Source organism: Paracidovorax sp. MALMAid1276 (assembly GCF_049198005.1).
Taxonomy (GTDB): Bacteria; Pseudomonadota; Gammaproteobacteria; order Burkholderiales; family Burkholderiaceae_C; genus Acidovorax.
In genome coordinates this window covers 1-50,060 of the sequence record NZ_JBMIRS010000217.1, presented here as the reverse complement: position 1 = coordinate 50,060, position 50,060 = coordinate 1, and the positions used below count along the sequence as shown (strand labels likewise).

The 50,060-nt window shown below is 67.7% G+C and carries 45 protein-coding genes; 17 read left to right on the top strand and 28 right to left on the bottom strand.

Annotated elements, in window-relative coordinates:
* Positions 1-180, top strand: a 180-nt coding sequence (locus ACOQFS_RS17870; protein WP_421564172.1) for a hypothetical protein, incomplete at its 5' end; no start/stop codon positions are given.
* 158 nt (positions 181-338) lie between these two features.
* Here ACOQFS_RS17870 and ACOQFS_RS17865 read toward each other — a convergent pair.
* The 10 genes from ACOQFS_RS17865 to ACOQFS_RS17820 all read right to left on the bottom strand — a co-directional run bounded on the left by ACOQFS_RS17865 (position 339) and on the right by ACOQFS_RS17820 (position 10,426).
* Positions 339-1,382 carry an NAD(P)/FAD-dependent oxidoreductase gene (locus ACOQFS_RS17865; protein WP_421564171.1) on the bottom strand — a complete coding sequence of 348 codons (1,044 nt, stop codon included), beginning with the start codon at positions 1,380-1,382 and terminating at the stop codon, positions 339-341.
* A 130-nt stretch (positions 1,383-1,512) separates the two neighbouring features.
* Positions 1,513-1,842, bottom strand: a complete 330-nt coding sequence (gene fdxA, locus ACOQFS_RS17860; protein ID WP_421564170.1) for a ferredoxin FdxA — start codon at positions 1,840-1,842, stop codon at positions 1,513-1,515.
* 117 nt (positions 1,843-1,959) lie between these two features.
* Positions 1,960-3,333, bottom strand: coding sequence for a sulfate adenylyltransferase subunit 1 (locus ACOQFS_RS17855; protein WP_421564169.1), 1,374 nt, complete (start codon positions 3,331-3,333; stop codon positions 1,960-1,962).
* On the bottom strand, positions 3,333-4,283 hold the full coding sequence (cysD, locus tag ACOQFS_RS17850) for a sulfate adenylyltransferase subunit CysD (protein WP_421564168.1): 951 nt from the start codon (positions 4,281-4,283) through the stop codon (positions 3,333-3,335). Before cysD ends, ACOQFS_RS17855 begins: the two co-directional genes overlap by 1 nt.
* A gap of 136 nt (positions 4,284-4,419) precedes the next feature.
* A complete protein-coding gene (locus ACOQFS_RS17845; RefSeq protein WP_421564167.1) occupies positions 4,420-5,043 on the bottom strand; it encodes a phosphoadenosine phosphosulfate reductase family protein in 624 nt (207 codons plus the stop codon).
* On the bottom strand, positions 5,040-5,432 hold the full coding sequence (locus ACOQFS_RS17840; protein WP_421564166.1) for a DUF934 domain-containing protein: 393 nt from the start codon (positions 5,430-5,432) through the stop codon (positions 5,040-5,042). Before ACOQFS_RS17840 ends, ACOQFS_RS17845 begins: the two co-directional genes overlap by 4 nt.
* A 33-nt stretch (positions 5,433-5,465) precedes the next feature.
* A complete protein-coding gene (locus ACOQFS_RS17835; protein WP_421564165.1) occupies positions 5,466-7,259 on the bottom strand; it encodes a nitrite/sulfite reductase in 1,794 nt (597 codons plus the stop codon).
* A 24-nt stretch (positions 7,260-7,283) separates the two neighbouring features.
* Complete coding sequence (locus ACOQFS_RS17830; RefSeq protein WP_421564164.1) at positions 7,284-8,087, bottom strand: sulfite exporter TauE/SafE family protein; 804 nt, start codon at positions 8,085-8,087, stop codon at positions 7,284-7,286.
* 108 nt (positions 8,088-8,195) lie between these two features.
* Positions 8,196-10,136 (bottom strand): FAD-dependent 5-carboxymethylaminomethyl-2-thiouridine(34) oxidoreductase MnmC, encoded by a 1,941-nt coding sequence (gene mnmC, locus ACOQFS_RS17825; RefSeq protein ID WP_421564163.1) that lies wholly within the window; start codon positions 10,134-10,136, stop codon positions 8,196-8,198.
* A gap of 17 nt (positions 10,137-10,153) precedes the next feature.
* A complete protein-coding gene (locus tag ACOQFS_RS17820) occupies positions 10,154-10,426 on the bottom strand; it encodes an oxidative damage protection protein (RefSeq protein WP_015013765.1) in 273 nt (90 codons plus the stop codon).
* 157 nt (positions 10,427-10,583) lie between these two features.
* Between ACOQFS_RS17820 and ACOQFS_RS17815 the strand changes: the two genes are divergently transcribed.
* On the top strand, positions 10,584-11,606 hold the full coding sequence (locus ACOQFS_RS17815; protein ID WP_421564162.1) for a sulfate ABC transporter substrate-binding protein: 1,023 nt from the start codon (positions 10,584-10,586) through the stop codon (positions 11,604-11,606).
* A gap of 101 nt (positions 11,607-11,707) precedes the next feature.
* On the opposite strand, the gene ACOQFS_RS17810 is transcribed toward ACOQFS_RS17815, so the two are convergent.
* The 4 genes from ACOQFS_RS17810 to ACOQFS_RS17795 all read right to left on the bottom strand — a co-directional run bounded on the left by ACOQFS_RS17810 (position 11,708) and on the right by ACOQFS_RS17795 (position 18,569).
* Positions 11,708-13,915, bottom strand: a complete 2,208-nt coding sequence (locus tag ACOQFS_RS17810; RefSeq protein WP_421564161.1) for an ATP-binding protein — start codon at positions 13,913-13,915, stop codon at positions 11,708-11,710.
* 177 nt (positions 13,916-14,092) lie between these two features.
* The gene (locus ACOQFS_RS17805; protein ID WP_421564160.1) at positions 14,093-16,414 is read right to left on the bottom strand and encodes an ATP-dependent DNA helicase; all 2,322 of its coding nucleotides are present in this window, start codon (positions 16,412-16,414) and stop codon (positions 14,093-14,095) included.
* On the bottom strand, positions 16,411-17,292 hold the full coding sequence (locus ACOQFS_RS17800; RefSeq protein WP_421564159.1) for a hypothetical protein: 882 nt from the start codon (positions 17,290-17,292) through the stop codon (positions 16,411-16,413). Before ACOQFS_RS17800 ends, ACOQFS_RS17805 begins: the two co-directional genes overlap by 4 nt.
* A 290-nt stretch (positions 17,293-17,582) precedes the next feature.
* The gene (locus tag ACOQFS_RS17795) at positions 17,583-18,569 is read right to left on the bottom strand and encodes a Bug family tripartite tricarboxylate transporter substrate binding protein (RefSeq protein ID WP_421564158.1); all 987 of its coding nucleotides are present in this window, start codon (positions 18,567-18,569) and stop codon (positions 17,583-17,585) included.
* A gap of 194 nt (positions 18,570-18,763) precedes the next feature.
* Here ACOQFS_RS17795 and ACOQFS_RS17790 point away from each other — a divergent pair, with 194 nt between their 5' ends.
* The 4 genes from ACOQFS_RS17790 (at position 18,764) to ACOQFS_RS17775 (ending at position 24,113) form a co-directional block, all read left to right on the top strand.
* Positions 18,764-19,984 (top strand): MFS transporter, encoded by a 1,221-nt coding sequence (locus tag ACOQFS_RS17790; RefSeq protein WP_421564157.1) that lies wholly within the window; start codon positions 18,764-18,766, stop codon positions 19,982-19,984.
* A 70-nt stretch (positions 19,985-20,054) separates the two neighbouring features.
* Entirely contained in the window at positions 20,055-22,145 is a 2,091-nt protein-coding gene (locus ACOQFS_RS17785) for a PAS domain-containing protein (protein WP_421564156.1), read from the top strand.
* 233 nt (positions 22,146-22,378) lie between these two features.
* Positions 22,379-23,425 carry a methionine ABC transporter ATP-binding protein gene (locus ACOQFS_RS17780; protein ID WP_421564155.1) on the top strand — a complete coding sequence of 349 codons (1,047 nt, stop codon included), beginning with the start codon at positions 22,379-22,381 and terminating at the stop codon, positions 23,423-23,425.
* 22 nt (positions 23,426-23,447) lie between these two features.
* Positions 23,448-24,113, top strand: coding sequence for a methionine ABC transporter permease (locus tag ACOQFS_RS17775; protein ID WP_421564154.1), 666 nt, complete (start codon positions 23,448-23,450; stop codon positions 24,111-24,113).
* Positions 24,114-24,235: 122 nt separating this feature from the next.
* Here the strand turns inward: ACOQFS_RS17775 and ACOQFS_RS17770 are convergent, their stop codons facing one another.
* The 4 genes from ACOQFS_RS17770 to ACOQFS_RS17755 form a co-directional block, all read right to left on the bottom strand.
* The gene (locus ACOQFS_RS17770) at positions 24,236-25,033 is read right to left on the bottom strand and encodes a GNAT family N-acetyltransferase (protein ID WP_421564153.1); all 798 of its coding nucleotides are present in this window, start codon (positions 25,031-25,033) and stop codon (positions 24,236-24,238) included.
* A 101-nt stretch (positions 25,034-25,134) separates the two neighbouring features.
* A complete protein-coding gene (locus ACOQFS_RS17765; RefSeq protein ID WP_421564152.1) occupies positions 25,135-26,157 on the bottom strand; it encodes a Bug family tripartite tricarboxylate transporter substrate binding protein in 1,023 nt (340 codons plus the stop codon).
* 46 nt (positions 26,158-26,203) lie between these two features.
* Positions 26,204-27,508: a glycerate kinase type-2 family protein gene (locus ACOQFS_RS17760; protein ID WP_421564151.1), complete on the bottom strand. Its 1,305-nt coding sequence runs from the start codon at positions 27,506-27,508 to the stop codon at positions 26,204-26,206.
* A 41-nt stretch (positions 27,509-27,549) separates the two neighbouring features.
* On the bottom strand, positions 27,550-28,638 hold the full coding sequence (locus ACOQFS_RS17755) for a tartrate dehydrogenase (protein ID WP_421564150.1): 1,089 nt from the start codon (positions 28,636-28,638) through the stop codon (positions 27,550-27,552).
* 103 nt (positions 28,639-28,741) lie between these two features.
* On the opposite strand from ACOQFS_RS17755, the gene ACOQFS_RS17750 reads away from it, so the two are divergent.
* Positions 28,742-29,722, top strand: coding sequence for a LysR substrate-binding domain-containing protein (locus ACOQFS_RS17750; protein ID WP_421564149.1), 981 nt, complete (start codon positions 28,742-28,744; stop codon positions 29,720-29,722).
* 53 nt (positions 29,723-29,775) lie between these two features.
* Here ACOQFS_RS17750 and arsB read toward each other — a convergent pair whose 3' ends face one another.
* From arsB to ACOQFS_RS17730, 4 genes are read right to left on the bottom strand one after another with little or no spacing between them, the layout of a single operon-like run.
* On the bottom strand, positions 29,776-30,810 hold the full coding sequence (gene arsB, locus ACOQFS_RS17745) for an ACR3 family arsenite efflux transporter (RefSeq protein ID WP_421564175.1): 1,035 nt from the start codon (positions 30,808-30,810) through the stop codon (positions 29,776-29,778).
* Between the two features lie 53 nt (positions 30,811-30,863).
* On the bottom strand, positions 30,864-31,415 hold the full coding sequence (locus tag ACOQFS_RS17740) for an arsenate reductase ArsC (protein ID WP_421564148.1): 552 nt from the start codon (positions 31,413-31,415) through the stop codon (positions 30,864-30,866).
* On the bottom strand, positions 31,406-31,963 hold the full coding sequence (locus ACOQFS_RS17735; RefSeq protein WP_421564147.1) for an ArsI/CadI family heavy metal resistance metalloenzyme: 558 nt from the start codon (positions 31,961-31,963) through the stop codon (positions 31,406-31,408). Before ACOQFS_RS17735 ends, ACOQFS_RS17740 begins: the two co-directional genes overlap by 10 nt.
* A 14-nt stretch (positions 31,964-31,977) precedes the next feature.
* A complete protein-coding gene (locus ACOQFS_RS17730) occupies positions 31,978-32,325 on the bottom strand; it encodes an ArsR/SmtB family transcription factor (protein WP_421564146.1) in 348 nt (115 codons plus the stop codon).
* A gap of 262 nt (positions 32,326-32,587) precedes the next feature.
* On the opposite strand from ACOQFS_RS17730, the gene ACOQFS_RS17725 reads away from it, so the two are divergent.
* From ACOQFS_RS17725 to ACOQFS_RS17715, 3 genes are all read left to right on the top strand, one after another.
* On the top strand, positions 32,588-33,679 hold the full coding sequence (locus ACOQFS_RS17725) for a DUF6817 domain-containing protein (protein WP_421564145.1): 1,092 nt from the start codon (positions 32,588-32,590) through the stop codon (positions 33,677-33,679).
* A 119-nt stretch (positions 33,680-33,798) separates the two neighbouring features.
* Positions 33,799-34,602, top strand: a complete 804-nt coding sequence (locus tag ACOQFS_RS17720; protein WP_421564144.1) for a MetQ/NlpA family ABC transporter substrate-binding protein — start codon at positions 33,799-33,801, stop codon at positions 34,600-34,602.
* 211 nt (positions 34,603-34,813) lie between these two features.
* Complete coding sequence (locus ACOQFS_RS17715; protein WP_421564143.1) at positions 34,814-37,129, top strand: putative bifunctional diguanylate cyclase/phosphodiesterase; 2,316 nt, start codon at positions 34,814-34,816, stop codon at positions 37,127-37,129.
* A gap of 33 nt (positions 37,130-37,162) precedes the next feature.
* Here ACOQFS_RS17715 and ACOQFS_RS17710 read toward each other — a convergent pair whose 3' ends face one another.
* A complete protein-coding gene (locus ACOQFS_RS17710) occupies positions 37,163-38,632 on the bottom strand; it encodes an alanine/glycine:cation symporter family protein (RefSeq protein ID WP_421564142.1) in 1,470 nt (489 codons plus the stop codon).
* A 250-nt stretch (positions 38,633-38,882) separates the two neighbouring features.
* Positions 38,883-39,527, bottom strand: a complete 645-nt coding sequence (locus tag ACOQFS_RS17705; RefSeq protein ID WP_421564141.1) for an FMN-dependent NADH-azoreductase — start codon at positions 39,525-39,527, stop codon at positions 38,883-38,885.
* A gap of 150 nt (positions 39,528-39,677) precedes the next feature.
* On the opposite strand from ACOQFS_RS17705, the gene ACOQFS_RS17700 reads away from it, so the two are divergent.
* Both ACOQFS_RS17700 and ACOQFS_RS17695 read left to right on the top strand, forming a co-directional pair.
* A complete protein-coding gene (locus tag ACOQFS_RS17700) occupies positions 39,678-40,616 on the top strand; it encodes a LysR family transcriptional regulator (protein ID WP_421564140.1) in 939 nt (312 codons plus the stop codon).
* 256 nt (positions 40,617-40,872) lie between these two features.
* Positions 40,873-41,745, top strand: a complete 873-nt coding sequence (locus ACOQFS_RS17695; RefSeq protein WP_421564139.1) for an HDOD domain-containing protein — start codon at positions 40,873-40,875, stop codon at positions 41,743-41,745.
* Between the two features lie 58 nt (positions 41,746-41,803).
* On the opposite strand, the gene ACOQFS_RS17690 is transcribed toward ACOQFS_RS17695, so the two are convergent.
* The 3 genes from ACOQFS_RS17690 to ACOQFS_RS17680 form a co-directional block, all read right to left on the bottom strand.
* A complete protein-coding gene (locus ACOQFS_RS17690) occupies positions 41,804-42,919 on the bottom strand; it encodes an ankyrin repeat domain-containing protein (protein WP_421564138.1) in 1,116 nt (371 codons plus the stop codon).
* Positions 42,916-43,455, bottom strand: coding sequence for a sigma-70 family RNA polymerase sigma factor (locus ACOQFS_RS17685; protein ID WP_421564174.1), 540 nt, complete (start codon positions 43,453-43,455; stop codon positions 42,916-42,918). The genes ACOQFS_RS17690 and ACOQFS_RS17685 overlap by 4 nt, the downstream gene beginning before the upstream one ends.
* A gap of 150 nt (positions 43,456-43,605) precedes the next feature.
* Positions 43,606-44,523 (bottom strand): hypothetical protein, encoded by a 918-nt coding sequence (locus tag ACOQFS_RS17680; RefSeq protein WP_421564137.1) that lies wholly within the window; start codon positions 44,521-44,523, stop codon positions 43,606-43,608.
* Between the two features lie 373 nt (positions 44,524-44,896).
* Here ACOQFS_RS17680 and ACOQFS_RS17675 point away from each other — a divergent pair, with 373 nt between their 5' ends.
* The 5 genes from ACOQFS_RS17675 (at position 44,897) to ACOQFS_RS17655 (ending at position 49,606) form a co-directional block, all read left to right on the top strand.
* Entirely contained in the window at positions 44,897-45,892 is a 996-nt protein-coding gene (locus ACOQFS_RS17675) for a sulfate ABC transporter substrate-binding protein (RefSeq protein WP_421564136.1), read from the top strand.
* A gap of 154 nt (positions 45,893-46,046) precedes the next feature.
* Positions 46,047-46,898, top strand: coding sequence for a sulfate ABC transporter permease subunit CysT (cysT, locus tag ACOQFS_RS17670; RefSeq protein ID WP_421564135.1), 852 nt, complete (start codon positions 46,047-46,049; stop codon positions 46,896-46,898).
* The gene (gene cysW, locus ACOQFS_RS17665; RefSeq protein ID WP_421564134.1) at positions 46,895-47,800 is read left to right on the top strand and encodes a sulfate ABC transporter permease subunit CysW; all 906 of its coding nucleotides are present in this window, start codon (positions 46,895-46,897) and stop codon (positions 47,798-47,800) included. Before cysT ends, cysW begins: the two co-directional genes overlap by 4 nt.
* Complete coding sequence (locus ACOQFS_RS17660; RefSeq protein ID WP_421564133.1) at positions 47,797-48,921, top strand: sulfate/molybdate ABC transporter ATP-binding protein; 1,125 nt, start codon at positions 47,797-47,799, stop codon at positions 48,919-48,921. The genes cysW and ACOQFS_RS17660 overlap by 4 nt, the downstream gene beginning before the upstream one ends.
* A gap of 148 nt (positions 48,922-49,069) precedes the next feature.
* Positions 49,070-49,606, top strand: a complete 537-nt coding sequence (locus ACOQFS_RS17655; protein WP_421564173.1) for a disulfide bond formation protein B — start codon at positions 49,070-49,072, stop codon at positions 49,604-49,606.
* 78 nt (positions 49,607-49,684) lie between these two features.
* Here ACOQFS_RS17655 and ACOQFS_RS17650 read toward each other — a convergent pair whose 3' ends face one another.
* Entirely contained in the window at positions 49,685-49,900 is a 216-nt protein-coding gene (locus ACOQFS_RS17650) for a hypothetical protein (RefSeq protein WP_421564132.1), read from the bottom strand.
* Between the last annotated feature and the right edge of the window lie 160 nt (positions 49,901-50,060).

The window sequence follows — 50,060 nt, the reverse complement described above, 5'->3', positions numbered from 1 at the left end:
GGACTCCCCCACAACAACAAGAGCCTGATCGATTGGGGCCCAGAGGGTAAAACACCTGCAGTCGTATATCCGGCATCTGGAATGGGATTGTCAATGTCCCGTGCCGACATGGAATTTGCGTCACCGCGTCGCCACAAGTTGCAAGCGGGAGGCAAGCTGCCGCAAGAGTTATCGGCGTAATGCGGTGTGGGAGGAACCCGATTGGCCATGATGGTCGATCAAACCCATCGCAAGTGGCGAATCAATACTGGCGTTGGCGTGGTGCTGTGCAGCCTGCTGGCGGCAGCGCTTGCGAAAGCAGTAAGCTACGTATTGCAGTGGTGTGGCTGCGTGGCCAGTCAGTCAGAGGCGGCGGGCGCAACACCCAGCAACTGGTGCAAGCGCGGGCTGGTCGTGGTGTACTGCAGCGCCACCTTGTCCCCCTTGCGTGCCTCCGCCGCGCCGAACGCGGCCAGCGTGGCCTCGTGAAAGCCACACAGGATGAGCTTGCGTTTGCCCGGGTAGGTGTTGATGTCGCCCACGGCGTAGATGCCGGGCACGCTGGTGCGGAAGGCCTCGGTGTCCACCACCAATTGTTTGCGGTCCATGGCGATGCCCCAGTCGGCGATGGGGCCGAGGCGGGGCGAGATGCCGAGCACGGCCACCAGCAGGTCCAGCGCCAGGGCGCGGGGGTTGCCATCGGCGTCCACCACCTGCAAGGCGGTCAGTTGGTCGCCAGCGGTTTCAATGCCGGTGATCTGCGCGGCCTCGATATGGATGCGGCCTGCGTCGCGCAATTGCTGCAGGCGCTGCAGCAGGGCATCGGGTGCCTGGAACACATCGCGGCGGTGCAGCAGGCTCACGCGGGCGGCCTGGCCTTGTTCGGCCAGTTCCACGGTGCGGGCCACGGCGGGCTCGTCGCCGCCATGCACGACGACGTGGCGCCCGGCCACATCCGCCGTCGCGGGCAGGTGTTGGTAGTGGACCTGGGTGCCCACAAAGCGCTCAATGCCGTCCACCTTGAGCGTACGCGGCACAAAGGCGCCTACACCGGCGGCGATGAACACTGTGCGGGCCAGCAACTGCGCGCCTTGCGAGGTTTCAACGAGCAGACGCCCATCGGCTTGCTGGGAAAGTGCAGACACCAGCGTGTTCAGGTGCCACTGGGTCTTGAACGGGGCAATCTGCTTCAGCAACAGCTCCGCCAGCTCGCGCCCGGTGCAGACCGGGATGCCCGGGATGTCATAGATGGGTTTGTCGCCATACAGCTCGACGCACTGGCCGCCCGCGTGGGGTAGGGCGTCGATGAGGTGGGCTGTGATGCCCTGCAGGCCGAGTTGGAAGACCTGGAACAGGCCCACGGGGCCTGCGCCGATGACGACCGCGTCGGTTTCTTGAATCATGGCCGTGGCAGGCGGGTGGCAGCGCCAGGCGCCACGTTGCTCTGGGTCGCCACAAACCGTTCACGCTGAGCTTGTCGAAGCGCGGCGCAAGGCTTCGACAAGCTCAGCCCGAACGGTTGGGGTCGCTGGGTCACTTCACCAATTCGTTGACCTTGCCCGGCTTGCCGTTCCACTCGTCGGCGTCGGGCAGTGCGGGCTTGCGCTTGGTGATGCTCTTCCAGCCATCGGCAAAGGCCAGCTCGGCGTTGAGCTTGATGAAAGCGATCTGGTCGGACGGCAGGTCTTCTTCGGCAAAGATGGCGTTGGCCGGGCATTCGGGGATGCACACGGCGCAGTCGATGCACTCGTCGGGGTCGATGACGAGCATGTTCGGGCCTTCGCGGAAGCAGTCCACGGGGCACACGTCCACACAATCGGTGTACTTGCACTTGATGCAGTTTTCGGAGACGACGTGGGTCATGGCAGGAGTTGTGTGGGTCGGTGAAAACCCTCGATTTTAAGGGCTTCACCGACCTGGGGTTGCAAGGATCTCTGGCGGAGGGTGGGGTGTGGTGTAGCGGACAGGCGCCGGGCGCGGTCAGTGGACCAGCACGGCGCCAGCGGTCTTGTGGCTGGCGGTGTCCACCAGGATCAGCGAGCCCAGCACACGGGCGGTGGCAAACGGCGCGGCCGGAATGGCCTCTTGCAGCACCAACTGGACGTGGCCGATGGCGTTCGGGTCGAGCTGCGTGGCGGCTTCTTCGGCCAGGGTGTTGATGTTGAGCTTGTGCACCACGGCCTTGACCTTGGCCTTGACCCAGCGGTGGCCGTGCAGCGCCCAGTAAACGCGGCCAGCCACCAGGGGCTCGTCGTCCATCCACGCGACGGTGGTGCGCAGTTCGCGGCTGGCGGGCCAGGCCGGGGTGGCGGCAGGGGTGTCGCCAAAGTCGTCGTCGGCAGCGGGTGCGGCCGCTGCCGTGGGCGCGGCCAGAATCCAGTCGCCGCGCGACACGTCCACCTCGCGGTCGAGGATGATGCCGGCGCTGGTGCCTGCGGGCACATCGGTGGGGCGGCGGGCGTGGTCCAGAACCTGGGCCACGGTGGCCAGCTGGCCGCTGGGGAAGACCTGCACCGCCGTGCCGGGCGCAAAGCGGCCTGCGGCCACGCGGCCCCAGAACACGCGGCGGCCCTGGCGGGTGTCGGACGAGGATGAGAACTTCTCGACCCACTGCACCGGGAAGGCCGGCGCCAGCGCCGCGTCGGCGGGGGTGTTGGGCAGCACTTCCAGCACCTGCAGCAGCGTGGGGCCGTCATAGCCGCACCAGCCAGCGTGCGCGTCGACCACGTTCCAGCCTTTGAGGGCCGAGACGGGCACGGTGGCACGCACGGCGATGCCAGCGGCATGCGCGAAGGACTGCAGCGCGCCCTGGATGTGCTTCCACGCCAGCGCCGGGTCTTCCACGGCGTCGAGCTTGTTCACGGCGAACACCAGCGAGTGCACGCGCAGCAGATGGGCCAGCAGGCTGTGGCGGCGGGTCTGGGGCAGCAGCGCCAGGTGGGGGTTCTTCCAGTCGAGCTTGGTGGCATCGACCAGCACCACGGCCGCGTCGGCGCTGCTGGCGGCGGTGACCATGTTGCGGGTGTACTGCTCGTGGCCGGGCGCGTCGCCGATGATGAACTTGCGCTCTTCGGTGGCGAAGTAGCGATACGCCACGTCGATGGTGATGCCCTGCTCGCGCTCGGCGCTGAGGCCGTCGGTCAGCAGGGCCAGGTCGGTTTCGCCCTGGCGCTGCACGCCGGCCAGGTGGTCTTGCAGCACGGCCTTGCTGTCCACCAGCAGGCGGCCGATCAGCGTGCTCTTGCCGTCGTCCACGCTGCCGCAGGTGATGAACTTGAGGGCGGATATATGGTCATTTTGGGCTCCAGCACTTTCTGTATAAGCGCTGACAGCTATCGAATTCATAGTAGTCATTAGAAGTACCCGTCTTTCTTTCGCTTTTCCATCGACGCATCGCTGGTCTTGTCGTCCATGCGCGTGGCGCCGCGCTCGCTCACGTCGGCGGCCAGGGTCTCAATGACGATCTCGGCCGGGGTGGCGGCGGTGCTCTCCACGGGCGCGGTGCAGGTGATGTCACCCACGGTGCGAAAACGCACGTCGCGCGTCTCCACCACATCGCCCTCGCGTGCGGGGGTCAGCTCGGTCACAGGCATCAGCAGGCCCTTCTTGTCCACCACCTGGCGCTGGTGCGTGTAGTAGATGCTGGGCAGCGCGATGTTCTCGCGGTCGATGTACTGCCACACATCGAGCTCGGTCCAGTTGCTGATGGGGAACACGCGGAAGTGCTCGCCCGGCTGCAGCCGGGTGTTGAACAGCGTCCACAGCTCGGGGCGCTGGGCCTTGGGTTGCCACTGGCCGAAGCTGTCGCGGTGGCTGAAGATGCGTTCCTTGGCGCGGGCCTTTTCTTCGTCGCGCCGGGCGCCGCCGATGAGGGCGTCAAAGCGGAACTCTTCAATCGCTTCGAGCAGCGTGACCGACTGGTGCACGTTGCGCGATTCGCCCGGGTGGGCCAGGCGCACGGTGCCGCGCGCCATGCTGTCTTCCACGTTGCGCACGATGAGTTCGGCGCCCAGTTCCTTGGCGCGGAAGTCGCGGAAATCGGTCACCTCGGGGAAGTTGTGGCCCGTGTCGATCATGAGCAGCGGGTAGGGGATGCGGCCCGCGCCAAACGCCTTTTCGGCGCACTTGAGCATCACCAGCGAATCCTTGCCGCCGGAGAACAGCAGCGCGGGGCGCTCGAAGGCGGCGGCGACTTCGCGCAGGATGAAGATGGTTTCTTCTTCGAGCGCATCGAGGTGCGAGTTGTTCAGGTGGTAGCTCATGTTGTTGTTTTTCAGAAGCGCTGTATCGGTGCGGGCGTTCATGGTCGGATCGCTAGTGGGGCGGGCAGAGGTACGGTTGATCCATCAGAGTTGTTCGGGCTGAGCTTGTCGAAGCTCTGCGCGGCGCTTCGACAGGCTCAGCGTGAACGGTTTCGGGTAGTCGGTGGGCAGATCCGTATCAGTGCGCCAGGTGCAGCCCACACTCGCGGTTGTCTTCGCCCTTGGTGGGGTCCACATAGTCGAAGTTGTTGGGCAGGCCGTGCTTCACGCAGTATTCGTGCAGGTCCTTGGACGACCAGTGCAGCAGCGGCGCCACCTTGATGAGGCCGTCGGGGTTGATGCTCACCGGGTCCATCTGGGCGCGCACGGCGGTGTCGGTGGCGCGCAGGGCGGTGAACCACACCTTGGGCGCGGTTTCGCGCAGGGCGCGGGCAAAGGGTTCGAGCTTCACTTCTTCGGTGAAGGCCGCGTGGCGAGGGTCGTCCAGCGCGGGCGTGGGGCCGTCCACCGCCTCGCGGTGCGCGCGCGACCGCAGCGGCAGATAAATCTTGAGCTTCAGGCCCAGCTGCTGGGTCACCTCGTCGGCAAAGCGGTAGGTGGCCTCGGTGTTGTAGCCGTTGTCCATCCACACCACAGGCACGTCGCGGTTCACCTGCGTGACCATGTGCAGGATCACGGCCTCGAACGGGCGGAAATTGGTGGTGACGATGGGGCGCTGGTTGAGGCCGAGCGCCCAGGCGACGAGGCCCTCGGCGTTGCGGCCCAGCTCGGCGTTGACTTGTGCAAGGTCGATCTGGCTCATGCGGCAGCCTTTTCAGTGGCGAAGTGGGGCTGCGGGTTCACCGCATCGCCCTGGTAGAAGCCGGGGAAGCGCTCGAACTGGCGCTGGGCGTCCGCAGCGTCCACCCCGGCGCGCAGCACGGCGCTGGAAAAGCCCGTGCGCTGCATCTGCACCAGCTGGTCGATCAGCACGTCGCCCGTGGCGCGGATGTCGCCCGCAAAGCCACGGCGGCGGCGCAGCAGGAAGGCCTGGCTGAACGCGCGGCCATCGGTGAAGTTGGGAAAGTGCAGGTCCACGCGCTCGACGCCGTCAAGCGGCAGCGCCAGGGCGTCGGCATCGTTGGCCAGGGCCACCACGCGGGTGTCGCCCTCGGCGGGCGGCTGGTGGTCTTGAGTGGCAAGGATCTTCATGGTGTCGTTGTCGTTGTGTGCGTGGGGCAGGGCTCAGGCCGATGCCACTGCCTCTTCGGCAGCGGCCGGGTGGCGGGCCTGCTTGGCGGCTTCCTTGAACGGGTCCAGGCCCGCACGGCGCACGGTGTTCTGGAAGGTCTCGCCACTCTCGCGCAGGTCGCGGTAGGTGCCGAGCACGGCCTCGATCACGTCCGGCACTTCGGCCGCCGAGAACGAGGGGCCGATCACCTTGCCCGCCACGGCGGCGCCCGACAGGTCGGAGCCGTCCGAGCCGCCCAGCGTGACCTGGTACCACTCCTTGCCGTCCTTGTCGACGCCCAGGATGCCGATGTGGCCGCTGTGGTGGTGGCCGCAGCTGTTGATGCAGCCGCTGATGTGCAGGTCGATCTCGCCGATGTCGTCCAGCTCGTCCAGGTCTTGATAACGCTGGGTGATGGCCTCCGCAATGGGCAGCGAGCGGGCGTTGGCCAGCGCGCAGAAGTCGCCGCCGGGGCAGGCGATCATGTCGGTGAGCAGCTGCACGTTGGCGCTGGCCAGGCCCAGGGCCCGGGCTTCTTGCCACAGCTCGAACAGGCGGCTGGCGTGCACCCAGGGCAGCAGCACGTTCTGGTCGTGCGTCACGCGGGCTTCGCCGGCGGAGTATTTGTCCACCAGGTCGGCCAGGGCGATCAGCTGCTCGCTGGTGGCGTCGCCGGGCGACTGGCCGGGGCGCTTGAACGACAGCGTGACGGCGCGCAGCTGCGGGTTTTGGTGCGGGTGCACGTTGCGCTGCAGCCAGCGGCCAAACATCACATGTTCGGCAGCCTGGGCCTTGAGCGATGCGTCAAGCGCGGCGGGGTCCACGTCGGCGATGTCGGCCAGTGGGGGCGCCACAAAGCAGGCCGCCACGCGGTCGAATTCGGACTGCGGAATGGTGTGGGGGCCGCCGTCGATCTCCATGATCTGGCGGTACTCGGCTTCCACGTCGTCGATGTACTGCTGGCCTTCGGACTTGACCAGGATCTTGATGCGGGCCTTGTACTTGTTGTCGCGGCGGCCGTGCTCGTTGTACACGCGCACGATCGCCTCGATGTAATTCATGATCTGGTCCCAGGGCAGGAACTCGCGGATCACCGTGCCCACCACCGGCGTGCGGCCCATGCCGCCGCCCACGAACACCTTGAAGCCGATCTCGCCCGCACCGTTCTTGACGAGGTGCAGCCCCACGTCATGCCAGCCGGTGGCGGCGCGGTCGTCCCTGGCGCCGCTGATGGCGATCTTGAACTTGCGCGGCAGGAAGGCGAATTCGGGATGCAGCGTGGACCACTGGCGGATCAGCTCCGCATAGGGGCGCGGGTCCACGATCTCGTCCACCGCCACGCCGGCCAGCGCGTCGGTGGTGGTGTTGCGGATGCAGTTGCCGCTGGTCTGGATGCCATGCATGTCCACCGAGGCCAGCAGATCCATCACGTCGGCGCTCTTGGCCAGTGGAATCCAGTTGAACTGCACATTGGTGCGGGTGGTGAAGTGCGCGCAGTGCGTGGGCAAAAAGGTGGTGCCCAGCTTGCCCTGGCCTTCCATGGCGGCCTTGAAGACGGCGGCCTCGGGCTCGTCGTACTCGCGGGCGATCTTCGCCAGCACGCGGATCTGGCGGCTGGCGATCTCGCCGTAGGGCACGGCTACGCGCAGCATGGGCGCATAGCGCTGCACATACCAGCCGTTTTGCAGGCGCAGCGGGCGGAAATCGTCCTCGGGCAGTTTGCCGGTCTGCCAGCGGGTGAGCTGGTCGCGGAACTGGTCCGCGCGCTGCCGGACAAACTGTTTGTCGAATGCTGTGTATTGGTACATCGTGGGGCGGGAACCGCAGGGTTCCTAGATCAGAATCAATTTGAAGCCTGCCCAGGCCAGCAGGACGGACAGGGCAGAGCGGATCAGGCGCTCAGGCGTGCGGGTGACCAGGCGCGAACCCAGCCAGATGCCTGGCAGCGAGCCAGCCAGCAATTGTGCAAGCAAAGGCCAGTCCACCGAGCCGAGCGTGGCATGACCCAGCCCTGCCACCAGGGTCAAAGGCACGGCGTAGGCAATGTCGGCGCCGATCACGCGTGGCAGCGGCAGCAGCGGGTAGACCAGCAGCAGCACCGTGACGCCAATCGCGCCCGCACCCACCGAGGTGAAGGTGACCAGCGTGCCGATCACCGCGCCCAGCAGCACGGGCAGGCTCCAGTGGCGGGGGCGGGTGGGGTCGCGCGCATCGGTCTTGCGGGTGGCGGCCTCGGCGGCCTGGCGCTGGGCCGAAAACGCGATGGCCTTGTACAGCGTGGCCGCCGCCGTGAGCAGCAGGGCAAAGCCCAGCGTGGTCGTCATGATGCTTTGCGCGGTGCCGCTGGCCGGGCCCATCGTTTTGAGCGCCCACAGCGCGAGCAGCGCGGCCGGAATGCTGCCTGCGCACAGCTGGCCCACCACCTTCCAGGGCACCAGGCGCTGGCGGGCGAGGCTCACGGTGCCCCCCATCTTGGTGAACGCCGCAAACAGCAGGTCGGTGCCCACGGCCATGTGGGGCTTCACGCCAAAGAAGAAGATCAGGATCGGCGTCATCAGCGAGCCGCCGCCCACCCCCGTCAGGCCCACGATGAGCCCGACGGCAAAGCCCGCAAAGACGAACGCCAATTCATGCATGGCGGCGACTTTAGAGGTCCTTCTTATGGATGCAAACTATTGTTTTGCTCTGCCAATATGCGCAAATGAATATAAGCAAGGATTGGCGGGCGTTGTAGCGCAGGGGTGCTACATGCGCTCTGTGCCCAGCGCGCGGGCCAGCCGGGCATCGACGGGAAGCGGCTCGCCCTGCAGGCGGGCGGCCAGCAGCTCGCCGCACAGCAGCGCCAGGGTCAGCCCGCGCGCGCCCATGGCCGTGCTGACCCACAGGCCCGGCAGGCTTGCCACATCCACCGGGCCCACGATGGGCAGGCGGTCGGGCGCGGTGCAGCGCACGGCGGCCCAGGTGTAAAGGCAGGGCGGCTCCTCGGCAGAGGGCTGCGAGGCTCTGGCGAACAGGGGCTCCAGCGCCGGGGCGATGCCCGGCAGCAGCGCTTGCAGCTTGTCCCGGTTGATTGCGTGCGCTGCCTTGATGTCTTCGGCGGTGGGCGGCAGGGCATGCACGTCGCGCTCGAACGTGGAGCCCATCAGCCAGCCCTGGCGGCCTTCCATGTCGCCGTCCAGCGGAAAACGGGGCACCAGGTTGCCGTGGCCATTGGCGGGAAACGGCAGCAGCGGCGGCGCATCCGTGCTTGCTGCATGCACGCCCCAGGACACCTGGCCTCGCACGGGCTGCAGCGGCCAGGGGCGGCGCAGCAACTCCACGCTGCCCATGCCCGCCGCGATGACCACGGTCGGCGCCTCGGCCAGCACCTGGCCGTGGGCGTTTAGTGCCTGCCAGACCTCGGGGCCTGGGCGGCCATTTGCAGCAAGCGGCGCGATGCGCTGCAACCGCGCCACCTGGCAGCCACCGTGCCAGCGGATGCCGGGCTGCGCGAGGAGGGCTGCGGCCAGGCGGGCCGGGCGCACCCAGCCGGCCTGGTGGTGCCAGCAGGCCGTGGTGCCCGGGGGCAGCTGGGCTGCGGCCAGGGTGGCGGGCGGTGCGGGCTCGCTCCAGGCGGCGCCGGGGCCCTGCATCCAGTCCGGCGCGAGCCCGGGCGTGCCGTCGGTGCGGTGCTCCAGCACACCGGTTGCGGCCCAGTCCAGGCCTTCGTTCAACAGCCAGCGGGCCTGCTCCAGCGTGGTGCGCACGCCGCTGCGCGACAGGCGCGAGAGCACGCTGTCGTCCGGCGAGACATGCGGCGCAAACACACCAGCGGGCAGGGCCGATGCGCCCGCGGCGGGCACGGCCGCCTGGTCCAGCACCTGCACCTGCCAGCCGCGCCGGGCCAGGCTGGCGGCGGCGGCGGCACCCGCAATGCCGCCGCCGATCACGATGCAGGGGCCGGGCAGGGCGGGTTCGGGCGCGGCCACGGGCTGGCGCGGGGTGCGTGGCTCCCAGCGTGGGTTGTAGGTGGCGTGCAGGTTATCGCGCTTGGGCGGCACGCCGGGCACGCGGGTCACTTCAAAGCCGCATTGGGCCAGCGCGTCGCGCACCGCGCGGGCGATGGTCCAGGTGGCCAGGCGGGTGCCGCGGCGGCAGCAGCGCGCCACGGCCTTCAGGGTGTGCAGGTCCCAGCTCTCGGGGTTGCGCTGGGGGCTGAAACCGTCGAGGTAGATGGAATCCACCGTCAGGCTCTGCTGGCGCAGCATGGCCTGGGTGTCGCCCACCAGCAGGGTCAGCAGCACCCGGCCTTCGTCAAAGCGCAGCCGGTGCACGCCGGGCAGCAAGCCCCACCATTGACGGTGCAGCTCTTGCACCAGCGGCGCCAGGTCGGGGTGGGCCGCAGTGGCACGCAGCAGGTCGTCGGCGCTCACCGGCCAGGCCTCGGTCGACACAAAATGCAGCAGCGTAGGTCGCTGTGGGTCGGCCCGCCATGCGGCCCAGGTGACCAGGAAGTTCAGGCCAAAGCCAAAGCAGGTTTCCAGAATGCGCCACTGCGCTTGCCCGGCCCATGCGGCGGGCAGGCCGCAGCCGTGCAAAAAAACCTGGCGAGCCTGGGTGAGGCCGCCGTTCTCACTGTGATAGCGGTCGCCGAAGCGGGGGCTGTAGGGGGTGCCGTCCGGCAGCCAGTCCACAGGCTCGGACATAGGAAGAGGAAGGGTGGTCAGGCGCTGGGGGGCACGTACCCGGCCGCAGCGTCCGCGCCGCTGCCAAAAAAGTGATTCTCCATCTGCCGGGCCAGGTATTGGCGGGCGCGGGCGTCGGCTAGGTTCAGGCGGTTTTCATTCACGAGCATGGTCTGGTGCTTGAGCCAACCGGCCCAGGCTTCCTTGCTCACGCTTTCCCAGATGCGCTTGCCCAGTTCGCCGGGGTAGGGGGGGAAGTCAAGGCCCTCGGCTTCCTTGCCGAGCTTGATGCATTGAACGGTGCGTGCCATGGGAATGTCCTTGTCGTGGAGGAGCGGAAAAGTGTCGCTCAGATGTTTTTGGAATAAAGAACTGAAATCTCAGTAGTTTCAGTTTTTAAGAGGGGCTTCCAGAATGCGTTTCATCGGTGTTTTGCACCGCAACACATTCACCAAAGAGGCCCGTGCCATGAATTTTCGCCGCGACTTTATCAAGTTTCCCCTCGCCGCCGCCCTGGTGGGCAGTTTGGCCCTGACGGCATTGCCGTCGTTCGCGCAGTCGGTAACGCTGCTCAACGTGTCGTACGACCCGACGCGTGAGCTGTATGTGGAGTTCAATCAGGCGTTTGCCAAGCACTGGAAGGCCAAGACCGGCCAGGACGTGACCATCAAGCAAAGCCATGGCGGCTCGGGCAAGCAGGCGCGCTCCATCATCGACGGGCTGGACGCCGACGTGGCCACGCTGGCCCTGGCGGGCGACACCGATGCGTTGCACACCAATGGCGGCTTGATCCCCAAGGACTGGCAAAAGCGGCTGCCGCACAACAGCTCGCCTTACACCAGCACCATCGTGCTGGTGGTGCGCCAAGGCAACCCCAAGGCGATCCGCGACTGGGACGACCTGGTGCGCCCGGATGTGAAGGTGATTACCCCCAACCCCAAGACCTCGGGCGGCGCGCGCTGGAACTACCTGGCGGCGTGGGAATTCGCCAAGCGCAAATACGGTGGTGACGCAAAGGCCAAGGACTTCGTGGCCCGGCTGTATGGCAACGTGCCCGTGCTGGACACCGGCGCGCGCGGCTCCACCATCACGTTTGCGCAGCGCAACCAGGGCGACGTGCTGATTGCCTGGGAGAACGAAGCCCACCTGCTCGCAAAGGAATTCGGCGGCAAGTTCGACGTGATCGCGCCGTCAATCTCCATCCTGGCCGAGCCAGCGGTGTCGGTGGTGGACAAGAACGTGGACAAGAAGGGCACCCGTGCCGTGGCCGAGGCCTATCTGCAATACCTCTACACCGAAGAAGGCCAGGACATTGCGGGCAAGCATTTCTACCGCCCGGCCGTGTCTGACAAGGCCAAGGCCAAGTACGCCAAGCAGTTCCCCAAGCTGAACCTGTTCACCATCAACGACGCGTTTGGTGGCTGGGACAAGGCGGCCAGGGAGCACTTTGCGGACAACGCGAGCTTTGACCAGATCTATTCTCGCAAGTAGAAGCTGATGTATGTATAAAAATCAGCCCCGACGCGTGATGTATAAGGTCTTGTAGCTACGAAAATTGTAGCTATCGGGATGCCGACCCGGGGGCGCCCGGGTCACCCGGCCCGCGTGAGCAGCCTCAGCACATCGGCCAGGTCATAGGGCTTGGCCAGCACCTGTACCCCCGGGATGGAGACGCGGTGTTCCGAATAGCCGGTGGCGAGAACCATCTTCATCTGAGGGAAGCGGCTGACCACGGCGCGGGCCAGGTCGATGCCGGTGAGGGTGCCTGGCATCACCACGTCCGAGAACACGAAGTCCACTTTCGTGCCCGCCTCCAGCCGCGCCAGCGCGGCGTCGGCGTTCTCGGCCAGGATCACTGTGAGGCCCGCGGCCTCCAGGGCGGGGGCCACACTCTCGCGCACCAGCGCGTCGTCTTCGACAAACAGCACCGTGCCTTGCACCTGCGGCCCGCCATTGGCCGCCCGCTGGGCCGGGGTGCTTGCGGCGTCGGCGTGCGCGTCGGCTGCGCGCGGCAGATAGATGTCGACGCGCGTGCCTTCACCCACCTGGCTGCTGAGCACCAGCGTGCCGCCAGACTGCCGGGCAAAGCCGAACGCCTGGGGCAGGCCCAGGCCCGTGCCTTCGCCCACCTTCTTGGTGGTGAAGAACGGGTCCAGCGCCTTGGCCATGACCTCTTCCGTCATGCCGATGCCCGAGTCGGCCACGCTGATGCACACATAGTCGCCGGGCGGCAGGCCTTCCACCGGCGGGGGCGTCTCCTCGTTGCTCACCCGGATGCGGATGGCGCCTCCGGCGGGCATCGCGTCCTTGGCGTTGATTGCGAGGTTGAGGAACGCCAGCTCGAACTGGGTGGGGTCGATGGTCACCGGCCACAGTTCTTCCTCCACCTCGATCTCGAGCGCAATGCTGGCGGGCAGCACGTTGTCCACCAGCTGTCGGAACTCATGGATCTGGCGGTGCAGGTTCACCGTCTCCAGCCGCGCGTCCTGCGTGCGGCCGAACGAGCTGAGCTGCCCGGTGAGTGTCTTGGCGCGCTTGATGGCCTTGCTGCAGGTGTCCAGCAGGCTGTGCAAGCGCTCGGTGTCGTGGGTGCGCTTGGCCAACTGCAGCGATGTGGACAGCGTCTGCAGCAGGTTGTTGAACTCGTGCGCAATGCCGCCCGTGAGGCGGCCCAGCGCCTCCATCTTCTGGCTCTGCAGCAGCGCACGCTGCGCGCGTTCCGAGTCGGCCACCGCCTGGGCCACGCGCAGCTCCAGCTCGCGCTGGGACAGGCGCAGCCGGTTGCTCACCTCGGCCATGCGCGAGCCCACGGCGTCCACCTCCACCAGCCCCTGCGCGGTGTAGGTCACGGGGTCGCCCCGTCCCAGTGCCTGGGCGGCTTCTTCGAGCCGCTGCATGCGCTGGATGACGCCCGAGCCGATGCGCCGGGCCAGCAACAAGGTCACCACCAGCACCAGCAAGGCCGCAAAGGCAAAGATCCCGGCGCCGCGCACCGCCGAGCTGCGGATGTCTTCTTCCGGAATGCTCAGCACCACGGTCCAGTCCGAACTGGCCACGCGGTGGAAAAACGTCTTCACTGCGACCCCGTCGAGCGTGACCGAGCGTGTGAGGCCCTGCGAGGTCGATGCGAACAGCCTCTGCAGCCGTTCGTCCGACGAGCGGCCGACGAATTCCTCGGGCTTTCGCGACCGGGCGAGCAGCACCCCATTGCGGTCCACGATGGCGCCCAGCCAGCGCGTGGGCAGCTTCTGCTGCGCCAGCAGCGCCTGAATGGCGGTGACGTTGACGCCCATGCCCACAAAGTAGCGGATCTCCCCGCGCTCCATATACGGCACCTGCAGGGCAAAGTCGAACCGCTTGGCGACCGGGGCCATGAAGATGTCGGATACCAGGGGCGTGATGCCCCCGTCGCGGCGCATCAGGTCCTCGATGCTGGCCGGCCGCTCGGTGGGAAGCGGCGTGCCCAGCGGCACGCGCGTGTTCAGCAGCTGCCGCCCATCGGGCGCCATCAGCACGATGGTGGTTTCGGGGCTGGCCGCGTTCTTTTTCGCAAACTCATAGAACTTGGCGATGTTTCCGGTCGCAAGCGAGGGGTCGTTGGCGATGGTGCGCAGGATCCTCTGGCGCGACTGCAGCTCGTTGTCCACCAGCAGCGACAGCGCGCGTGCGGCCTCCTTCAGGCCCGCTTCCTGCACCATCTTTTCTTCCTCGTACACGTACCAGATGGCCAGCATCGCAGCCACAAAGGCCGGCAACAGCACCGACAGCACCAGAGCGAAAAGCTGAGTTTTGAAGCGCATTGACTGGGATCATCGCCAGAGGCGGTCGGTTGTGGTGCTGGTATCAACCCGGGTCGGGCATGCCGGCCAACCCCCGCGCACGTCCATCAGGCCCGCAGGCGCGTTGCCGGGCGGTACCCAGCGGGCGACTATAACTTTGCAGGATGTCTGCCGGGGCATTTCGCATCGGCGTAATGGTCACGCGCGGCCACGGGTCTGCCACCACGCCGGCAGCAGGCTTTGCACCTGGGCCTGCGCAAAACGCTCGTCCATCAGGTGCACTACGCCCTCGTCGTCGGGCGTGCGAATCACCCGCCCCGCCGCCTGCACCACCTTCTGCAGGCCGGGGTAGAGGTAGGTGTAGTCATAGCCCGCGCCAAACAGGCTGTGCATGCGCTCGCGGATCTGCTCGTTGACGGGGTTGACCTGCGGCAGGCCCAGCGTGGCCACAAAGGCGCCAATCAGCCGCTGGCCGGGCAGGTCGATTCCCTCGGCAAACGCGCCGCCCAGCACGGCAAACGCAATGCCCTGGCTGGTGGTGGAAAAGCGCGCCAGAAACTCGCGCTGCTCGCCTTCGAGCATGCGGCGCGACTGGCACCAGTGCGGCACGTCCGGGTGCTGCTGCGCAAACAGCGCGGCGGCCTGCTGCAGGTAGTCGTAGCTGCTGAAGAACGCCAGGTAGTTGCCGGGCCGCGCGCGGAACTGCTGTGCCATCAGCGCCGCCAAAGGCGCGAGCGACGCCGCGCGGTGCGCAAAGCGCGTGGAGATGTGGCGCGCCACCTGCACCTGCAGCTGCTGCGCGGCAAAGGGCGATTCCACGTCCACCCCCACATGGTCGCCCGGCAGGCCCAGCAGGTCGGCGTAGTAGCGCGCGGGCTGCAACGTGGCCGAGAACAGCGTGCTGGTGTGCGCGGCCTGCAGCCGGGGTTGCAGGAAGGGCGCGGGCACCACATTGCGGATGCAGACCACGGAATCACCGGGCTTGGAAGCGCGCTGGTGGTGGGTTGCAGCAGCCTGGGTGATGTCCACCATCGAATGTGTATCGAGCAACTCGGCCATGCGCTGCAGGTGCAGGGCGTCGAAATAGAAGGTCTGCAGCGCGCGGGTGTGTTCGGTGGGCTCGGCCGGGTGGTCGGTGAAGTGCTCGGTGAGGGTGGTGGTGCACTGCTGCAGCGCGGCCAGCAGCTTGTCGGGGAAGGCTTCAAGCACCGTGTAGGCCGCCGGGTGCGCCTTGTCCAGCGCCACCCAGGCGCGGCGCACCTTGTCCAGCGCTTTCTTCACGGGGGCATGCTGCGCGGCGGCGGGGCTGCTGCGGGCCTGGGCCAGCGCGGCGGGGTGCAGCTCGGCGGTGAACATCTTGCGGCCGCGCTCCACCAGGTTGTGCGCCTCGTCCACCAGCAGTGCCGTGCGCCACTGGTTGGCTTGCGCCAGGCCGTGCAGCAGGCCGCCCAGGTCGAAGTAGTAGTTGTAGTCGCCCACCACCACATCGGCCCAGCGGGCGAGTTCCTGGCTCAGGTAATAGGGGCACACGCCGTGCTGCAGGGCCACCTCGCGCACCCGGGCTTGTTGCAAGGCGGGGGCGGGTTGGCCTGTGCTGTTGGTGGCTACCGCAGCGGCGCGGGCCGCGGGCAGCCGGTCGTAAAAGCCGCGCGCCAGCGGGCAGGATTCGCCGTGGCAGGCGTTGCCGGGGTGTTCACACGCCTTGTCGCGCGCCACCAGCTCCAGCACCCGCAAGGGCAGGGCCGGTACGCTGTCGGCCAGGCGCGCCAGCGCATCCAGCGCCATCTGCCGCCCCGAGGTCTTGGCCGCCAGAAAGTACACCTTGTCGATGCGCTGCGCCGGGGCGGCCTTGAGCAGCGGGAACAGCGTGCCCATGGTCTTGCCAATGCCCGTGGGTGCCTGGGCCAGCAGGCAGCGGCCCGCTACTGCCGCCTTGTACACGGCTTCGGCCAGCGGGCGCTGGCCGGTGCGAAAGCCGCCGAAGGGAAACGCCAAGGTGGTCAGTGCCGCATCGCGCGCGGCACGGTGGGCTACCTGCTGTTCGGCCCAGGCCATGAAGCGCTGGCATTGCGCCTCGAAGTGCTGGCGCAGGTCGTCGGCGCTGCAGCGCTCGGTGAACACGGTCTCCTGCTGCGTGCCCACGTCCAGGTACACCAGCGCCACGTCGATATGCGCCAGCTGCTCCTGTTCGCACAGCAGCCAGCCATACACCTTGGCCTGCGCCCAGTGCAGGTGGCGGTGCGATGCGGGCTGGCGGTCGAGCCGGCCCTTGAAGGTCTTGACCTCGTCGATGCGCTGTTGTGCGGGGTCGTAGCCATCGGCCCGGCCGCGCACCTGCAGGTTTTGGTAACTGCCGCTCAGCGCCACTTCGGCGCGATAGCCTGCACCCCGGCGTGACGCGGCGACCGCATGGCCTGCCATGCCTTCGAGCGCCGTGGGCGCCGGCGTGAAGCGCAGGTCCAGGTCGCCCTGCTTGGCGGTGAACTCGCACAGCTCGCGCACGGCCACGATGTAGGTCATGGCGCGGGTGGGGGTGTGTCGGCGTCAGGGGCAGCGGCAGCGGGGCCGCCCAGCTGCGACTGGGCCAGGTCGTCATCACCGCGCAGGGGCGTGGCCTTGCACAGCGCCATCCACACCGCAAACGGCAGGGTGCAGCGGTTGTGCCGCGCGGGCCGCAGCAGCTCGAAGCGCCCCTCGTCCACGCTGCCGTGCAGCACCCAGATGCCGAAGTGCTCTGGGATCTCGTGGGGCTCGGCAATGCCTGCTGGGAAGACGTAGTAGCACTCCTCGCACAGCCACTGGTAGGCCTGGCGTTTGGCGTCGTGCCGCAGGTCCGACAGCAGATCGGCCCGGCTGGCCTTGACCTCATGCACCATGGGCTGCAGGTAGGCGGGCACCGAGGTGTTGCGCACCGAAAACAGGTCGGGCCGGGCCATGCGCCACACGTTGGCGGCGGCGCGGGCCGGGGGGGCGGCATCGTCGTCGGCCCACAGCGGGGCCATGGGTGGTGCGGCGTTGGATGGTGCGCCAGCCACGGTGGCAGGCGCGCCTGCCACCGGCACGCTGTCGATCACCGCGCGCAGCGACAGCTCGGCCCATACGATGCGGCCCGCGGCCAGGAGCTGCGCCGCAAACTTCTGGCCCAGCCGGTCGTGCAGGCTCAAGGCGCGCACGCCGCGCTGGCGCGCCTGGGCGAGGGTGCGAATGCCATCGTCGGTGAGGCGCAGGGTTTCGCAGCCATCGGCGGCGGTGTGCAGGGCGATCAGCCCGGCCGCCAGCAGGTCGATCTCCAGCCCGTCCTTGCACGGCCATCCGGCCGAGCGCCAGATCTGCATCAGGCGGGTGCGGTGAAAGCGGGTGATGGTCGGAGGCGGCGGGGCGGGCGGGGAGGCCGGCATGGCGTGGAGGTGGCCCGGGGTGGCCAGATGAAGGCACTGAATTTAATCACAGTGCCTCGGCGGCCGCCAGCCGCGCAGGCTCCCAGGCGCTTTCGGCGGGGAGGAATCCGATGAAAATTGGGCTTCAGCGCTTATCCATAAATCGCTGATAGCTATAAAAAGCAGAGCACTGGGGTCTTTGGCAATCGGCAGCGTGAGCGGTGCCACAGGCGCTGCTGGGGGCACCGGGGATGCCCGGCAATGCCCTGGCGGTGTGGCCCGCGAACAGGTTCAGCGGGCCGGGGCGCGGATCAGTCTGCCTGAATGCCCGCGTCCTTGATCACCCGGCTCCACTTGGCGGTTTCGGCGCGGTTGAACGCTTCGAACTGCGCTGCCGACCCGGTGTCGACGATCGCGCCGCGGGTGGCGAGCTTTTCCTGCACATCCTTGCGCGCCAGGGTCTTCTGCAGCTCGCCATTGAGGCGCGCCACCACATCGGCCGTCATGCCCTTGGGCCCGATCAGGCCCCACCACACGGTGGCGTCGAGCTTGGGCCAGCCGAGCGACGCGGTGGTCGGCAGGTCGGGCAGGGTGTCGGTGGGCTTGCTGCCGTACACCGCCAGCGCACGCAGCTTGCCGGCCTGCACGTGGGCCAGCACCTCCAGCGGGTTGATCGACATGAACGAGATGCGCCCGCCGATCAGGTCGGTGATGGCGGGGCTGCCGCCCTTGTAAGGCACATGCACCGCCCGCACGCCGGTTTCCTGCTTCATGAGTTCGCTGGCCAGGTGGCCGGAGCTGCCGTTGCCCGCCGATCCGTACGACAGCTCTTCGGGGTTCGCCTTGCCGTACTCGACCAGCTCCTTGAACGACTTGAACCGCGAGGCTGCGGGCACCACGACGACCAGGGGCGCGTAGCCGATCTTGCCGATGGCGGTGAAGTCCTTGGCGGGGTCGAAGGCCAGGTTCTTGAACAGCGCGCCATTGCTGGTCAGCGAGGGCGAGGCCGTCAGCAGCATGTACCCGTCGGCCGGTGCCTTGGCCACGGCGGCCATGCCGATGTTGGTGGATGCGCCGGGCTTGTTGTCGACAACAATGGTCTGGCCCAGCGCGGTCCCCAGCTCTTGCGTGACGATGCGGGTGACGATGTCGACGCCGCCGCCCGGCGCGTACGGCACCACCACCGTGATGGGCTTGGAGGGATAGGCCTGGGCCAGGGCGGCCAGTGGCAGCGCAGCGCCGGCAAGGGCTGCGGCCCCGATGAGCTGGGCCGCGCCGCGGCGGGTGATGAAGGGCATGGGGGAGTCTCCTGAGGTCAGCATTGCATTGTCTGGCGCGCTGGCGCAGCGCCGGAGTGCATTTGATCTATCTGTTATGCCTGCGCCGCATAGGTGGGGGTGCGAGCGGGGTGAGTGGGCTAGACCTTCACCAGCCGGGGTGCTTCGTGCCCCGCGCCAGCGGGCGCAGGGGCGCCGCACCACAATCGGCGCCCATGACTTCTTCCCTCACGATGCTGCGGCTCATCAGCCTGGCGGCCTTCTGCAGCATGGCGTCCATGCGGGTGTGCGACCCGATGCTGGTGGCGCTGTCTCTTGAATACCAGGTCACCACCGGTGATGCCTCGGCCGTGATCGCTGCGTTTGCCGTGGCCTATGGCGTGCTGCAGCTGGTGTACGGCCCGCTGGGCGACCGCGTGGGCAAGGTGCGCGTGATCATTGGCGCCACGGCCGCGTGTGCGGTGTTCAGTGCGGTCACGGCGCTGGCGCCGAGCTTCACCGTGCTGGTGGTGGCGCGCGCGGCCATGGGGGCGGCGGCGGCCGGGATCATTCCGCTGTCCATGGCCTGGATCGGCGACGAGGTGGCCTACGAGCAGCGGCAGGAGACGCTGGCGCGGCTGATGGTGGCCACCGTGACCGGGATGATGGCGGGCCAGTGGTTTGGCGGTTTTGCCACCGAGGTGCTGGGCTGGCGCGCCGCGCTGGGCGCGCTGGCGCTGGCCTTCTTCACGGCGGCCGTGCTGCTGCTGCGCCATGCGCGCGCCATCGGGGCGCTGGGCGGTGCGCCGCTGCCGCCGGGGGCTCCGGCCTTCTCCCTGGCCAACTACCTGGCGGGCACGATGGCGCTGCTGCGTGTGGCGCGCGTGCGCTGGGTGCTGGCCGTGGTGGCCATCGAGGGCGCGCTGGCGTTTGGCACGCTGGCCTTCGTGCCGGCGCGCATGGTCGACGGGTTCGGGCTGTCGGCCGCTGCGGCCGGCGGGGTGATGGTGCTCTATGGCGTGGGCGGGCTGATCTACAGCGTGTTTGCGCGGCGCTGGCTGGCGGCACTGGGTGAGCAGGGGCTGGCGCTGCTGGGGGCCGCGCTGGTGGGCGTGGGCCTGCTGTCGCTGGCGTGGGCGCCTGCCGTGGCCTGGGCCATGCTGGGCTGCTTTCTGGCCGGCATCGGCTTTTACATGCTGCACAACACGCTGCAGGTGCAGGCCACGCAGATGGCGCCGCAGGCGCGCGGCACGGCGGTCACGCTGTTTGCGTGCCTGCTGTTCCTCGGGCAGTCCACGGGCGTGCTGATCGTGGCGTTCAGCGTGGACCGGGGCTGGATCCCCCCGGTGTTCACGGCGGCCGCGGCGGGCATCGTGGTGCTGGGCTGGCTGATCTCGCGCCGGGTGCAGGCGCGTGGCGGGGTCGCCGGGGTAGGAGCGCAGGGTGTCGCCCTGTAGACTTTCGGCTTGCCCGCAGGCCCTTGCGCCCCTCGCACCCTTTGCGCCCTTTGCGCCCCTTGCCTGACCCATGACCGAACCCTTGCCCGACCTGCCGCCGTTTCCCCGTGCCCCCGGCCCGATGAGTGAGCGTGTGCGGCAGTTCGACTGGGCGCAGACGCCCATCGGTGCGCTGGCGCACTGGCCGCCCGTGCTGCGCCATGCGGTGGAGAACCTGCTGGCCTCGCACTTCCCCAGCTGCCTGGTGTGGGGGGCGGACTACACCATGCTCTACAACGACGCGTTCCGCATCATCCTGGGCGACAAGCCCGATGCGCTGGGCCGCTCGTTCCGGGATGTGTGGGCCGAGGCCTGGCCTGCCATTGCGCCCATGGTCGAGCGCGCGTATGCGGGCGAAGCCACGTTCATCGAAGACTTCGGCCTGGAGGTGAACCGCCATGGCCACCCCGAGCTGGCCTACTTTACCTTTTGCTACAGCCCGGTGCGCGACGAACACGGCACGGTGCTGGGCATGCTGGACACGGTGGTCGAGACGACGGGCAAGTTCCAGGCGGTGCAGCGCTGGCGCGAGCTGACCGCATCGCTGGAGCACCAGGTGGCCCAGCGCACGGCAGACCGCAACCGCCTGTGGCAGCTGTCGGAAGACGTGCTGCTGGTGGCGCGCCTGGATGGCACTATCACCGCCGTGAACCCGGCCTGGACGGCCACGCTGGGCTGGTCCGAGTGCGACACCGTGGGCCACCCGCTGGTGGCGTTCGTGCATGCCGACGACGCCACGCCGGTGCTCGATGCGCTGGGCCAGCTGGCGGCCGAGCCGGGGCGACGCCGGATCGAGGCCCGCCATGTGCACCACGAAGGCGGTGAGCGCTGGATCGCCTGGACGGCGGTGCCCAGCGATGGCTTCATCCACGCGGTGGGCCGCGACACCACCGAGCAGCATCTGCGCGATCAGGCCCTGCGCAACGCCGAGGAGCGCCTGCGCCAGAGCCAGAAGATGGAGGCCGTGGGCCAGCTGACGGGCGGCATCGCCCACGATTTCAATAACCTGCTGCAAAGCATCACGCTGCCGCTGCAGCTCATCCGCCAGCGCATGGCGCAGGGCCGCCACGACGAGGTGGACCGCTACGTGGAGTCGGGCCTGGCGGCGGCCCGGCGGGCCGCGTCGCTCACGCAGCGGCTCTTGGCGTTCTCGCGCCGCCAGCCGCTGGACTCGCGCGCGGTCGACCTGGGCGATTCGCTGCGCGGGCTGCAGGAGATGCTGGGCACCACCTGTGGCGAAAACGTGGCCGTGCAGCTGGCCCTGCCCGACGGGCTGTGGCTGGCCCTGACGGACGCCCACCAGTTCGAAAGCGCGGTGGTCAACCTGGCCATCAATGCGCGCGACGCCATGCCCGACGGCGGCACGCTGCACATTGCGGCGGGCAACGTGGCGGCCGACGACGCCGCCGTGGCCGCCATCCCCGGCCTGGAGCCGGGCGAGTATGTGTGTGTCACGCTGCGCGACACCGGCACCGGCACCGGCATGGCGGGCGACGTGGTGGCCCGGGCGTTCGACCCGTTCTTCACCACCAAACCGCTGGGGCAGGGCACGGGCCTCGGGCTGTCGATGATCTACGGCTTCATGCGCCAGTCGGGCGGCATGGCGGTGCTGGACAGCGCAGTGGGGCAGGGCACGGCGGTGTCGCTGTACTTCCGGCGGTCGCAGGGCGAGGCGCCGCAGCCCGAGGCCGCCGAGCCCGCCACCCCGCTGTCGGGCGAGCGGCGCCGCGACTCCATCCTGGTGGTGGAAGACGAGGACACGGTGCGCGCGCTGGCGGTGGAGCTGCTGCGCGACCTGGGCTTTCAGGTGATGGAGGCGGCCACGGGCGGCGCCGCGATGGCGCTGCTGTCGGGGGCGGTGCAGTTCGACCTGCTGCTGTCCGACGTGGGCCTGCCCGGGCCCAACGGCCGCCAGGTGGCCGACTTTGCGCGGGAGAAATTCCCGGGCATCCGGGTCATCCTGATGACGGGCTACGCCGAGCAGGCTGCGCAGAGCCCGCAGTTTCTGGGCGCTCAGATGGAGCTGCTCACCAAGCCCTTCGACGCGCAGGCCCTGGTGAACAAGGTGCATGCCGTGATGGGGCGCACCCCGCCGTCCGGCCCTTCGCCAAAATCTGCATAAAAATAGGCCCTGGCGCTTATCTGCAAAGGGTTTGTTGCTATCAAATTTTCGGGATGACCTGGGCATAGCACGGGCGTTATTCCTATGCCTTCTAAACACCCGATTTTTTAATCGTTTGTGTTCTTACGGTTCGCCGGTACATTCCCGCCTCCCTGCCATTCACACGCTGCGCGCTGCCGCCCGGCTTGCGCTTGCAAAGCCTGGCGGCAGCGCCAGGGGTTTCTTTTTTCTCCATGATCGATCTACGGGGCATCACCCAAACCTACCCGGGCCCACAAGGCCCTGTCGAAGCCCTGCGCGGCATCGACCTCAGCATCCAGCCGGGCGAAGTGTTCGGCATCATCGGCAAGAGCGGCGCGGGCAAGAGCTCGCTGGTGCGCGTCATCAACCTGCTCAACCGGCCCACCACGGGCCAGGTGATCGTGAACGGCCGTGACCTGACGCGGCTGAACGACGCGCAGCTGCGCGAAGCGCGTCGCGAGATCGGCATGGTGTTCCAGCACTTCAACCTGCTGTCGTCCCGCACCGTGTTCGACAACGCCGCGCTGCCGCTGGAGCTGGCGGGCATGGGCAAAGCCGAGATCCGCGCGCGGGTGGCCCCGCTGCTGGAGCTGGTGGGCCTGGCCCACCTGGCCGACCGCTACCCCGCACAGATCAGCGGCGGGCAAAAGCAGCGCGTGGGCATTGCGCGGGCGCTGGCCAGCCGCCCCAAGGTGCTGCTCAGCGACGAAGCGACGTCGGCGCTGGACCCGGAGACGACGCGTTCCATCCTGGGCCTGCTGCGCCAGGTGAACCGCGAGCTGGGCCTGACGGTGGTGCTCATCACGCACCAGATGCAGGTCATCAAGCAGGTGGCCGACCGCGTGGCGGTGATCGAGGCCGGCCGCATCGTGGAGCAGGGCCGCGTGCTGGACGTGTTCACCCGCCCGCAGCAGGCCATCACCCGAAGCCTGATCGACGAGATCCTGCCGCAGGAGCTGCCGGCCAGCGTGCTGGACCACGTGCGCAAGCTGGCCGGGCAGCTGGGTGCGGGCCACACCGGTCGGCTGCTGCGCCTGTCGTACGCGGGCGACAGCGCCTACCAGCCCATCCTGTCGCAGCTGATCCGCGAGTTCGGCGTGGACATGAGCATCCTGCACGGCCAGGTGGACGAGATCCAGGACGAGACCTTTGGCTCGCTGGCCGTGTATGCCAGCGGCGAGGCCGAGCGCCTGCGCGGCGCCGTGGCGCACCTGCGCGCGGGCGGTGTCGAGGTGCAGGAAGTGGCCGTGGCCGGCTGAAACACACAGAGGAAGCAAAACCATGTTCAACAACTTCACCCCGGCCATGCTGGACCTGTTCGCCGTGTCGCTGTGGGAGACGCTCATCATGGTGGGCATCTCCGGCATCGTCGGCGGCCTCATCGGCGTGCCTCTGGGCGTTTTCCTGCGCCTCACCGACCACGGCGGCGTGCTGCAGAACGGCCCCGTCAACAAGCTCGTGGGCTGGCTGGTGAATGCCGTGCGCTCCACGCCCTTCATCATCCTGCTGGTGGCCATCATTCCGTTCACGCGCTTCATCACGGGCTCGTCCATCGGCACGGCTGCGGCGGTGGTGCCGCTCACCATTGCGGCGGCCCCCTTTGTGGCGCGCCTGGTCGAGGCCGCCTTGCGCGAGGTGGACCACGGTCTGGTCGAAGCCGCGCAGGCCATGGGCGCCACCACCGGCCAGATCGTGTGGAAGGTGCTGCTGCCCGAGGCGTTGCCCGGCATCGTGGCGGGGCTGACCATCACGTTCGTGAGCCTCACGGGCTACTCGGCCATGGCCGGTGCGATTGGCGGCGGCGGCCTGGGCGACCTGGGCATCCGCTATGGCTACCAGCGCTTTCTGCCCGAGATCATGCTGGCCGTGGTGCTGGTGCTGATCTTCTTCGTGCAGGCCGTGCAAAGCCTGGGCGACTGGGCGGTGCGCAGGCTCAGCCACCGCTGAGCTTGATCGCTATCAAATAAATAGCTGTCAGCGCTTTATCAGCAAGCGCTGGGGGCTGCTTTTATCCATATTTTGGGTCGTTGCTGTTGCTGTTGCTGCATCAGCGGCAACAGAGCCGCGCGTCAGCCCGGCACCCGGTAGTGGTACTCGTACGCCGCGCGGAACCCCATGCCCTCATACAGCCGCAGCGCGGCATCGTTGTGGGCGCGCACCTGCAGATAGGCCGACGTGGCCCCGGCCTGCACCGCCCAGTGCAGCAGTGCCTGCACCAGCGCGCGCCCGCGTCCGCCGCCACGGTGGGTGGACGCCACCGCCAGGTCGAACAGGCCCACCGACCCGCGCTCCAGCACCGCCAGGCCAAAACCCACGCCATAGCCCTGGTCCAGCAGCAGCGCATAGGCCGCAGGGTGGGCGATGGATTCGAGCATGCGCTGGTGCAGGCGGCGGTGGTGCGGCGCCACGCCGTTGGCCGTGGCAAAGCCCTCCAGCCAGGTGTCTGACGGCGAGGTGCTGACCAGTGCCTGGGGGCCTTCCGACCGTTCGACGCTGCCCGGCGCCAGGGGGCGGTACAGCACCACCGAGGGGTCGAAATGGGCATAGCCTGCGTCCGCCAGCTCCGCATCGGCCTCGGGCGGTGCCAGCGGCGAGATGCGGAACACGGCGGGCAGCCCATGGCGCGCATACAGCGCCGCCGCCGCCTCGCGCACGCCGTCGAACGGCGCGCCGGGCACGAGCGCGTTGACCGAGTTGGCGCGCTTGGTGTAGCCGCCCGACAGGCGGAACACCCAGCCGCGATGGAACACCGTCTGGTGCGCAGGCCAGGCGTTGAAGGCGCGCTCTTCCAATGCGCGGATCAGGGCTGCGGGCGCGGCAGGGGCGGTGGGGGCGGGCTGTGCAATGGGTTCGGTAGGGTCGGCCATCAGGGGGTTATACAACCCGCCAGCGCCGATGGCACGCGGCATTCAGCCCACAGCGCCCAGCACTCGGCCGTTTGCCGATGGTACGCCCCGGAGCTGCCGATTCAGTCGGTGGTGATCTTGTTGTCGGCCACCAACTTGGCGAAACGCGCCGTGTCGGCCGCAATCTGCTCCGCCATCTGCGCCGGCGCGTTGCCGACGGGCTCGGCACCGATGTCCTGCATGCGCTTTTGGAAGTCGGGCGACTGGATCACCTTGACCATTTCGGCGTTCAGCCGCGCCACCACGTCGGCGGGCGTGCGCGCCGGGGCCAGCACGCCAAACCAGGTGCCGATGTCAAAGCCCGCAAAGCCGGCCTCCTGCAGCGTGGGCACGTCGGGCAGCGTGGACGAGCGCTTGCCCGTGGTCACGGCCAGGGCGCGCAGCTTGCCCGCCTTGATGTGCGGCAGCACGGGGGTGACGGTGTCGAACGACATCGACACCTGCCCGCCCAGCAGGTCCGTGGTCAGCGGGCCGCTGCCCTTGTAGGGCACATGCAGCACGGGCTGGCCGATGGCCGTGGAGAACTGCGTGCCGATCAGGTGCTGGGCCGTGCCCGCACCGTTGGAGCCATAGGAATACTTGTTGGGCGCGGCCTTGACCAGCGCCACCAGCTCCTTCACGTCCTTCGCGGGCGTGGTGGCGCTCACGGTGAGCACGTTGGGCACCAGGGCCACGGTGGTGATGGGCGCAAAGCTCTTTTGAAAGTCGTAGCTGAGCTTTTTGTAGACGCTGGTGGCAATGGTGTGGTGGATGGCTCCCATCAGCAGCGTGTAGCCATCTGCGGGGGCCTTGGCCACATAGTCGGCGCCGATGGTGGCGCCCGCGCCGCCCCGGTTTTCCACGATCACGGGCTGGCCCAGGGCCGCACCCAGCTTTTCGCCCAGCGCGCGCGCCAGCACATCGGTGGTGCCGCCGGCCGCAAAGGGCACGACGAGGGTGACGGGCTTGGCCGGCCAGGCCTGCGCGTGGGCCGGTGCGCCGGGCAGGGCGCACGCGGCAGCGGCGAGGGCCGCCAGCGCCAGCAGGTGGCGGCGGCGTGCGGGCAGCGCGGTGGCGGTGGGGTGGGGCTGGGTGGTGCGTGTCATGCTTGTCTCCGTGGGGTTGTGGTTGTTGTGGGTGGGATGGGTTCGGTCAGCCGGTGTCGGCGATCAGGATCGCGCGGAAGTCATTGACGTTGGTGCCCGTGGGCCCGGTGACGACGGAATCGCCCAGCGCGCCAAAGAAGGTGTGGGCGTCGTGCGTGTCGAGGGCCTCGGTCGCACGCAGGCCCTGGGCGGCCGCGCGTTCCAGCGTGTCGGGCATGGCCATGGCGCCGGCCACGGGCTCCAGCCCGTCGATGCCGTCGGTGTCTCCGGCCAGTGCGTACACGCCCGGCAGGCCCTTGAGCGACAGGGCCATGGACAGCAGGCATTCCACGTTGCGCCCGCCGCGCCCCGCAGGCTGCACGGGTTGCCCGGCGGCCGGTGCGCGCAGCGTGACCGTGCTCTCGCCCCCGCTCAGCAGCACGCGCGGGCGGGGCGACGGCGTGGCGGCGGCATAGCGCGCCATGCCCGCCAGCACCGTGCCCATGTCGCGCGCCTCGCCTTCCAGCGCATCGCCCAGCAGCACGGGCTCCATGCCCTGCTGGCGTGCCACGTCGGCCGCCGCCTGCAGGGCCTGGCGGGGTGTGGCGATGACGTGGGTGGTGATGGGCCCGAGCCGGGCGTCGCCGGGCTTGATGCTCTCGCTGGCTTCGGAATCCAGGGCTGCCAGCGCGGCCGGCGGCAGCGCAATGCGGTAGCGGTGCAGGATGGCCAGCGCCTGTGCGCGGGTCGTCGGGTCGGGCACGGCGGGGCCGGAGGCCACGTCCAGCGGGTCGTCGCCCGGCACGTCCGACATCACCAGATTGACCACGCGGGCGGGCCCGCAGGCCAGCGCCAGCCGCCCGCCCTTGATGGCCGAGAGGTGGCGCCGCAAGCAGTTCATCTCGCCAATGCTGGCGCCCGAGCGCAGCAGGGCCTGGTTGATCGCCTGCTTGTCGGCCAGCGTGATGCCGGCCAGCGGCATGGGCAGCAGCGCAGACCCGCCGCCCGACCACAGGCCGATCACCAGGTCGTCGGCCGTGAGCCCTGCCACGGCGGCGAGCAACTGCTGCGCGGCCGCGAGGCCCGCCGCGTCCGGCACCGGGTGGGCGGCCTGCAGCACGCGCACGTGGTCGCACGCAGCGGCATGCCCGTAGCGCGTGACGACCACGCCCGACAGGGGCGTGGGCCAGTGGGCCTCCAGCACCTGCGCCATCTGGGCCGAGGCCTTGCCTGCGCCAACGACCACCGTGCGCCCGGAGGGCGGCGCGGGCAGGTGTGGCGGCAGGCAGGCAGCAGGCTGCGCGGACGCGATGGCAGCATCGAACATGCTGCGCAGCCAGCGGCGGGCCTGTGGGGCGTCGACGGGGTGCATGGGGTGGCGCGCCAAGTTGCGGTGCGGTTCAGCCACGCGGCTCAGGCGGCCTTTTGCAGCGGGGCGCTGCCGACCAGCGCGCAAACGGCGTCCGTCACCTGCGCCGTGGTGGCGGTGCCGCCCAGGTCGCGGGTGTGCAGCGCGGGGTTGGCGGTGACCTGTTCGATGGCGTTCATCACCTCGCGGGCGGCGTCCATCTCGCCCAGGTGCTCCAGCAGCATCACCACCGACCAGAAGGTGCCGATGGGGTTGGCCAGGCCCTTGCCCATGATGTCGAAGGCCGAGCCGTGGATGGGCTCGAACATGCTGGGGTAGCGGCGCTCGGGGTCGATGTTGCCCGTGGGGGCAATGCCCAGGCTGCCCGCCAGCGCGGCGGCAAGGTCGCTCAGGATGTCGGCATGCAGGTTGGTGGCGACGATGGTGTCGAGCGTGGCGGGGCGGTTGACCATGCGGGCCGTGGCGGCGTCCACCAGCTCCTTGTCCCACTTCACGTCGGGGAACTCGGCGGCCACCTGCGCGGCGATCTCGTCCCACATCACCATGGCGTGGCGCTGCGCATTGCTCTTGGTGATGACGGTGAGCTGCTTGCGGGGGCGCGACTGGGCCAGGCGGAAGGCGAAGCGCAGGATGCGCTCCACCCCCACGCGCGTCATGATGGACACGTCGGTGGCCGCCTCGATGGGGTGGCCCTGGTGCACGCGGCCGCCCACGCCGGAGTATTCGCCTTCGGAGTTCTCGCGCACGATGACCCAGTCCAGGTCCTGGGGCGTGCAGCGCTTGAGCGGTGCGTCGATGCCGGGCAGGATGCGCGTGGGGCGCACGTTGGCGTACTGGTCGAACCCCTGGCAGATCTTCAGGCGCAGGCCCCACAGCGTGATGTGGTCGGGAATGTCCGGGTCACCGGCCGAGCCGAACAGGATGGCGTCCTTGCCGCGCAGCGCATCCAGGCCGTCGGCCGGCATCATCACGCCATGGGCGCGGTACCAGTCACCGCCCCAGCCAAAGTTTTCGAATGCGAACTGCAGGCCGGGGTGGCGGGCAGACAGGGCTTCGAGCACGCGCTGGCCGGCGGGAATCACTTCCTTGCCGATGCCGTCTCCGGGGATGGTGGCGATTTGATAGGTTTTCATGAGGGTCTCAGTGGGTAGGACTGGGTGCGACTGTAGGCACCCCGGCGCCGTGAAAACGCGCTCAAAGTGAATCCATCGTCAACCTGAAGTTGATAATGTGGCGATGAGTTCCACCATCCAGCCCGCTGAACTGGGCTTTTTTTCGGCGCTGGCCGCCAGCCCCAGCCTGAGCGCTGCGGGGCGCGAAATGGGGGTGTCCACCGCCGCCGTGAGCAAGCACCTGGCGCAGATGGAGCGCCGCCTGGGCGTGGTGCTGGTCAACCGCACCACGCGGCGCATGAGCCTCACGCCCGAGGGCGAGCTGCTGCTGGAGCACGCCCGCCGCATTCTGCGCGAGATCGATGCGCTCGATGAACTCATCGTGCAGTCGAAGGCCAGCCCCAAGGGCCTGTTGCGCGTGAACGCCACGCTCGGCTTCGGCCGCATGCACATCGCGCCCGTGATCTCGGACTTTGTGCGCCGCTACCCGGACGTGGACGTGCAGCTGCAGCTGTCGGTGCACCCGCCGCCCATCACCGACGATGCCTACGACGTCTGCGTGCGTTTCGGCGAGCCGCCGGACGGGCGGGTGATTGCGCGCCGCATTGCGCCCAACCGCCGCGTGCTGTGCGCCGCACCGGCCTATCTGGAGCAGCACGGCAGGCCCCGCGTGCCGCGCGACCTGATGGAGCACCAGTGCATCGGCATCCGCCAGGGGGACGAGGCCTACGGCCTGTGGCGCCTGACCACGGGGCGCGGCAGCAAGGCGCACACCGAGTCGATCAAGATCACCGGCAACCTCACCACCAACGATGGCGAGATCGCCGTGCTGTGGGCGCTGCAGGGCCACGGCATCGTGATGCGGGCCGAGTGGGACGTGGCGCGCCACCTGGCTGAGGGCCTGCTGGAGCCGGTGCTGCCGCAGTACCACACGCCGGCCGCAGACATCTATGCGGTGTACCCGCAGCGCCACCAGTTTTCCACGCGGGTGCAGGCGTTCACGGGTTTTCTTTCGGACGCGCTGGTGGCGTCGGGCTCGCTGTCGCAGCCGGGCTCGGGCCCGGGCGGCGGCGCGGGCAAAAGGCGTGGCGCGCGGCGGTCATGAGCGCCGCCGCCCGCCGGGGCTTGGCGGTGCGGCGTCACGGCGGCACGGCAGTGTCACCGCGCGCGCCGGGCTCCCGCCTCGTACCAGGGCCTGGACGCATTCACCACCTTCACCACCAGCAGCATCACCGGCACTTCGATGAGCACGCCCACCACGGTGGCCAGCGCGGCGCCGGACTCGAAGCCGAACAGGCTGATGGCTGCAGCCACCGCCAGCTCGAAGAAGTTGGAGGCACCGATGAGTGCGGAAGGGCAGGCCACGGCGTGCTTTTCGCCCACCGCGCGGTTCAGGCCATAGGCCAGCGAGGCGTTGAACAGCACCTGGATGAGGATGGGCACGGCCAGCAGCGCGATGACCAGCGGCTGGCGCAGGATGGCTTCGCCCTGGAACGCAAACAGCAGCACCAGCGTGAGCAGCAACGCGGCCACCGACCACGGGCCGATGCGCTGCAGCGTGGCCTCGAGCGCGGCCGGGCCGCGCGCCAGCAGTGCGCGGCGCCACCACTGGGCCAGCGCCACGGGGATGACGATGTACAGCAGCACCGAGGTCAGCAGCGTGTCCCACGGCACGGTGATGGCCGACAGCCCGAGCAGAAAGGCCACCAGCGGCGCGAAGGCCACGATCATGATGCTGTCGTTCAGCGCCACCTGCGACAGCGTGAACAGCGGGTCGCCGTTGGTGAGACGGCTCCACACGAAGACCATGGCGGTGCAGGGCGCGGCCGCCAGCAGGATCAGGCCGGCGATGTAGCTGTCCAGCTGGTCGGCCGGCAGGTAGGGCGCAAACCAGTGCCGAATGAACAGCCAGCCCAGCAGGGCCATCGAGAACGGCTTGACCAGCCAGTTCACGAACAGCGTCACGCCGATGCCGCGCACATGGTGCCGCACCTCGCCCAGCGCGCCAAAGTCCACCTTCAGCAGCATGGGGATGATCATCACCCAGATGAGCAGGCCCACGGGCAAGTTGACGCGGGCCACCTCCAGCGCGCCCACGGCGCGGGCCGCGCCCGGAAACGCCTGGCCGAGGCCGATGCCCGCCACGATGCACAGTGCCACCCACACGGTGAGGTATCGCTCGAACACGTTCATGGGGGCGTGGCTGGCTGCCGGTGGCGGGGCCTCGGAGGCCGTCGATGCCGCGCTCATGCTTCGGCGCCCAGCTGCCGGGCCGAGCTCTGCAGCGTGGCCCGGGCCAGCTTGTCGGTCGGCAGGTTGACCAGCAGCTCCAGCCGGCGCTTGAGGGCGTGCAGCGTCTGGCGAAAGGCCTCGCGCTGGTCGGCCTCGGTGCCGTCGCCCGCGCTCGGGTCGGCATAGCCCCAGTGGGCCGTGGCCGGGTGGCCGGGCCAGAGGGGGCAGACCTCGCCCGCAGCGTTGTCGCAGACGGTGATGATCAGGTCCATCGTCGGCGCGCCCGGCGCGGCAAACTCATCCCAGCTCTTGCTGCGCAGGCCTTCGGTGGCGATGCCGGCCGCTTGCAGCGCGAGCAGGCCCAGCGGGTGGGGCTGCTGGTTGTCGCGCGGGCTGCTGCCAGCGGAATACGCCTTGAAGCGGCCCGCGCCCAGGCTGTTGAGCAGGGCCTCGGCCAGGATGCTGCGGGCCGAGTTGTGGGTGCACAGGAAGAGCACGTTCAACGGAGTGGCGCTGTGGCCGGGCGGTGCGGTGTCGCTCATGGGAAGCGTGTCGGTCAGCAGCATGGGGCAGCGGCGGTGGATGTGGCGTTGGGTGTGCGGGTGGATGCGGGGCCGCAGCAGGCGGCCGTTGGCTTTGCAGGCGCCACTGGCGCTGCGACGGTGGGCACATCCATGCGCGCATCCATGGGCGCCGCCGTGGGGCAGCAGGCTGCGGCAGCCTGGCCGGGCGCAGCCGCCTCGTTGAACAAGGGGATATTGCCCAGCGTGTGAAAGTGCTCCCACGCCACGCCTTCGGGGTCGGTCACCCAGTGCTTTTCGCTGCGGGCGTAGCAGCAGGTGGTGGCGCCTTCGTCCAGCAGCGCCATGTCGGCCGACGCGGCGCGTGCCTTCAGCTCGGCCAGCTCGTGCGCGTCGTCCACCTGAAAGCCCAGGTGGTCGAGGCCCTTCTTGTCGCCCCGGGTGGAGATGGCGAAATTCAGGCGCGGGTCGTCGAGCATCCACTTCGCATAGTCGCCCTCCACGCGGGTGGGCGGGGCTGCAAACAGCCGGGAATAGAACGCGATGCTCTGGTCGAGATCGCTCACGTGCATGTGGACATGGAATCGCTTCATGGTGCTACTTCCTTTCAGTGGGTGGGAGGGGGAGAGTCGTCGCAGCAGGCGGTGGCCGCGCCGTCCATGCATGCGCCGGCGCCTTGGCAGCAGTTTTCGGTCAGGTAGGCCAGCAGGCCGGTCATGGCAGGGTAGTTGGCGCGGTAGACGAGGTTGCGGCCCTGCCGCTCCTGCGTCACCAGTTCGGCGTGCGCGAGTTCCTTCAGGTGGAACGACAGCGTGTTGGGCGCAATGCCCAGCTCTGACGACAGCGCGCCCGGCGTGTGCCCCGCTTCACCCGCCACAACGAGTGCGCGGAACACCCGAAGCCGCAGCTCGTGGGCCAATGCCGCCAGGGCCTGGATGACCATGTTTTCATTCATGATTCGATATTACAACGATTGTTGAAATGTAGACAAGCCCCAAAACGCTGTCGGAGTCGAATGCCGTGATCGTTCGTCTTTTTGCTTCAATATTGATAGCTGAAAGGTCAATATGGATAAGCGCTGAGGTAGTTTTTTATCCAATTTCTTCGCCGGTTACCCCGTTTGTGGCTGGGGGCGCACGCGAGCGGCCATACTTGCGAGCTTGCAGGCTCGTCCGCGCGGGCCCGACCACCCCACCGAATTTTTGGAGATGCCTTTCATGAGCCTGCCCCTGCACCCCCTGGACACCGATCTGCTGGCCCGCGCGCTGCCGCTGCTCGACGAAGAGTGGCTGGCGCGCGATGCCGAACTGGCCCCCGTGCTGCCCACCGTGCTGGCGCGCAACGTAGGGCAGGACTGGCACAAGGCGGGCACCTTCCGCCACCACCTGGTGGGCGTGGCCCGCACGCTCACGCTGTGGCAGCAGCCGCGCGACGTGCGCTTGCTGGGCCTGCTGCACAGCGTGTACGGCAATGCGTTTGTCGACCTGGTGAAGTTCGACCCTGCCAAGGAGCGCGCCCGGGTGCGCGACATCGCGGGCGAGTCGGCCGAGCACCTGGTGTACTTGTTCTGCACCCAGTCGCGCACCCAGTTCGTGCAGAAGGTGCTGTCGCACACGCTGGAGGCCGACGGCAGCATGGTGCTGGACGGCAAGGACGGCCAGCAGCACACGCTCACGCCCTATGAGGTGGCGGCATTCATCGTGGTGAGCATGGCCGACACCATCGAGCAGTGGTTCAGCTGGCAGGACGACATCTTTTCGCGCTTTCCTGACGTGCAGCACCGCCCGCAGAAGGCGCACTGGGCCGCATCGCTGTGGCCCGGCCCCATGCGGCCCAGCGGCCGCATGCTGCACCAGATCAGCGCGCTGGGCAAAACGCTGCAGCACCCCGGGCTCAAGCACCAGCTGCCGCTGCCGCCGGTGTTTGCGGAGTGCAGCCAGCTGCTGTCGGCCGCCAACGACGCGGCGGCGACCTCGCTGTACTGGTCGGTGATCCAGCAGGACCAGCCGCTGGTCGACCTGGACGTGGCCACCGGCGTGCTGGAAAGCGCCATCCGCCACAACCCCTGGGTGGCCGAGCCGCAGATGGTGCTGGCGCAGCTGTACCTGTCGGCCGGCCGCACGGACGACGCCAAGGCCGCCGCCTCCAGTGCGCTGCACCTGTTCAGCGCCTGGGGCAATGCGTGGGACAAACGCGTGCAGTGGGACGCCTGGGTGGCCTGGACGCGCATCCTGCTGCAGGGCGCGATGGTGGAAGGCACCTGGCCCGAGCGGCTGGACAAGTTGAACAACGTTGCTTTGCGGGGTTGAAAGCGGCACGCAGGCCAGCGCTTATTTGATTGGGTTGTAACGAAATAAAAACTTATTCGTTCCTGTTTTATCGGGAAAACCCTAGGATGCCCGGCATCTCTCAACGAAAGGTTATCCCTGTGAACAACAACAAGCGCCTGCTTCTGCAATCCGCCCTGGCCCTCGCTGCCGCCGCCACCTTCTCGTCGGGCGCTCTGGCCCAGGACAAGCCCATCAAGGTGGGCGTGACGGGCGGTCCCCACGCGCAGATCTTCGAGCAGGTCAAGAAGGTCGCCGAGAAGGACGGCCTCAAGATCCAGATCGTCGAGTTCAGCGACTACGTGCAGCCCAACGCCGCCCTGGCCGCCGGCGACCTGGACGCCAACAGCTACCAGCACAAGCCCTACCTGGATGCGCAAGTGGCCGACCGTGGCTACAAGCTGGTGTCGGCAGGCTACACCGTCAACTTCCCCATCGGCCTGTATTCCAAGAAGGTCAAGAAGCTCGAAGACCTGAAGGAAGGCGCCAAGTTCGGCATTCCCAACGACCCCACCAACGGCGGCCGCGTGCTGCTGGTGCTGCAGGACAAGGGCCTGATCAAGCTGCGTGACGGCGCGGGCCTGAAGGCCACGCCGCTCGACGTGGTGAGCAACCCCAAGAAGCTCAAGTTCGTCGAACTGGACGCCGCCCAGCTGCCCCGTTCGCTCGACGACCTGGACGCCTCGGCCATCAACACCAACTTTGCGCTGTCGGCGGGCCTGAACCCCGGCAAGGACGCCATCGCGCAGGAAAGCGCCAAGAGCCCCTACGTCAACCTGATCGCCGTGCGCGAGGCCGACAAGGACAAGCCCTGGGTGGCCAAGCTGGTGAAGGCCTACCAGTCGGACGAGGTGAAAAAGTTCATCCAGACCGAATTCAAGGGCTCGGTGCTGCCGGGGTTCTGAGGCAGGGCCTCGCCACGGACAGGGCGCACCAGCGCACGGGGGGCATTGCATCAAAGTAGCACCCCGCGCTCGACTGTCGAGCGCGGGGTGCTATCTTTTTTGCAGATGTATTCCCCTGCACTATCGCCGGGAGATTGGTCGCCGGGCGGCTTGCCGCCACAATGCGAAGGATACGTTCAGTAACAGTAGTTGCGCTGTCATCTTCCCCCCTATGTCCCAGTCAGAACGCATTTTCTCGGCAGTGTGCGTGGTGTTGGCGCTGGGGTGTTACGCGCTTTCGCCCGCCGTGGCCGACGTGCGCGCGCAGTTGTTTCTCGACAATGCTTCCTGGACACTGACCATCGGTCTGGCAGCCTGGTGGGCATGGCAAGGCCGCGTTCCGGTACGACATGCTGAACGGCGGTTGCACACCGGGCTGTTTATCGGCGCGCTGCTGCTGGCTGTGGGCCAGCTGGTGTGGAACCTGCAGGTGCTGCTCGGCTGGAGCCCTTTTCCGGCTCCCGCGGACCTGTTCTTTCTGGCGGCTGCCCCCGTGTGGACCGTCACTGTGATTCTCGCGACCGTGGCTCGCCTGCCGCGCGACAGCATCTTCCCTGCGGCACTCGACTTCGGCGGCGCGATACTGGCACTGGTGGCTTTCACCCTGGTGATGTATCTGCCCGCCGAAGAGATGCAGTCCGCCGCTGTGGGCACAGTGCTGGTACTGTATCCAGCGGTGTTTCTGGCGGCGGCTGGTGTATCAGCCCTGGCGATACCGACGGTCGGAATACGGGTCACGCGCTCGCACGTACTGGTGCTGATGGGCATGTTCGGGTATGGCCTGAGCTGGATGCACTGGAATCTGGTGGTCATCAGCGGAAACCTGGTGCCCGGCAGCTGGGCCAATGCCACGTTCAGCATCTCCGCGCTGCTGCTGGGTTGGGGTGCGCGCTGGTTGCGCTTTGAGGTCTCCGGTGATGTGGCTTACCGTACGCGCTGTGACCGCGTCATGAACTTTGTGCCGCTGTTGTCGATGACGCTGGCGGCCATCACGCTGGGGCTGTTGTTTGCGGCGGGCGACGGGCGCGCGGGCCTGCAGACATTGATTTTTGTGAGTTGCCTGGTGGTGGTGCTCCTTGCCGCGCTGCGCCAGGTGATCGTGGTGAGACTGCTGAATCGCCTGCGGGCGGCGGAGGCGGCCGTGCTTCGCAACGAGGAGCAGCTATACCAGGTCGCGCACTTCGACGCCCTCACGGGATTGCCCAATCGACGTTATTTTGAGGACACGCTGGAGCGGGCCGTCGCCGATGCTTCGCGCCAGCCCCAGGGCCCAGCGCGCAGGGTCGCCTTGCTGCTGATCGATCTGGACCACTTCAAAAGCGTGAATGAAACCTACGGACACCGTGTGGGCGATTCCTTGCTCGCCGAAGCGGCCAAGCGCATTGGCGCGTTGCTGGCGGCACGTGGGTTGTTGGCGCGCCTGACCAATGACCAGTTCGCGTTGATGCTGCTGCGCGTGCCCTCGCGCACGGAACTGGCAGAGCTGGCTGGAGCCATCGTGGACGGGCTTGCGCGGCCGTGGGACTTGTCGGACGTTGGCGCGCAGTTCATGGGGGCCAGCATCGGCATCAGCCTGTTCCCAGACGATGCCGCACACACCACCGAGCTGGTCCAGCACGCCCACTCGGCGCTGCACGCCACCAAAAGCGCGGGCCGGGGCTCCTACCGTTTCTACATCGAGGAGTTCACCGAAGTCACGCGTACTCGGCTCGCTCTGCGCCGTGAGCTCCATCAAGCGGTGCGAGACGGAGATTTCACCCTGGTCTACCAGCCACAACTCAACGCTCAACGCGAGATGGTGGGCGCGGAAGCCCTGCTGCGTTGGACTCTGGACGGCCGGTCCGTGCCGCCGGACGAATTCATTCCCTTGGCAGAAGACAGCGGGCTCATCGTGCCCTTGGGTTTGTGGGTGTTCGAGGCAGCCTGCCAACAGATGGCCCAGTGGCGCACGGCAGGCCGACGTTTGCCCGTGCTGTCCATCAACGTGTCCGCCATTCAGCTGCGAGAGCCGCGCTTTGCCCATGCACTTTCGTGCATTGCTCAGATAACGGGCGTTCCGCCCGCAAGCCTCGTGCTGGAGATGACGGAGTCGCAGATTCTGGACGAGTCGCTTTACAGCGCAGCGATGGATCTGAAGAACGCGGGCTTTGGACTTTCGATCGACGACTTTGGCACAGGTCACTCATCGCTCATCAAGCTCAGGCGTCTGCCGGTCGGCGAACTGAAGATCGACAAGGTGTTCGTGCGAGACATCGTGGCGGACGCCAACGACCGCGAAATCTGCGCCACCGTGAACACGCTGGCCCGCAGTCTGGGCATGCAGGTTGTGGCCGAAGGCGTGGAGACGGAGGAGCAGTGGGCCCTGCTGGTGCGCATGGGCTGCCACCGGTTTCAGGGCTGGCTGTTTGCTGCGGCCATGCCACCCGCGCAGCTGGCAGAGATCTGGCTGCAGCCGCAGGTTGCGGTTCGAGCGGAGACGAAAGCCTGACGGGATGCATGGAAGTGCCAGCGAGGCACCGCCTCAGCCTACATGCAGGGTTGCGCGATAGCGCCACAGCGCTTCGCGCACGACGGGCAGCAAAAAGTAGAGACCCACGACATTGGCCAGCGCCATCGCAAAAATCATCGCGTCGGAAAAGTCGATGACCGGCCCGAGGTCCATGCTGGCACCTGCCACCACGCAGGCGAGAAACAGCAGCTTGAAGGCCATTCCCGTGGCGGCGTGCCCCCCCAGCAAATAGCTCCAGGCCTGGAGCCCGTAGTAGGCCCAGGTCACCATGGTGGAAAACGCAAACAGCACGACGGCCAGAGCGAGCACGTACGGAAACCACCATACGGCGCTGGCAAATGCGGCCGAAGTCAGCGCCACTCCGCGCGCATCGCCTGCTGCCGATGTGAGCCCGCCTGCATCTACGTGGCCGGTGACGATGATCACAAGCGCTGTCACCGTGCAGATGACCACCGTGTCGATGAACGGCTCCAGCAGGGCGGCAAACCCCTGTGATACGGGCTGGTCCGTCTGCACCGCAGAATGCGCGATGGCGGCCGAACCCACGCCCGCCTCATTGGAAAACGCCGCGCGCTTGAAGCCCTGGACCATGGCTCCCAGCACGCCACCGGCGACACCTTCGGCCGAGAATGCTCCTTCCACCACCTGGACCACTGCGCCAGCCAACTGGTCGGCATGCAGGCCCAGCACCACCACGCCCGCCCCGACATAGGTCAAAGCCATGAAAGGCACCACAGCCTCCGTCACGCGCGCGATGGAGCGAATTCCGCCCAGGATCACCATTCCCACCACCGCTGCCAGTACCAGCCCAAAGACCCAGCCCCGTCCCGCCAGCATGCTGTGCGCTCCACCCGTCACGTTCACCACCTGCTGGAAGCTCTGGTTGGCCTGGAACATGTTGCCCCCGCCCAGCGCGCCCCCCACGCAGCACACGGCGAAAAAAATGGCCAGCACCTTGCCCAGCACTGGCCAGCCGCGCTCTGCCATGCCGGTCTGCAGGTAGCGCATGGGCCCTCCGGCCACGACGCCCGTCACGGGGTCTACCTTGCGGTACATCACACCCAGGGTCACCTCGGTGAACTTGGTCGCCATGCCCAGCAGCCCCGCCGCCACCATCCAGAAGGTGGCGCCTGCGCCGCCCACGCTCACCGCAACGGCCACCCCGGCGATGTTTCCCAGTCCCACCGTGCCAGAGACCGCCGTGGTCAGCGCCTGGAAAGGCGTCACCTCGCCTGGCATGGCCGGATTGGAATAGCGCCCGCGCACCACGGCGATGGCATGTGGGAAACCCCAGAACTGGATGCCGCGGAACGCGATCGTGAACACCAGCGCCGCGACGATCAGCCAACCCACGATGAGCGGAAACTCGGTGCCTCCGACCGGCACAGCGTGGAAGATCACGCCCGACACCGCATCGGCATACGGCGCCAGAACTGCGCTGATGCGCTCGTCCACGCTCAAGGCGTCGACGGGCGCTGGCATGGGTAGAACGGGAGTCGACGGCATGGTGGTGCGAGCCCGGAATGGGTCGTGGACCCGGGGTCGCCATCATCCTTCAACCGCCGCCGCCGTTGCGCTTCAGCCCTGCAGCACAGTCAGGGATATGAATTTACGCTACAAAAAACATAGCTACAAATGACTGCATATGAAGCGCTAAGGCATGTTTTTTTAGGTCTCCGCGGAGTTGACTGCACCTCCCGCGCGGCGCGGTGCGGGTGCACATCGCGCTAGCTCAGGCTGCCTGCGACACGCTTGCCTGGTTGGCGGCCACGCTGGTGTGGGTGCCGATGGCCTGCTGGGCGGATGCCAGTGCGGTCGCCTTGGCATCGGGGCCCATGGCCACGCCCTCGGCGCGCACAAAGCGCACATCCGTGATGCCGAAGAAGCCCATCACCACTTTCAGGTAGCTCTCCTGGTGCTCCATCGCCTGGCCGCCTTCGCTGGTCGAGTACACGCCGCCCCGGGTGGACGCGACGATCACCGTCTTGCCGCCCGCCAGGCCCACGGGGCCTTTGTCGGTGTACTTGAAGGTGCGGCCCGCCTGGGCGATGCGGTCGACCCAGGCCTTGAGCTGGCTGGGGATGGAAAAGTTGTACAGCGGTGCGCCGATCACGATCACGTCGGCCGCCAGAAACTGGCTCACCAGCGCTTCAGACAGCGCGTTTTCGGTGCGTTCCAGCTCGGTGGCTGCCGCCTGGCCGGTGCGAAAACCCAGCGACGGTGCCGACAGGTGCGATGGCGCCTGTGCGGCCAGGTCCAGATATTGCACGGTGGTGCCAGGGTGCGCGGCCTTCCAGGCGGTGACCGTCTGAGCGGTGAGCTGGCGGGACACGGACTGTTCGCCCGTGATGGCGGAATCGATGTGCAGCAGTTGCATGGGGAAGCTCCTTGAAGTCGGTGGGGTTTGTGGGGGTGCCGGTGGAGGGGACCGTGCGCGGCGCCCATGACCAGCATTGTGGTTGTGCATTCCTTTGTTGATAAGCCGCTTTTATTGCGATAGATTGTTCTACTCATAGGACGATCAACCATGCAAGACCTGAACGACATGCTCTATTTCGCCGAAGTGGTGGAGCGCGGCGGCTTTGCCGCTGCGGGGCGCGCTTTGGGCATTCCCAAGTCGCGGCTGTCGCGCCGGGTGTCCGACCTGGAGGCGCAGCTGGGCATGCGCCTGCTGCAGCGCACCACGCGCAAGCTGTCTCTCACCGAGATCGGCGAGGCCTATCTGCGCCACTGCCAGGCCATGCGCGAATCGGCGCAGGCCGCGGCCGACACCGTGGCCCAGGTGCAGACCGTGCCGCGCGGCACCATCCGCGTGAGCTGCCCGGTCACGCTGGCCCAGACGGTGGTGGCCGAGCTGATCCCGCGCTTTCTGGCCGACTGCCCCGAGGTGCGCATCGACATGTTGGTGAGCAACCGGGTGGTGAACCTGGTGGAGGAGGGCATCGACGTGGCGCTGCGCGTGCGCCCCACGCTGGACGATAGCGGCAGCATGGTGGTGAAGCGGCTTGACCACACCACGCAGATCCTGGTGGCCAGCCCCGAGCTGCTGATCCGCCAGGGCACGCCGAAGACGCTGGAAGACCTGGCCCGGCTGGACAGCATCTCCATGTCGGCCCCGGACGGCAAATCCACCTGGACGCTGATCGGCCCCGGCGGTGTGCAGCAGATCGTGCAGCACACGCCACGCTATGTGGCCGATGACCTGCTCACGCTCAAATACGCCGCGGTGGCCGGCACGGGCGTGTGCTGGATGCCCGACTACATGTGCCAGGACGAAATGCGCGACCGCAAGCTGGTGCGCGTGCTGCCCGACTGGGCGCCGGCCCCGGCCATCGTGCACGCGGTGTTCCCTTCGCGCCGCGGGCTGTCGCCAGCGGTGCGGCGGTTTCTGGACTTTCTGGGCGAGGCCATGCCGGGGCGCAGCCGCCCCCCGGCTGCCCAAGGGCTGGACGGCGCGGGCATCTGACGAGGGTGGCGGCGCCCGCGCACGGGCGCTGGTTCTGGGGGCCAGGGTCCGGCGCCTGCCAGGCACCAACGACAAACGGCGGGGTCGCGCAAGCCCTGCGCAACAATGACCTGCGGCGGCGCTGCACTGTGCGGGAACGCCCGTGTTTTGGCGCCACAATGCAACGAATTGCAACTGAACGGACGGTTAGCGTCTCGCGGTGTTTTGGCATGGGCTGGGGCGCTGCACGGGCGGCCTGCCGGCTTTTTATCCTTCTGTGAACGCTGCCACCCACCCCATCGACCAGCACATCCGGCAGGCCCGTGTCCACCCGGCCGTGCGGGCCATCGTCGTCCCGCCGTGCCCCGAGTCGCTGCTGCGTCTGCAGGCCATCATGGCCGAGCCGGAGCTGGATGCTCTGGCGCTGGAGCAGCTCGCCGCGTCCGACGTGGCGATGGCGGCCGCGCTGATCCGGCTGGCCAACAGCCCGCTGCATGGGCTGGCCCAGCCGGTGCAAACCGTGGGCATGGCCCTCACGGTGCTGGGCCTCAAGCCGTCGGTGGAGCTGTTGTCGGCCTTCATCACGCGCAACGCGCTGATGGTGCGCTCGCCGCTGCTGGAGCACTTCTGGGAGAGTTCCCAGCGCCGGGCCATCGCCTGCGAGCACATCGGCCACCAGCTCTACAGCCTGGACCCGGGCCTGGGCTACAGCTTCGGCCTGTTCTGCCACGTGGGCATGCCGGTGCTGGTGAAGGCGGTGCGCGGCTATGGCAGCACCGTCACCGAAGCACTGGCGCGCAAGGACCGCACCTTCACTCAGACCGAGAACGCCAACCACCGCACCGACCACGCCGTGATGGGCGCCATCGTGGCGCGCACCTGGCACCTGCCGGGCGACGTGGCCCAGGCCATCTGGCTGCACCATGATTTTTCGTGCCTGGGCGACGAGCGATTTGCCCCCACCGTGCGCCATCTGGTGGCGCTGGGGCTGCTGGCTGACTACCTGGTCAACCAGCACGACAACCTGGCGCCCACGCGCGAATGGCGTGAGCACGGCGCGGCCTGCATGCAGTATCTGGACGTGTCGGAGGACGAGCTGAACCACTGGATCGACGAACTGCATCCGCAGTTCGAAGCCGTGGGCTTTTGACACCGGAACAGGGGCAGTCTTCGCTGATGGGCGTCGAGGGACCTGCCCGCAGTGCGGGTCAGCGCGCCGCGTCAATCTGATCAGCAATGCTGCCGTAGCCCCCGCGGCGGGCGTGCTGCGATGCACTCAGGCCTTCCCCATCCACCAGCGTGGTCTGGGCCCCCAGCGCCAGCAATGCCTGCACGGCGGCGGTGTGGCCGTTCAGCGCAGCAATCATCAGGGCGGTGCGGCCTGCAGTGTCCCGCCCATCCACCGGTGCGCCCTGGGCCACCAGTGCTTGCACCTCGCGGGCATTGCCGGCGCGCGCGGCGTCGCGCAGCGCGATGGGTAGCGGCGCGGGTAGCGGGGCGGGTAGCGGGGCGGGTAGCGGGGTGGCGCGTGATTTCTGAGCGGCCGGGGCATCCGCCAGGCTTCGGTCGGCGGGGGCCGGGGCTCCAGCGGACGGCGGTGGCAGCGCCTGGGCACGCGCAGCGGCCTCTTCCCGCAACCCCGCGCGTTCTTCCGCATTGGCCCGGGCGGCGGGGCGCTGCGCAGCGGAAGGTGAGGGCGATGCCGGAAAGCCCGACGGAGTCTCGGCCGCACGGCTGCGCTGGGTCGGTGCCTCGGCCTCGGCCGCCACCGGCGGCAGAGCGGGCGCGGGTGAGGCCGAGGGGGCGGCCTGGGCGAGGGGCTTCGCAGGCGATTCGGCTGCGGGCGGAATTGTCGGTGCGGGCGAGGGCGACGGGGGCGGCGGCAGGGTGTGGCGTTGCGCGCGTGGCGCTTCTTGCGCAGCAGGGGCGCCGCTGGATGGGGCCGGTGTTGAGGGAGTTGCGGGAGGTGCGGCCGGGGCGGGGGGCGTGTCGGCAGGCGCCGGCGCCGGGGCGCGCCGCGCGCCAAAGGCCGTGTCGCGCTCCTCGGGCGTGCCTCGGTCAAACTGCAGCATCAGCAGTCCCGCCAGGCCCACCACCGCCACGGTCGCCAGGGCCGACATCTTCCAGCGCGGCTGGTTGGCCGCGGGCCGCGCAGTGGGAGGGGTGGTGGACGGCGGTGCATCGGTAGCGTTGGCCTGCGCTGCGGCGGCCAGCATCTGCGCATGAGCGCGCACGGCATCCCGCACCTGGGGGCCAGGGCGAGCGGCTTCAAGCTCGCTGGCTTCGTGGTAGCGCCGGACCAGCTCGTCGTCCTGCCGCGTCATGCAAACTCCTTGAGGTGCTGGCGAAGGCTGGCCCGCGCATAGCGCAGGCGGCTCTTGGCGGTTTCGAAGGGCACGCCGGTGGCCTCGGCAATCTCCTGCACGCTGAGGTCGCCCTCGGCCTGCAGCAAGAAGGCCTCGCGCTGTTCCAGCGGCAGCGCCTCCACGGCGGCGATCAGCGCGGCCGCCTGCTCGCGCGACTGCAGCTGGCGCAGCGGCCCGAACCCCGAGTCGGCCACCAGCGTGTCGGCCATGCGGCGCGTGTCATCGTCGCTGGCGTCCAGGCTGGCGTGGTCCTTGGCGGTGCGCAGGTGGTCCACCAGGCGGTGGTGCGCCAGGGTAAATAGCCAGGTGCGGAACTTCGCCTTCACTTCATAGCGGGCCGCGTTGCGCACCACGGCAAACCACACGTCCTGCAGCAGGTCGTCGGCCACGGCCTGCACCCGCACGCTGCGGAACACGAAGCGCCACACCGCTAGCTCGTGCCGCGCATAGAGCACGTCGAACGCGCCCATGCTGCCCGCCGCAAAGCGCAGCATCAGCGCTTCGTCGGTCTCGCGGGCTCCATCGGTGTCTTCAGGGGATGCTGCAGCGGGCACCCGGCCATTATGCGAGGCCGCAGCGATCCGCTGCGCGCGCCACACTGATCGGGCCGGGCCTGGCCCCGCGCCGCGCACGCGACCCAGGTTTCAGTTTGGCGGATCGGGCACATACGACACATTGTCCGACCGGGGAAAGGCGCGCGGCACGTGTGGCCCCGCGATAGGCTCCCGGATCACGCCGCGCGCAATCAGGTTGGCCAGGCTGTCATAGCGGATGCTGATGACCTCGTTGGGGTGGCTTTGCAGGCGCGAGAAGCTGGTGTGGGTGACCACCGAGGTCTCTCGCTGTCCGTGGGCCGTGCCGAGTTGGGGCGCGGGCAGGGGCGCCGCCTTGGCGCGGCTGTCGGCCGCCTGGGCCGCCGAAGACTCTGCCTCGGGCGCAGGGGCCCGCGCAGCGGGGGATGCCGGCGCATCGCGCAGGCGTTCCAGGCGCTTGGACGGGCCGTGGCTGCCGCCGGCATCGTTGGCGTCGTTGCGGTCTTCGCGGCGCATGCCATGGGGCTCGGGGGCGGCAGAAGGGCGGGGCGCGTAGCGGGGCTGCTCGCGGAACAGCGCCACGCCGATCACGCCCACGTGCGCAGGCCGCCCTGTGCGCGTGGCGTAAGCCTCGCCCACAATCGAAAACTCGAACGCAGCCACTTCGGTGCTGCTCTTGCGCCAGCCGGTGATCTGGTAGCGCTCGTAGGGCGAGAACACGTAGCCGCGCTGGTCCCAGGCGGCCGTCTCGCCGCTGAGCACGTTGACGCCATCGACGGACGGAACAGCCAGCACCCTTTCGCCCAGGCGGTTGCGCACCGTGATGGCATAGCGCGCCCCCGGCCGTCCGGCCACCCAGTATTCGCCCTGGGCGCGGTGAATCGGCAAGGTGGCGCCCGTGTCGCGGTCGACGATGCTGACATCCGCGAGCTGGCCGACGGCATGGGCAGACATCGGGGCGGCGGCCAGCGCCAAAAACGCGGTGGCAACCGCCGGCAGGGCGCGGATGGCGCGGGAGAGATCTTTCATGGCAGCTCCATCAAAAAAGGTGTTGTGGAACTGCTTGAAACGAACGGCGCCCGTCGGCGGGGTTAAGCACCTGCAACTTTTTTCGGGGGGCCTTGCCTGCGGAATGTCGTCCCGGCGGTTGGCGCGGTCGGGACTGCTGCGGCCGCCGATTCGTGGTTGCTATTATTGTGATAGCTGTTTGGCGTTATTCAGTAAGCGCTGAGGTCGATTTTTATTCAGTATCTGGATTCGTGGACAGGCGGATGCCAGGCCTGTAGCGGGTGCGCCGTCGCTCTATATGCTTGAATTCGATAAATTTAAAAAAATATATTCTTTTGAGTTTTAAAGCATTGCTCTGCACAATGCCGCATCCCAGTTTTCACCGGCACGCACCATGACCTCTTCCCGACTCAAGACCCTCCTGGCCGCCCTGGCCCTGGCCACCAGTGGCATGGCTTCGGCGCAAAACAGCCTGCTCAATGTGTCATATGACGTGGCGCGCGAGTTCTACAAGGACTACAACGCGGCCTTTGCAGCGCACTACAAGAAGACCACCGGCCAGGACGTGAAGATCGACCAGTCGCATGCCGGATCGAGCGCCCAGGCGCGTGCCGTGAACGACGGCCTGGCCGCCGATGTGGTCACGATGAACACGACCACCGATGTGCAATTCCTTGCGGACAGTGGCGTGGTGGCCAAGGACTGGACGCAGAAGTTTCCCCACGACGCGTCGCCCACCACGTCCACCATGCTCTTTCTGGTGCGCAACGGCAATCCCAAGAACATCAAGGACTGGGACGATCTCATCAAGCCCGGCGTGCAGGTGATCGTGGTGAACCCCAAGACCGGCGGCAACGGCCGCTATGCCTACCTGGCCGCCTGGGGCGCTGTGCGCGAGAAGGGCGGCACCGAGCAGCAGGCCGCCGACTTCGTCGCCAAGCTTTACAAGAACGTGCCCGTGCTGGCCAAGGGTGGCCGCGACGCCACCGCCACCTTCCTGCAGCGCAACCAGGGCGACGTGCTGATCACGTTTGAATCCGAAGTGGTTTCCATCGACCGCGAATTCGGCGCCGGCAAGGTCGATGCGATCTACCCGTCGGTGAGCATCGTGGCCGAGAACCCCGTGGCCGTGGTCGAGCGCACCGTCGCCAAGAAGGGCACGGCCCAGCTGGCCAAGGCGTATCTGGACTACCTGTACTCGGACGAGGCGCAGGAAATCGCGGCCAAGCACGCCATCCGCCCGCGCTCGGAAAAGGTGCTCAAGAAGTACGAGAGCACTTTCAAGCCGCTCAAGCAGTTTGCGGTGGCCAAGTACTTCGGCTCGCTGACCGAAGCGCAGAAGGTGCATTTCAACGACGGCGGCCAGTTCGACAAGATCTACGCCAAGTGAACACCCCTTGAGGCCTCCCCCTGCGCTTGCATCACCGGGTGATGTGGGCAGGGGCGCCGCCAGCGCGGCGCGGCAGGGTGGCACGGCAACTTCTGCGGCAACCCTCGCCCGGGGCGCGCCGGTTTCCGACAGCGGTGTGCAACGGACAACTTCTATGACTGACAACCAAGGCGCCCGCAGGAGCGCCAAACGCGTGCTGCCCGGCTTCGGCCTCACGCTCGGCTACACGCTCTTTTATCTCAGCATCATCGTGCTGATCCCGCTGTCGGCCCTGATCTTCAAGACCTTCACGCTCACCTGGGACCAGTTCTGGGCGGCCATCAGCGCGCCGCGCGTGCTGGCGTCCTACCGGCTCACGTTCGGCGCATCGTTCCTGGCGGCACTGGTTAACCTGGTGTTCGGCCTGCTGATCGCGTGGGTGCTGGTGCGCTACAAGTTTCCGGGCAAGAAGATCGTGGATGCGCTGGTGGACCTGCCGTTTGCGCTGCCCACCGCCGTGGCCGGCATCTCGCTCACGGCGCTGCTGGCCGGCAACGGCTGGATCGGCAGCATCCTGGAGCCCATGGGCATCCAGCTCGCATTCAAGCCCGCAGGCATCGTGATTGCGCTCATCTTCATCGGCCTGCCGTTTGTGGTGCGCACCGTGCAGCCCGTGCTGGAAGACGCCGAGAAAGAGCTGGAAGAAGCCGCCACCTGCCTGGGCGCCACGCGCTGGCAGACCTTCCGCCTGGTGATCCTGCCGTCCATCATTCCGGCGCTGCTCACGGGCTTTGCGATGGCGTTTGCGCGGGCGGTGGGCGAATACGGCTCGGTCATCTTCATCGCGGGCAACATGCCCATGGTGTCCGAGATCACGCCGCTCATCATCATCGGCAAGCTGGAGCAGTACGACTACGCAGGCGCCACCGCCGTGGCCGTGGTGATGCTGGTCATCTCCTTCATCCTGCTGCTTGTCATCAATGCACTGCAAGCCTGGCAGCGGCGTCACGCGGGAGCACCAGCATGAGCGGCAACAACGCCCGAACCATTCGCCGCACCCAGGCCGGCACCACCGAGGCGCCCTGGGTGCGCTTCACGCTGATCGGCATTGCGCTGGCCTTCATGCTGCTGTTCCTGGTGCTGCCGCTGGCCGCCGTGTTCGCCGAGGCGCTGCGCAAGGGCTTTGGCGCTTACCTGGAAGGCCTGCGCGAGCCCGATGCCTGGTCGGCCATCAAGCTCACACTGATCACCGCAGCCATCGCCGTGCCGTTGAACCTGGTGTTCGGCGTGGCGGCCGCATGGTGCATTGCCAAATACGAGTTCAAGGGCAAGGCCTTTTTGACCACGCTGGTGGACCTGCCGTTCTCGGTGTCGCCCGTGGTGGCTGGTCTGATCTATGTGCTGATGTTCGGTGCGCAGGGCTGGTTCGGGCCCTGGTTGCAGGCGCACGACATCAAGATCATCTTTGCCGTGCCGGGCATCGTGCTGGCCACCGTGTTTGTGACCTTTCCGTTCATTGCGCGCGAACTCATTCCGCTGATGCAGGCGCAGGGCAACGACGAGGAGCAGGCCGCCATCGTGCTGGGCGCGAGCGGCTGGCAGACCTTCTGGTATGTCACCCTGCCCAACATCAAGTGGGGCCTGCTGTATGGCGTGATTTTGTGCAACGCGCGCGCCATGGGCGAGTTCGGTGCGGTGTCCGTCGTTTCGGGCCACATCCGGGGCCAGACCAACACCATCCCGCTGCACGTGGAGATTCTCTACAACGAGTACCAGTCCGTCGCAGCCTTCGCCGCAGCGTCGCTGCTGGCCCTGCTGGCACTCGTCACGCTGGTCATCAAGACCATTGCCGAACACCGCAACGAACAAGCCCAGAAGGCTGCCGCTGAACTTCCTCCCGAGCGGCCTTCGCAAGGAACGACACCATGAGCATTGAAATCCGCAACGTCAGCAAGCAGTTCGGCGACTTCCAGGCGCTGCGCGATGTGAACCTGGACATCGCCTCGGGCGAACTCATCGCGCTGCTGGGCCCCTCGGGCTGTGGCAAGACCACCTTGCTGCGCATCATCGCGGGCCTGGAAACGGCCGATGTGGGCACCATCCATTTCAGCGGAGCGGACACGACCGACGTGCACGTGCGCGAGCGCAACGTGGGCTTCGTGTTTCAGCACTATGCGCTATTCCGCCACATGACGGTGTTCGAGAACGTGGCCTTCGGCCTGCGCGTGAAGCCGCGCGGCGAGCGCCCGAGCGAGGCGCAGATCAAGAAGAAGGTGATGGACCTGCTCAAGCTGGTGCAACTGGACTGGCTGGCCGAGCGGTATCCGTCGCAGTTGTCTGGCGGCCAGCGCCAGCGGATTGCGCTGGCCCGCGCGCTGGCGGTGGAACCCAAGGTGCTGCTGCTGGACGAGCCCTTTGGCGCGCTCGATGCCAAGGTGCGCAAGGAACTGCGCCGCTGGCTGCGCCGCCTGCACGATGAGCTGCACGTGACCAGCATCTTCGTAACCCACGATCAGGAAGAAGCCCTGGAAGTGGCCGACCGCGTGGTGGTGATCAACCAGGGCCGCATCGAGCAGAGCGGCTCACCGCAGGACGTGTGGGAGCACCCTGCAAGCCCCTTTGTGTATGGGTTCCTGGGCGATGTGAACCTGTTCCACGGCCGCGCGCACGAAGGCCTGGTGCACCTCGAAGGCATGCAGATCGATTCGCCCGAGCACCAGGAGGCGCAGGACGCCAAGGCCTTTGCCTACGTGCGGCCGCATGACCTCGATGTGGAGCGCTATTCACCGGGTGCCGGACTCGACCCCCAAGGTCGCCCGCGCGGCATCGTCGCCCAGCTCAGCCGCGCCATAGTCGTGGGGCCCATCGCGCGCCTGGAACTTATTCCAACGGGTGACCACAAACCAGCGGACAATGCGTCCCCGGAATCCTTGATCGAAGCGCAGATCCCTGCGCAGCAGTTCAAGGAGATGGGTTTCAAAGAGGGTGAAACGCTGGTGGTCACACCACGCCGCGCCCGCGTTTTTCTGGATCACGCTGCTGGGATTTGACTCCCCCTGAGCCGCTGCGCGTCTTCCCCTTGAGGGGGGACGCACCCGGTGGACTGGCAGAGCCAGATCCACGGGTGCACTGGCATGGGCCGCGCCCGTTTCGAAGGCGGCGCCGTTTGCAATGGCTATTGGACGAGGGATACGAATGATGGTGTTGAACTGGATGGATCAGGCCCCGCGCCGCGTGCTGGCGCTGATCAGCGCAGCCTGCGTGGCGATGCTGGCCTTTGGCATGTATTTGCAGCATGTGGTGGGCCTGGAGCCGTGCCCCATGTGCATCGTGCAGCGCTATGCTCTCATTGGTGTAGCAATCTTTGCAGGCCTGGCAAGCGCTAGAGGCTCAAAAGGCTGGTGGATGAGCTGGGGCGTTCTGGCCCTGGTCTCCTCGGGCTTCGGCGCGTTTGTGGCGGCGCGCCAGAGCTGGCTGCAGTGGTACCCGCCCGAAATCGCCACCTGCGGCCGAGACTTCTACGGAATGATCGAGAACTACCCCATCAGCCGCGCCATCCCCATGATCTTCCGGGGCTCGGGCGATTGCGCTGCGATTGACTGGACCTTCCTGGGTGGTTCGATTGCCAACTGGTCCTTCGTGTGTTTCATCGCTTTTGCGGTGGTCCTGCTGGTCCTGCTGGTGCGTGGCCTGAAGGGGGGCAGCCAGCAAGGCGGAGGCTATTCGATGGCTTGAATGCAGCCGTTCCTCTGCTGAAACGTGTGCAAAAGGCGCTCCTCGGAGCGCCTTTTTCGTTGCTGCCCGTCGTTCGTATCAGGGCATGGCTTCGCCCGCATCCAGCGCTGGCGGGCGCAACAGGTCCTGGTCGATGCCCATGGCCTGGCTCGCGCGCTCCACGGCCTGCCACAGCGGCGCGGGCATCTGCAGAATTTCGTCGGGGGATGAAGCGCGCGCGATCCAGTCGCTGATGCTCAGGTGCTGCTCGCGGGTGATCAGATCCAGGTGCAGCATTTCGTCGATGGTTTTCATGTCAGAACGTGTTTACGATCTCCCAGGGGTCGCGCAGCGGCCTTGTCGGGATGGGATGCCAGGCGCGGTGCGCTGTGGATAGCCCGGCTATCCACAAGCGCCGCAACGCCGCAGACCGCCCGACAAGGCCACTGCCCTTCGGGTTGGAGCGAAATCGGGC

Bases quoted from the DNA above. Each gene is read 5' to 3' on its own strand.
- ACOQFS_RS17855 (WP_421564169.1), bottom strand. From the start codon at position 3,333: ATGACTACTATGAATTCGATAGCTGTCAGCGCTTATACAGAAAGTGCT.
- ACOQFS_RS17735 (WP_421564147.1), bottom strand. From the start codon at position 31,963: ATGAAGCGATTCCATGTCCACATGCACGTGAGCGATCTCGACCAGAGC.
- ACOQFS_RS17650 (WP_421564132.1), bottom strand. From the start codon at position 49,900: ATGAAAACCATCGACGAAATGCTGCACCTGGATCTGATCACCCGCGAG.
- fdxA (WP_421564170.1), bottom strand. From the start codon at position 1,842: ATGACCCACGTCGTCTCCGAAAACTGCATCAAGTGCAAGTACACCGAT.
- ACOQFS_RS17770 (WP_421564153.1), bottom strand. From the start codon at position 25,033: ATGGCCGACCCTACCGAACCCATTGCACAGCCCGCCCCCACCGCCCCT.
- ACOQFS_RS17830 (WP_421564164.1), bottom strand. From the start codon at position 8,087: ATGCATGAATTGGCGTTCGTCTTTGCGGGCTTTGCCGTCGGGCTCATC.
- ACOQFS_RS17680 (WP_421564137.1), bottom strand. From the start codon at position 44,523: ATGAAAGATCTCTCCCGCGCCATCCGCGCCCTGCCGGCGGTTGCCACC.
- ACOQFS_RS17835 (WP_421564165.1), bottom strand. From the start codon at position 7,259: ATGTACCAATACACAGCATTCGACAAACAGTTTGTCCGGCAGCGCGCG.
- ACOQFS_RS17760 (WP_421564151.1), bottom strand. From the start codon at position 27,508: ATGCACCCCGTCGACGCCCCACAGGCCCGCCGCTGGCTGCGCAGCATG.
- ACOQFS_RS17820 (WP_015013765.1), bottom strand. From the start codon at position 10,426: ATGGCACGCACCGTTCAATGCATCAAGCTCGGCAAGGAAGCCGAGGGC.
- ACOQFS_RS17755 (WP_421564150.1), bottom strand. From the start codon at position 28,638: ATGAAAACCTATCAAATCGCCACCATCCCCGGAGACGGCATCGGCAAG.
- ACOQFS_RS17700 (WP_421564140.1), top strand. From the start codon at position 39,678: ATGCAAGACCTGAACGACATGCTCTATTTCGCCGAAGTGGTGGAGCGC.
- ACOQFS_RS17865 (WP_421564171.1), bottom strand. From the start codon at position 1,382: ATGATTCAAGAAACCGACGCGGTCGTCATCGGCGCAGGCCCCGTGGGC.
- ACOQFS_RS17805 (WP_421564160.1), bottom strand. From the start codon at position 16,414: ATGACCTACATCGTGGCCGTGCGCGAGCTGTGCGAGTTCACCGCCAAG.
- ACOQFS_RS17740 (WP_421564148.1), bottom strand. From the start codon at position 31,415: ATGCTGCTGACCGACACGCTTCCCATGAGCGACACCGCACCGCCCGGC.
- ACOQFS_RS17660 (WP_421564133.1), top strand. From the start codon at position 47,797: ATGAGCATTGAAATCCGCAACGTCAGCAAGCAGTTCGGCGACTTCCAG.
- ACOQFS_RS17655 (WP_421564173.1), top strand. From the start codon at position 49,070: ATGGTGTTGAACTGGATGGATCAGGCCCCGCGCCGCGTGCTGGCGCTG.
- ACOQFS_RS17685 (WP_421564174.1), bottom strand. From the start codon at position 43,455: ATGCTGCGCTTTGCGGCGGGCAGCATGGGCGCGTTCGACGTGCTCTAT.
- ACOQFS_RS17810 (WP_421564161.1), bottom strand. From the start codon at position 13,915: ATGCGCTTCAAAACTCAGCTTTTCGCTCTGGTGCTGTCGGTGCTGTTG.
- ACOQFS_RS17815 (WP_421564162.1), top strand. From the start codon at position 10,584: ATGAATTTTCGCCGCGACTTTATCAAGTTTCCCCTCGCCGCCGCCCTG.
- ACOQFS_RS17780 (WP_421564155.1), top strand. From the start codon at position 22,379: ATGATCGATCTACGGGGCATCACCCAAACCTACCCGGGCCCACAAGGC.
- ACOQFS_RS17730 (WP_421564146.1), bottom strand. From the start codon at position 32,325: ATGAATGAAAACATGGTCATCCAGGCCCTGGCGGCATTGGCCCACGAG.
- ACOQFS_RS17785 (WP_421564156.1), top strand. From the start codon at position 20,055: ATGACCGAACCCTTGCCCGACCTGCCGCCGTTTCCCCGTGCCCCCGGC.
- ACOQFS_RS17710 (WP_421564142.1), bottom strand. From the start codon at position 38,632: ATGCCAGCGCCCGTCGACGCCTTGAGCGTGGACGAGCGCATCAGCGCA.
- cysW (WP_421564134.1), top strand. From the start codon at position 46,895: ATGAGCGGCAACAACGCCCGAACCATTCGCCGCACCCAGGCCGGCACC.
- mnmC (WP_421564163.1), bottom strand. From the start codon at position 10,136: ATGTCCGAGCCTGTGGACTGGCTGCCGGACGGCACCCCCTACAGCCCC.
- ACOQFS_RS17800 (WP_421564159.1), bottom strand. From the start codon at position 17,292: ATGCCGGCCTCCCCGCCCGCCCCGCCGCCTCCGACCATCACCCGCTTT.
- ACOQFS_RS17750 (WP_421564149.1), top strand. From the start codon at position 28,742: ATGAGTTCCACCATCCAGCCCGCTGAACTGGGCTTTTTTTCGGCGCTG.
- ACOQFS_RS17675 (WP_421564136.1), top strand. From the start codon at position 44,897: ATGACCTCTTCCCGACTCAAGACCCTCCTGGCCGCCCTGGCCCTGGCC.
- ACOQFS_RS17840 (WP_421564166.1), bottom strand. From the start codon at position 5,432: ATGAAGATCCTTGCCACTCAAGACCACCAGCCGCCCGCCGAGGGCGAC.
- cysT (WP_421564135.1), top strand. From the start codon at position 46,047: ATGACTGACAACCAAGGCGCCCGCAGGAGCGCCAAACGCGTGCTGCCC.
- arsB (WP_421564175.1), bottom strand. From the start codon at position 30,810: ATGAACGTGTTCGAGCGATACCTCACCGTGTGGGTGGCACTGTGCATC.
- ACOQFS_RS17715 (WP_421564143.1), top strand. From the start codon at position 34,814: ATGTCCCAGTCAGAACGCATTTTCTCGGCAGTGTGCGTGGTGTTGGCG.
- ACOQFS_RS17725 (WP_421564145.1), top strand. From the start codon at position 32,588: ATGAGCCTGCCCCTGCACCCCCTGGACACCGATCTGCTGGCCCGCGCG.
- ACOQFS_RS17795 (WP_421564158.1), bottom strand. From the start codon at position 18,569: ATGCCCTTCATCACCCGCCGCGGCGCGGCCCAGCTCATCGGGGCCGCA.
- ACOQFS_RS17845 (WP_421564167.1), bottom strand. From the start codon at position 5,043: ATGAGCCAGATCGACCTTGCACAAGTCAACGCCGAGCTGGGCCGCAAC.
- ACOQFS_RS17765 (WP_421564152.1), bottom strand. From the start codon at position 26,157: ATGACACGCACCACCCAGCCCCACCCCACCGCCACCGCGCTGCCCGCA.
- ACOQFS_RS17705 (WP_421564141.1), bottom strand. From the start codon at position 39,527: ATGCAACTGCTGCACATCGATTCCGCCATCACGGGCGAACAGTCCGTG.
- ACOQFS_RS17775 (WP_421564154.1), top strand. From the start codon at position 23,448: ATGTTCAACAACTTCACCCCGGCCATGCTGGACCTGTTCGCCGTGTCG.
- ACOQFS_RS17790 (WP_421564157.1), top strand. From the start codon at position 18,764: ATGACTTCTTCCCTCACGATGCTGCGGCTCATCAGCCTGGCGGCCTTC.
- cysD (WP_421564168.1), bottom strand. From the start codon at position 4,283: ATGAACGCCCGCACCGATACAGCGCTTCTGAAAAACAACAACATGAGC.
- ACOQFS_RS17690 (WP_421564138.1), bottom strand. From the start codon at position 42,919: ATGACGCGGCAGGACGACGAGCTGGTCCGGCGCTACCACGAAGCCAGC.